The sequence below is a fragment of the Streptomyces sp. NPDC016845 genome (assembly GCF_044332585.1).
Classification (GTDB): Bacteria; Actinomycetota; Actinomycetes; order Streptomycetales; family Streptomycetaceae; genus Streptomyces.
In genome coordinates, this window is sequence record NZ_JBIRPI010000009.1 from 168,755 (window position 1) to 226,425 (window position 57,671).

At 71.3% G+C, this 57,671-nt stretch carries 50 protein-coding genes (2 of these 50 running past the window's edge); 44 read left to right on the plus strand and 6 right to left on the minus strand.

Translation table 11 applies throughout. The features are described from left to right. From ruvA to ACH4RC_RS23250, 7 genes are all read left to right on the plus strand, one after another. Positions 1–402 carry the 3' portion of a Holliday junction branch migration protein RuvA gene (gene ruvA / locus ACH4RC_RS23220; RefSeq protein WP_398203970.1) on the plus strand. Its footprint begins 210 nt before the window's first position, so only the last 402 of its 612 coding nucleotides appear in the window; its start codon lies off the left edge, out of view; the stop codon is at positions 400–402. A 55-nt stretch (positions 403–457) separates the two neighbouring features. Further along, complete coding sequence (ruvB, locus tag ACH4RC_RS23225; protein ID WP_398203973.1) at positions 458–1,531, plus strand: Holliday junction branch migration DNA helicase RuvB; 1,074 nt, start codon at positions 458–460, stop codon at positions 1,529–1,531. Positions 1,532–1,694: 163 nt separating this feature from the next. After that, complete coding sequence (gene yajC / locus ACH4RC_RS23230; RefSeq protein WP_398203976.1) at positions 1,695–2,192, plus strand: preprotein translocase subunit YajC; 498 nt, start codon at positions 1,695–1,697, stop codon at positions 2,190–2,192. A gap of 139 nt (positions 2,193–2,331) precedes the next feature. Beyond that, on the plus strand, positions 2,332–4,095 hold the full coding sequence (secD, locus tag ACH4RC_RS23235) for a protein translocase subunit SecD (RefSeq protein ID WP_398203978.1): 1,764 nt from the start codon (positions 2,332–2,334) through the stop codon (positions 4,093–4,095). 1 nt (position 4,096) lies between these two features. Beyond that, positions 4,097–5,221: a protein translocase subunit SecF gene (secF, locus tag ACH4RC_RS23240; RefSeq protein ID WP_398203980.1), complete on the plus strand. Its 1,125-nt coding sequence runs from the start codon at positions 4,097–4,099 to the stop codon at positions 5,219–5,221. A 143-nt stretch (positions 5,222–5,364) separates the two neighbouring features. After that, positions 5,365–5,904, plus strand: coding sequence for an adenine phosphoribosyltransferase (locus tag ACH4RC_RS23245; protein ID WP_398203983.1), 540 nt, complete (start codon positions 5,365–5,367; stop codon positions 5,902–5,904). A gap of 160 nt (positions 5,905–6,064) precedes the next feature. After that, positions 6,065–8,584, plus strand: a complete 2,520-nt coding sequence (locus ACH4RC_RS23250; protein ID WP_398203986.1) for a RelA/SpoT family protein — start codon at positions 6,065–6,067, stop codon at positions 8,582–8,584. A gap of 173 nt (positions 8,585–8,757) precedes the next feature. Here the strand turns inward: ACH4RC_RS23250 and ACH4RC_RS23255 are convergent, their stop codons facing one another. Together ACH4RC_RS23255 and ACH4RC_RS23260 are read right to left on the minus strand one after the other, a co-directional pair. After that, positions 8,758–9,990, minus strand: a complete 1,233-nt coding sequence (locus ACH4RC_RS23255) for a DUF349 domain-containing protein (protein WP_398203989.1) — start codon at positions 9,988–9,990, stop codon at positions 8,758–8,760. A gap of 136 nt (positions 9,991–10,126) precedes the next feature. Beyond that, positions 10,127–10,981 carry a peptidylprolyl isomerase gene (locus ACH4RC_RS23260; protein WP_398203991.1) on the minus strand — a complete coding sequence of 285 codons (855 nt, stop codon included), beginning with the start codon at positions 10,979–10,981 and terminating at the stop codon, positions 10,127–10,129. A gap of 157 nt (positions 10,982–11,138) precedes the next feature. Here ACH4RC_RS23260 and ACH4RC_RS23265 point away from each other — a divergent pair, with 157 nt between their 5' ends. The 5 genes from ACH4RC_RS23265 (at position 11,139) to rpsD (ending at position 16,370) form a co-directional block, all read left to right on the plus strand. After that, on the plus strand, positions 11,139–11,849 hold the full coding sequence (locus tag ACH4RC_RS23265; RefSeq protein ID WP_398203994.1) for an MBL fold metallo-hydrolase: 711 nt from the start codon (positions 11,139–11,141) through the stop codon (positions 11,847–11,849). 14 nt (positions 11,850–11,863) lie between these two features. Next, entirely contained in the window at positions 11,864–13,126 is a 1,263-nt protein-coding gene (gene hisS / locus ACH4RC_RS23270) for a histidine--tRNA ligase (protein ID WP_398203997.1), read from the plus strand. Positions 13,127–13,279: 153 nt separating this feature from the next. Beyond that, positions 13,280–13,930 carry a vitamin K epoxide reductase family protein gene (locus ACH4RC_RS23275; protein WP_398203999.1) on the plus strand — a complete coding sequence of 217 codons (651 nt, stop codon included), beginning with the start codon at positions 13,280–13,282 and terminating at the stop codon, positions 13,928–13,930. Positions 13,931–13,975: 45 nt separating this feature from the next. Continuing rightward, positions 13,976–15,334 carry a replication-associated recombination protein A gene (locus ACH4RC_RS23280; RefSeq protein ID WP_398204002.1) on the plus strand — a complete coding sequence of 453 codons (1,359 nt, stop codon included), beginning with the start codon at positions 13,976–13,978 and terminating at the stop codon, positions 15,332–15,334. Positions 15,335–15,755: 421 nt separating this feature from the next. Further along, on the plus strand, positions 15,756–16,370 hold the full coding sequence (rpsD, locus tag ACH4RC_RS23285; RefSeq protein WP_394435526.1) for a 30S ribosomal protein S4: 615 nt from the start codon (positions 15,756–15,758) through the stop codon (positions 16,368–16,370). Between the two features lie 30 nt (positions 16,371–16,400). Here the strand turns inward: rpsD and ACH4RC_RS23290 are convergent, their stop codons facing one another. Continuing rightward, the gene (locus ACH4RC_RS23290; protein ID WP_398204005.1) at positions 16,401–18,611 is read right to left on the minus strand and encodes an ATP-binding protein; all 2,211 of its coding nucleotides are present in this window, start codon (positions 18,609–18,611) and stop codon (positions 16,401–16,403) included. 188 nt (positions 18,612–18,799) lie between these two features. Between ACH4RC_RS23290 and ACH4RC_RS23295 the strand changes: the two genes are divergently transcribed. The 14 genes from ACH4RC_RS23295 to ACH4RC_RS23360 all read left to right on the plus strand — a co-directional run bounded on the left by ACH4RC_RS23295 (position 18,800) and on the right by ACH4RC_RS23360 (position 33,163). After that, positions 18,800–19,246, plus strand: a complete 447-nt coding sequence (locus tag ACH4RC_RS23295) for a DUF948 domain-containing protein (RefSeq protein WP_398204008.1) — start codon at positions 18,800–18,802, stop codon at positions 19,244–19,246. Positions 19,247–19,254: 8 nt separating this feature from the next. Continuing rightward, positions 19,255–19,593: a DUF6167 family protein gene (locus ACH4RC_RS23300; RefSeq protein ID WP_398204011.1), complete on the plus strand. Its 339-nt coding sequence runs from the start codon at positions 19,255–19,257 to the stop codon at positions 19,591–19,593. Continuing rightward, on the plus strand, positions 19,593–22,265 hold the full coding sequence (alaS, locus tag ACH4RC_RS23305) for an alanine--tRNA ligase (RefSeq protein WP_398204014.1): 2,673 nt from the start codon (positions 19,593–19,595) through the stop codon (positions 22,263–22,265). Before ACH4RC_RS23300 ends, alaS begins: the two co-directional genes overlap by 1 nt. Next, entirely contained in the window at positions 22,265–22,729 is a 465-nt protein-coding gene (gene ruvX / locus ACH4RC_RS23310; RefSeq protein ID WP_398204017.1) for a Holliday junction resolvase RuvX, read from the plus strand. Before alaS ends, ruvX begins: the two co-directional genes overlap by 1 nt. A gap of 142 nt (positions 22,730–22,871) precedes the next feature. Then, the gene (gene mltG, locus ACH4RC_RS23315; protein WP_398204020.1) at positions 22,872–24,623 is read left to right on the plus strand and encodes an endolytic transglycosylase MltG; all 1,752 of its coding nucleotides are present in this window, start codon (positions 22,872–22,874) and stop codon (positions 24,621–24,623) included. After that, a complete protein-coding gene (locus ACH4RC_RS23320; protein ID WP_398204023.1) occupies positions 24,604–25,437 on the plus strand; it encodes a shikimate dehydrogenase in 834 nt (277 codons plus the stop codon). The genes mltG and ACH4RC_RS23320 overlap by 20 nt, the downstream gene beginning before the upstream one ends. A 136-nt stretch (positions 25,438–25,573) precedes the next feature. Next, on the plus strand, positions 25,574–26,758 hold the full coding sequence (aroC, locus tag ACH4RC_RS23325; protein ID WP_398204025.1) for a chorismate synthase: 1,185 nt from the start codon (positions 25,574–25,576) through the stop codon (positions 26,756–26,758). Then, positions 26,755–27,270 carry a shikimate kinase gene (locus ACH4RC_RS23330; protein ID WP_398204028.1) on the plus strand — a complete coding sequence of 172 codons (516 nt, stop codon included), beginning with the start codon at positions 26,755–26,757 and terminating at the stop codon, positions 27,268–27,270. Before aroC ends, ACH4RC_RS23330 begins: the two co-directional genes overlap by 4 nt. Next, positions 27,267–28,358 (plus strand): 3-dehydroquinate synthase, encoded by a 1,092-nt coding sequence (aroB, locus tag ACH4RC_RS23335; protein ID WP_398204030.1) that lies wholly within the window; start codon positions 27,267–27,269, stop codon positions 28,356–28,358. The genes ACH4RC_RS23330 and aroB overlap by 4 nt, the downstream gene beginning before the upstream one ends. A gap of 134 nt (positions 28,359–28,492) precedes the next feature. Then, positions 28,493–29,323 carry a Pro-rich N-terminal domain-containing protein gene (locus tag ACH4RC_RS23340; protein WP_398204032.1) on the plus strand — a complete coding sequence of 277 codons (831 nt, stop codon included), beginning with the start codon at positions 28,493–28,495 and terminating at the stop codon, positions 29,321–29,323. Positions 29,324–29,422: 99 nt separating this feature from the next. Then, the gene (locus ACH4RC_RS23345; RefSeq protein WP_398204034.1) at positions 29,423–30,541 is read left to right on the plus strand and encodes an aminopeptidase P family protein; all 1,119 of its coding nucleotides are present in this window, start codon (positions 29,423–29,425) and stop codon (positions 30,539–30,541) included. A 59-nt stretch (positions 30,542–30,600) separates the two neighbouring features. Next, positions 30,601–31,167 carry an elongation factor P gene (efp, locus tag ACH4RC_RS23350; protein WP_398204037.1) on the plus strand — a complete coding sequence of 189 codons (567 nt, stop codon included), beginning with the start codon at positions 30,601–30,603 and terminating at the stop codon, positions 31,165–31,167. 2 nt (positions 31,168–31,169) lie between these two features. Further along, positions 31,170–31,604: a transcription antitermination factor NusB gene (gene nusB, locus ACH4RC_RS23355; protein WP_398204040.1), complete on the plus strand. Its 435-nt coding sequence runs from the start codon at positions 31,170–31,172 to the stop codon at positions 31,602–31,604. 101 nt (positions 31,605–31,705) lie between these two features. Beyond that, entirely contained in the window at positions 31,706–33,163 is a 1,458-nt protein-coding gene (locus tag ACH4RC_RS23360; RefSeq protein WP_398204043.1) for a pyridoxal phosphate-dependent decarboxylase family protein, read from the plus strand. A gap of 138 nt (positions 33,164–33,301) precedes the next feature. Here the strand turns inward: ACH4RC_RS23360 and bldD are convergent, their stop codons facing one another. After that, complete coding sequence (gene bldD / locus ACH4RC_RS23365) at positions 33,302–33,802, minus strand: transcriptional regulator BldD (protein ID WP_093894511.1); 501 nt, start codon at positions 33,800–33,802, stop codon at positions 33,302–33,304. A 254-nt stretch (positions 33,803–34,056) separates the two neighbouring features. On the opposite strand from bldD, the gene pyrR reads away from it, so the two are divergent. The 14 genes from pyrR to ACH4RC_RS23435 all read left to right on the plus strand — a co-directional run bounded on the left by pyrR (position 34,057) and on the right by ACH4RC_RS23435 (position 50,670). Further along, complete coding sequence (pyrR, locus tag ACH4RC_RS23370) at positions 34,057–34,629, plus strand: bifunctional pyr operon transcriptional regulator/uracil phosphoribosyltransferase PyrR (protein ID WP_398204046.1); 573 nt, start codon at positions 34,057–34,059, stop codon at positions 34,627–34,629. Positions 34,630–34,728: 99 nt separating this feature from the next. Further along, entirely contained in the window at positions 34,729–35,706 is a 978-nt protein-coding gene (locus ACH4RC_RS23375; protein ID WP_398204049.1) for an aspartate carbamoyltransferase catalytic subunit, read from the plus strand. Positions 35,707–35,710: 4 nt separating this feature from the next. Beyond that, a complete protein-coding gene (locus ACH4RC_RS23380) occupies positions 35,711–37,000 on the plus strand; it encodes a dihydroorotase (protein WP_398204052.1) in 1,290 nt (429 codons plus the stop codon). Next, positions 36,997–37,611: a hypothetical protein gene (locus ACH4RC_RS23385; RefSeq protein WP_398204054.1), complete on the plus strand. Its 615-nt coding sequence runs from the start codon at positions 36,997–36,999 to the stop codon at positions 37,609–37,611. Before ACH4RC_RS23380 ends, ACH4RC_RS23385 begins: the two co-directional genes overlap by 4 nt. Next, positions 37,608–38,750 carry a glutamine-hydrolyzing carbamoyl-phosphate synthase small subunit gene (gene carA, locus ACH4RC_RS23390; RefSeq protein WP_398204056.1) on the plus strand — a complete coding sequence of 381 codons (1,143 nt, stop codon included), beginning with the start codon at positions 37,608–37,610 and terminating at the stop codon, positions 38,748–38,750. Before ACH4RC_RS23385 ends, carA begins: the two co-directional genes overlap by 4 nt. After that, positions 38,743–42,051, plus strand: a complete 3,309-nt coding sequence (gene carB, locus ACH4RC_RS23395; RefSeq protein WP_398204059.1) for a carbamoyl-phosphate synthase large subunit — start codon at positions 38,743–38,745, stop codon at positions 42,049–42,051. Before carA ends, carB begins: the two co-directional genes overlap by 8 nt. Before the next feature lie 207 nt (positions 42,052–42,258). Beyond that, positions 42,259–43,368 carry a quinone-dependent dihydroorotate dehydrogenase gene (locus tag ACH4RC_RS23400; protein WP_398204062.1) on the plus strand — a complete coding sequence of 370 codons (1,110 nt, stop codon included), beginning with the start codon at positions 42,259–42,261 and terminating at the stop codon, positions 43,366–43,368. After that, positions 43,365–44,210 (plus strand): orotidine-5'-phosphate decarboxylase, encoded by an 846-nt coding sequence (gene pyrF / locus ACH4RC_RS23405; RefSeq protein ID WP_398204064.1) that lies wholly within the window; start codon positions 43,365–43,367, stop codon positions 44,208–44,210. The genes ACH4RC_RS23400 and pyrF overlap by 4 nt, the downstream gene beginning before the upstream one ends. A gap of 236 nt (positions 44,211–44,446) precedes the next feature. Beyond that, positions 44,447–44,770 (plus strand): integration host factor, encoded by a 324-nt coding sequence (locus tag ACH4RC_RS23410; protein WP_026246651.1) that lies wholly within the window; start codon positions 44,447–44,449, stop codon positions 44,768–44,770. Between the two features lie 61 nt (positions 44,771–44,831). Then, positions 44,832–45,389: a guanylate kinase gene (gene gmk, locus ACH4RC_RS23415; RefSeq protein ID WP_398204068.1), complete on the plus strand. Its 558-nt coding sequence runs from the start codon at positions 44,832–44,834 to the stop codon at positions 45,387–45,389. A gap of 50 nt (positions 45,390–45,439) precedes the next feature. Continuing rightward, the gene (gene rpoZ / locus ACH4RC_RS23420) at positions 45,440–45,712 is read left to right on the plus strand and encodes a DNA-directed RNA polymerase subunit omega (protein ID WP_005319902.1); all 273 of its coding nucleotides are present in this window, start codon (positions 45,440–45,442) and stop codon (positions 45,710–45,712) included. Between the two features lie 92 nt (positions 45,713–45,804). Next, on the plus strand, positions 45,805–47,025 hold the full coding sequence (coaBC, locus tag ACH4RC_RS23425) for a bifunctional phosphopantothenoylcysteine decarboxylase/phosphopantothenate--cysteine ligase CoaBC (RefSeq protein ID WP_398204071.1): 1,221 nt from the start codon (positions 45,805–45,807) through the stop codon (positions 47,023–47,025). Between the two features lie 211 nt (positions 47,026–47,236). Beyond that, on the plus strand, positions 47,237–48,445 hold the full coding sequence (metK, locus tag ACH4RC_RS23430; RefSeq protein WP_398204073.1) for a methionine adenosyltransferase: 1,209 nt from the start codon (positions 47,237–47,239) through the stop codon (positions 48,443–48,445). 107 nt (positions 48,446–48,552) lie between these two features. Further along, positions 48,553–50,670, plus strand: coding sequence for a primosomal protein N' (locus ACH4RC_RS23435; protein WP_398204076.1), 2,118 nt, complete (start codon positions 48,553–48,555; stop codon positions 50,668–50,670). Positions 50,671–50,880: 210 nt separating this feature from the next. Here ACH4RC_RS23435 and ACH4RC_RS23440 read toward each other — a convergent pair whose 3' ends face one another. Next, complete coding sequence (locus ACH4RC_RS23440; RefSeq protein ID WP_398204079.1) at positions 50,881–51,423, minus strand: hypothetical protein; 543 nt, start codon at positions 51,421–51,423, stop codon at positions 50,881–50,883. Between the two features lie 253 nt (positions 51,424–51,676). Here ACH4RC_RS23440 and fmt point away from each other — a divergent pair, with 253 nt between their 5' ends. Both fmt and ACH4RC_RS23450 read left to right on the plus strand, forming a co-directional pair. Continuing rightward, positions 51,677–52,606 (plus strand): methionyl-tRNA formyltransferase, encoded by a 930-nt coding sequence (gene fmt / locus ACH4RC_RS23445; RefSeq protein WP_398204082.1) that lies wholly within the window; start codon positions 51,677–51,679, stop codon positions 52,604–52,606. Between the two features lie 122 nt (positions 52,607–52,728). Beyond that, positions 52,729–54,204, plus strand: coding sequence for an RsmB/NOP family class I SAM-dependent RNA methyltransferase (locus tag ACH4RC_RS23450; protein ID WP_398204085.1), 1,476 nt, complete (start codon positions 52,729–52,731; stop codon positions 54,202–54,204). Here the strand turns inward: ACH4RC_RS23450 and ACH4RC_RS23455 are convergent. Then, the gene (locus ACH4RC_RS23455) at positions 54,178–56,346 is read right to left on the minus strand and encodes an MMPL family transporter (protein ID WP_398204086.1); all 2,169 of its coding nucleotides are present in this window, start codon (positions 56,344–56,346) and stop codon (positions 54,178–54,180) included. The two genes, ACH4RC_RS23450 and ACH4RC_RS23455, sit on opposite strands and share 27 nt — an antisense overlap. A 151-nt stretch (positions 56,347–56,497) precedes the next feature. Here ACH4RC_RS23455 and rpe point away from each other — a divergent pair, with 151 nt between their 5' ends. Both rpe and ACH4RC_RS23465 read left to right on the plus strand, forming a co-directional pair. Continuing rightward, entirely contained in the window at positions 56,498–57,181 is a 684-nt protein-coding gene (gene rpe, locus ACH4RC_RS23460) for a ribulose-phosphate 3-epimerase (protein WP_398204089.1), read from the plus strand. 165 nt (positions 57,182–57,346) lie between these two features. Beyond that, positions 57,347–57,671: the 5' end (the start) of a sugar-binding transcriptional regulator gene (locus ACH4RC_RS23465; protein ID WP_398204192.1), read on the plus strand. Its footprint extends 656 nt past the window's final position; 325 of the gene's 981 nt are visible here — the first part of the coding sequence; the start codon lies at positions 57,347–57,349; the stop codon falls past the right edge of the window.

Sequence of the window (57,671 nt, forward strand, 5' to 3'; positions counted from 1 at the left end):
TTCGAGCTGCTCCAGACCGCCAGCGGCGTCGGCCCGCGCCTCGCCCAGGCCATGCTCGCCGTGCACAGCCCCGACGCCCTGCGCCGCGCCGTCTCCACCGGCGACGAGAAGGCGCTCACCGCCGTCCCCGGCATCGGCAAGAAGGGCGCCCAGAAGCTGCTCCTGGAGCTGAAGGACCGGCTCGGCGAGCCCGTCGGCCCCGGCGGCCCCGCCATCGGCACCGCCGTCACCAGCGGCTGGCGCGACCAGCTGCACGCCGCGCTCATCGGCCTCGGCTACGCGACCCGGGAGGCCGACGAGGCGGTCGCCGCGGTCACCCCGCAGGCCGAGGCGTCCGAGACCGCGCCGCAGGTGGGGCAGCTCCTCAAGGCGGCTCTCCAGACCCTGAACCGCACCCGCTGACCCGCTGCCCCTCAACCGCCCGACCGACTCCGAACCGCAACGCGAGGCACACGTAATGAACTGGGACGACCCGACCGACGCGGCGCCGGACCCCGAGCGTCTGGTGGGCTCCGCCGCCGACCGCGAGGACCAGGCCGTCGAGGCGGCCCTGCGCCCCAAGGACCTCGGCGAGTTCATCGGCCAGGAGAAGGTGAGGGTCCAGCTCGACCTGGTGCTGCGCGCCGCACGCGCGCGCGGCGCCACCGCCGACCACGTCCTGCTCTCCGGCGCCCCCGGCCTCGGCAAGACCACCCTCTCCATGATCATCGCAGCGGAGATGGGCGCACCGATCCGCATCACCTCGGGCCCCGCCATCCAGCACGCCGGCGACCTGGCCGCGATCCTCTCCTCCCTCCAGGAGGGCGAGGTCCTTTTCCTCGACGAGATCCACCGCATGTCGCGGCCCGCCGAGGAGATGCTCTACATGGCGATGGAGGACTTCCGCGTCGACGTCATCGTCGGCAAGGGCCCGGGCGCCACCGCCATCCCGCTCGAACTGCCCCCGTTCACGCTCGTCGGCGCCACCACGCGCGCGGGGCTGCTGCCGCCCCCGCTGCGCGACCGCTTCGGCTTCACCGCGCACATGGAGTTCTACGAGCCCGCCGAGCTGGAGCGGGTCATCCACCGCTCCGCGACCCTGCTCGACCTGGAGATCGACGCCGAGGGCGCCGCCGAGATCGCGGGGCGCTCCCGCGGCACCCCGCGCATCGCCAACCGCCTGCTGCGCCGCGTCCGCGACTACGCGCAGGTCAAGGCAGACGGCCACATCACCCGGGACATCGCCGGTGCCGCGCTCGCCGTCTACGAGGTGGACGGCCGCGGCCTCGACCGACTTGACCGCGCCGTCCTGGAGGCGCTGCTCAAGCTGTTCGGCGGCGGACCCGTGGGCCTGTCGACGCTCTCGGTCGCGGTGGGGGAGGAGCGCGAGACGGTCGAGGAGGTCGCCGAGCCCTTCCTCGTACGGGAAGGACTCCTCGCGCGTACGCCCAGGGGCCGCGTCGCCACCCCCGCCGCCTGGGCCCACCTCGGCCTCACCCCGCCCCAGGAGCGAACGGGCGCTTCCGGACAACAGGACCTCTTCGGGTCGTGACGGCGCGCGTACTCGCCGGGGCTGGAACCCCGGTGCCATGCTGAGCGTTGTTCCCACCGTGCGGACTCGCTTAGACTCCGCCGACAGTCGCCTTCACGGCGACGGCACCCCCAAACCCAACAAGGCCGCTCCTGACGCGGTCGCCTGAAGGAAGTTCCCACCCGTGAGTCTCGTGACCCTCCTCCCGTTCATCGTGCTCATCGGGGCCATGTTCCTGATGACCCGCTCCGCCAAGAAGAAGCAGCAGGCGGCCGCGACGATGCGCAATGACATGCAGCCCGGTTCCGGCGTCCGCACGATCGGGGGCATGTACGCCACGGTCAAGGAGGTCAACGAGGACACGGTCCTCCTGGACGCCGGCCCCGGCGTGCACCTCATGTTCGCGAAGAACGCGATCGGCGCGGTGCTCTCCGACGACGAGTACAACCGCATCGTCCACGGTGCGGAAGCCACCGAGGACGACGAGCTGACCGACTCCGCCGTCGTGCCCGACGACGCGTCCTCCCTCACCGGGACCGACGAGCCCGCCGCCGCTGACGACTCGCGCATCGACCTCGGCAAGAAGGACGTGGCCGACGCGGCCGACGAGCCCGCCGCCGAGGCCGGCAAGGCCGCCGACGCCGAGCCGAAGAAGACCGACGGCGAGTCCGACGCGAAGTAGTCACGGCCGGGACCGCGGGGCGACCGCTTGCGTCGCCGCGGTCCCGCCCCGTGCGTGACCCGCGTGGATTCTCGACCATTTCATGGCCGCTCGAGCACGAATCCCCGATGCAGAGCGGATGGAGAGGGAGTACGAGAAGGTGGCCACACCTACAAAGAGCCGAGGGTCAGGGACCCAGAGCAGGCCGGGGCGTGCTCTGAGCCTGATCGTGATCATCATGGTGGCGCTCGTCGGGGGCATGTTCCTCGCCGGTGAGTTCACGCCGCGCCTCGGTATCGACCTCGCGGGCGGCACCAGCATCACGCTGGAGGCCAAGAACGAGCCGGGCCAGCCCAACGCGATCAACAAGACCAACATGGACACCGCGGCGGACATCATCAACCGCCGTGTCAACGGCATGGGTGTCTCCGAGGCCGAGGTCCAGACGCAGGGCAACAACAACATCATCGTCAACATCCCCCGGGGCACGAACCAGAAGCAGGCGCGTGAGCAGGTCGGTACGACCGCTCAGCTCTACTTCCGCCCCGTGCTGACGGTGGCCGCGGGCGCCACGACCGGTGACCCCACGGCGAGCCCGTCCCCGAGCGCCTCGTCGACCGACAAGGCCACGGACAAGGCGACGGACAAGGCGACCGACAAGGCCACGGACAAGGCATCGTCGTCCGCCACGCCGACCCCCACCGCCACCTCGCAGGGCCGCGCCGTCACCGACGCCCTGAAGGCCGACGACGACAAGGCCTCGCCGACGCCGTCCGCGAGCACCTCCGCCTCTGCCGACCCGGCGACCACCGCGCTGCAGAAGAAGTTCACGGACCTCGACTGCACGGACAACGCCGCCCGGACGAAGGTCAACGAGGGCGCCAAGCCGGGCGACACCATCGTCGCCTGCGGCAAGGACTCGGCCGGCCAGTGGGAGAAGTACATCCTCGGCCCGTCCGAGGTGAACGGCAAGGACGTCAAGAAGGCCCAGGCCGTCATCAACCAGCAGTCCGGCGCGTGGGTCGTCAACATGGACTTCACGGGCGGCGGCTCGAAGAAGTTCGCGGCGACGACCAGCAAGCTCAAGGACCAGCAGTCGCCGATGAACCAGTTCGCCATCGTGCTCGACGGCGACGTGGTCTCCGCCCCCAGCGTCAGCTCGACGCTGAGCGCCAACGCCGAGATCTCCGGCAGCTTCACCCAGGAGTCGGCCCAGAACCTGGCCAACGTGCTGTCGTACGGCGCCCTGCCGCTCACCTTCCACGAGCAGAGCGTCACCACGGTGACCGCCGCGCTCGGCGGCGAGCAGCTGCACGCCGGTCTGATCGCGGGCGCCATCGGCCTCGCCCTGGTCGTCATCTACCTGGTGGTCTACTACCGCGGCCTGTCGCTCGTCGCCCTCGCCTCGCTGGTCGCCTCCGGCATCCTCACGTACACACTGATGACGCTCCTCGGCCCGGCCATCGGCTTCGCGCTGAACCTGCCGGCCGTCTGTGGTGCCATCGTCGCGATCGGTATCACCGCGGACTCGTTCATCGTGTTCTTCGAACGCATCCGTGACGAGATCCGCGAGGGCCGCTCCGTGCGGCCCGCCGTCGAGCGCGCCTGGCCGCGCGCCCGGCGCACCATCCTGGTCTCCGACTTCGTGTCGTTCCTCGCGGCCGCGGTGCTCTACATCGTGACCGTCGGCAAGGTGCAGGGCTTCGCGTTCACGCTCGGCCTGACCACCCTGCTCGACGTGGTCGTCGTCTTCCTCTTCACGAAGCCGCTGATGACGCTCCTGGCCCGCAGGAAGTTCTTCTCCAGCGGCCACAAGTGGTCCGGTCTCGACCCGAAGCGGCTCGGCGCCCAGCCGCCGCTGCGCCGGCGCTCGACCCGCCGCACCGCTCCCGCCGCCGGCTCCAGCGACCCGAAGGAGGCGTGAGATGTCGAAGCTCGGCGATCTCGGCGCCAGGCTCTACCGCGGTGAGGTCGGCTACGACTTCATCGGCAAGCGCAAGATCTGGTACGGCGTCTCGATCCTGATCACCATCACGGCGATCGTCGGCCTCGGGGTGCGCGGCCTGAACATGGGTATCGACTTCGAGGGCGGCGCCGTCTTCACGACGCCCAAGACCAGCGTCTCGGCCGCGAAGGCGGAGGAGTACGCGGAGAACGCCTCGGGCCACGACGCGATCGTGCAGGAGCTCGGCACGGGCGGCCTGCGCATCCAGATCGCGGGCGTCGACACGGGCAAGTCGGACGACATCGCGGCCGACCTGTCCAAGGACCTCGGTATCGCCCAGGACAAGATCAACGCCGATCTGGTCGGCCCCAGCTGGGGTGACACGATCGCCAACAAGGCCTGGCAGGGCCTGGCGATCTTCATGGTCCTCGTCGTGATCTATCTGGCGATCGCCTTCGAGTGGCGCATGGCGCTCGCGGCGCTCGTCGCCCTGGTCCACGACATCACCATCACCGTCGGGATCTACGCCCTCGTGGGCTTCGAGGTCACGCCGGGCACGGTGATCGGTCTGCTCACGATCCTCGGTTACTCGCTCTACGACACGGTCGTCGTCTTCGACTCCCTCAAGGAACAGACGAAGGGCATCGAGAAGCAGACCCGCTGGACCTACAGCGAGATCGCCAACCGGTCGATCAACAGCACCCTGGTGCGCTCGATCAACACCACGGTCGTCGCTCTGCTGCCCGTCGCGGGCCTGCTGTTCATCGGCGGCGGCTTCCTCGGCGCCGGCATGCTGAACGACATCTCCCTGTCGCTCTTCGTGGGTCTGGCCGCCGGTGCGTACTCGTCGATCTTCATCGCCACCCCGCTCGTCGCCGACCTCAAGGAGCGCGAGCCGAAGATGAAGGCGCTCAAGAAGCGGGTGCTCGCCAAGCGGGCCGCCTCCGCCGCGAAGGCGGAGACCGCCGCCGCCGCCGTCGTCGGCCACCAGGCGGACGGCGAGCCGGAGGAGGAGCCGGAGGACGCCGCCCCGGCGGGCGCGGGACCGCGCAACCAGCCGTCCCGCAACCGCGGCCGCGGCCGCCCCTCGGGCAAGCGCCGCTGACCCGGACACCGCCGTACGTCACACGGGCGCCAGGAGCCGTCGAGGCCCTGGCGCCCGCGTCGTTCCCGGACAGGTGCGGCTGCTAAGGTTTCGTCCGCGAAAACCCCCTGTAAGAGCTCGCTCATACCCCCTGAGGTGCAGAAATGACCGACATCAAGGACCTGCTCCTCAGCCGTATCCGGGACGTTCCCGACTACCCGGAGCCCGGCGTGATGTTCAAGGACATCACCCCGCTCCTGGCCGACCCCGAGGCCTTCACCGCCCTCACCGACGCGCTCGCCGAGCTGTGCGTACGCCACGGAGCCACCAAGGTCGTCGGCCTGGAGGCGCGCGGCTTCATCCTGGGCGCCCCCGTCGCCGTCCGCGCGGGCCTCGGCTTCATCCCCGTACGCAAGGCGGGCAAGCTTCCCGGAGCGACGCTCTCGCAGTCCTACGACCTGGAGTACGGGTCCGCGGAGATCGAGGTGCACGCCGAGGACCTGGCCGCCGGTGACCGCGTCATGGTCATCGACGACGTCCTCGCCACCGGCGGCACCGCCGAGGCCGCCCTGCACCTGATCCGCCGGGCCGGCGCCCAGGTCGCGGGCGTCGCGGTCCTCATGGAGCTGGGCTTCCTGCCCGGCCGCGCGCGCGTGGAGCCCGCACTGCAGGGCGCCCCGCTGGACGCCCTGCTCACCGTGTAGGCACGCCCCGGCAGGCGGGCCCGGCGGAATCCGGCGCCCGCCTCTGGTGTTTTCCCAGTACACAGGCGTCCCCCTGGCCAAATACGACCTCCGGCCGCCGGATCGATACCATGGACGTTCCGGGACCTGCACGGGGACCCGTCGCGCACGAGGAGCGCCGTTGCCAGACGAGGCCAAGCCACTCACCGCCGCCAAGCCCGACCAGCCCGCAGATCCGGCCGCGGCGCCCTCCGCCACGCCCGCGAAGAACGGGCAGAGCCCCGCGAAGCCCGCGGGCTCCGGGAACGGCAAGGCGGCCGAGCAGCCACGTTCCAGGCCCTCTTCGGAGCACACGCGTGCCACGCCGCCCCCGATCCGCGCCGCCGGGAACCAGCCGGCGGCCCGCTCCGGCTCCTCCAACCGCGTCCGCGCCCGCCTCGCCCGCCTCGGCGTGCAGCGCTCGAACCCGTACAACCCGGTCCTGGAGCCCTTGCTGCGGATAGTGCGCGGCAACGATCCAAAGATCGAGACGTCGACGCTGCGCCAGATCGAGCGCGCCTACCAGGTCGCCGAGCGCTGGCACCGCGGCCAGAAGCGCAAGAGCGGCGACCCGTACATCACGCACCCGCTCGCCGTGACGACGATCCTGGCCGAGCTGGGCATGGACCCGGCGACCCTGATGGCCGGGCTCCTGCACGACACCGTCGAGGACACCGAGTACGGCCTGGACACCCTCCGCCGCGACTTCGGCGACCAGGTCGCCCTCCTCGTCGACGGCGTGACCAAGCTCGACAAGGTCAAGTTCGGTGAGGCCGCGCAGGCCGAGACCGTGCGCAAGATGGTCGTCGCCATGGCCAAGGACCCGCGCGTCCTGGTCATCAAGCTGGCCGACCGCCTGCACAACATGCGCACCATGCGGTACCTCAAGCGCGAGAAGCAGGAGAAGAAGGCGCGCGAGACCCTGGAGATCTACGCGCCGCTCGCCCACCGCCTGGGCATGAACACCATCAAGTGGGAGCTGGAGGACCTCGCCTTCGCGATCCTCTACCCCAAGATGTACGACGAGATCGTCCGGCTCGTGGCCGAGCGCGCGCCCAAGCGCGACGAGTACCTGGCCATAGTCACCGACGAGGTGCAGAGCGACCTGCGCGCGGCCCGCATCAAGGCCACCGTCACCGGCCGCCCGAAGCACTACTACAGCGTCTACCAGAAGATGATCGTCCGCGGCCGTGACTTCGCGGAGATCTACGACCTGGTGGGAATTCGGGTACTTGTCGACACTGTCCGCGACTGCTATGCGGCACTGGGCACCGTCCACGCCCGCTGGAACCCGGTTCCGGGGCGGTTCAAGGACTACATCGCGATGCCCAAGTTCAACATGTACCAGTCGCTGCACACGACGGTCATCGGCCCGAACGGCAAGCCCGTAGAGCTGCAGATCCGTACGTTCGACATGCACCGCCGCGCCGAGTACGGCATCGCCGCGCACTGGAAGTACAAGCAGGAGGCCGTCGCCGGTGCCTCCAAGGTGCGCAGTGACGCGCCCCGCACCACCGGCAAGGACGACCACCTCAACGACATGGCGTGGCTGCGCCAGCTCCTCGACTGGCAGAAGGAGACCGAGGACCCGGGCGAGTTCCTGGAGTCCCTGCGCTTCGACCTGTCGCGCAACGAGGTGTTCGTGTTCACGCCGAAGGGCGACGTCATAGCGCTCCCGGCGGGCGCGACCCCGGTCGACTTCTCGTACGCGGTCCACACCGAGGTCGGCCACCGCACCATAGGAGCGCGGGTCAACGGCCGCCTCGTCCCTCTCGAATCGACCCTGGACAACGGCGACCTGGTGGAGGTCTTCACCTCCAAGGCGGCGGGCGCGGGCCCGTCCCGTGACTGGCTGGGCTTCGTCAAGTCGCCCCGCGCGCGCAACAAGATCCGCGCCTGGTTCTCCAAGGAGCGCCGCGACGAGGCGATCGAGCAGGGAAAGGACGCCATCGCGCGCGCGATGCGCAAGCAGAACCTGCCGATCCAGCGCATCCTGACCGGCGACTCCCTGGTCACGCTCGCGCACGAGATGCGCTACCCCGACATCTCGTCGCTGTACGCGGCGATCGGCGAGGGGCATGTCACGGCTCAGTCCGTCGTGCAGAAGCTCGTCCAGGCGCTCGGTGGCGAGGAGGCGGCCAACGAGGACATCGCCGAGAGCGCACCGCCCTCGCGCGGCCGCTCCAAGCGCCGCTCGAACGCCGATCCGGGCGTGGTGGTCAAGGGCGTCGACGACGTCTGGGTGAAGCTGGCGCGCTGCTGTACGCCCGTGCCCGGCGACCCCGTCATCGGCTTCGTCACACGCGGCAGCGGCGTCTCGGTCCACCGCAGCGACTGCGTCAACGTGGACTCGCTCTCCCGCGAGCCCGAGCGCATCCTCGACGTCGAATGGGCACCGACCCAGTCCTCGGTCTTCCTGGTCGCCATCCAGGTGGAGGCCCTGGACCGCTCGCGCCTCCTGTCCGACGTGACCCGCGTCCTCTCGGACCAGCACGTCAACATCCTGTCGGCGGCGGTCCAGACGTCCCGCGACCGGGTGGCCACCTCGCGCTTCACGTTCGAGATGGGCGACCCGAAGCACTTGGGCCACGTCCTGAAGGCGGTCAGGGGCGTGGAGGGCGTCTACGACGTCTACCGAGTGACCTCGGCCAGGCGGCCGTAACGGTCCGGTCGCGGGCCTGCGGCCGACATTGTCCGGTCTCAGGGGCGCGGGGAACTGCGCGAGGGCGGACCATGACCGTCGGACGCGCGACGCCGGATCAAGGCAGACGCTGAGGCGTACGTGAGAGGGCCCGGGCTGATGAAGCCCGGGCCCTCTCACGTACGGCCAAGAATTCAGCCGCCGAACTCCTGGAGCCCCTTGAGCGCCGAGTCCAGCAGCGCCTGGCGCCCGTCGAGCTCACGCTGCAACTTGTCGGCCTTGGCGTTGTTGCCCTGCGCGCGAGCCTGCTCGATCTGCCCGGAGAGCTTGTCGACAGCGGCCTGGAGCTGACCGGTCAGACCCGCCGCACGCGCGCGTGCCTCCGGGTTCGTCCGGCGCCACTCCGTCTCCTCCGACTCCTGGAGGGCCCGCTCCACGGCGTGCATCCGCCCCTCGACCTTCGGCCGGGCATCGCGCGGTACGTGGCCGATGGCCTCCCAGCGCTCATTGATCGAGCGGAACGCGGCGCGGGCCGACTTCAGGTCGCCGACCGGCAGGAGCTTCTCCGCCTCGGCGGCCAGCTCCTCCTTGAGCTTGAGGTTCTCGCCCTGCTCGGCGTCGCGCTCGGCGAACACCGAGCTGCGCGCCGCGAAGAACACGTCCTGGGCGCCGCGGAAGCGGTTCCACAGGTCGTCCTCGTGCTCGCGCTGGGCCCGGCCCGCCGCCTTCCAGTCCGTCATCAGCTCGCGGTACCGGGCCGCCGTGGCGCCCCAGTCCTGCGAGTTCGACAGCGCCTCGGCCTCGGTGACCAGCTGCTCCTTGGCCTTGCGGGCCTCCTCGCGCTGCGCGTCGAGCGACGCGAAGTGCGCCTTGCGGCGCTTGGAGAACGCCGACCGGGCGTGCGAGAAGCGGTGCCACAGTTCGTCGTCCGACTTGCGGTCGAGACGCGGCAGGCCCTTCCAGATGTCGACCAGGGCGCGCAGCCGCTCGCCGGCCGCCCGCCACTGCTCGGACTGGGCCAGCTGCTCGGCCTCGGTGACCAGCTCCTCCTTGGCGTGCCGCGCCTCGTCGGACTGCTTGGCCTTCTGGACCTTGCGCTCCTCGCGGCGCGCCTCGACCGACTCCACCAGCTTGTCGAGCCGCTTGCCCAGCGAGTCCAGGTCGCCGACCGCGTGCGCGTCCGTGACCTGATCCCGCAGGTGCTCGATCGCGGCGGTGGCGTCCTTGGCCGACAGGTCGGTCGTCTGCACCCGGCGCTCGAGGAGCCCGATCTCGACGACCAGGCCGTCGTACTTGCGCTTGAAGTAGGCCAGCGCCTCGTCAGGAGAGCCTGCCTGCCACGAGCCGACGACTCGCTCACTACCGTCGGCCGAACGCACGTACACGGTCCCCGTCTCGTCGACGCGGCCCCACGGGTCGCTGCTCACAGCGCCTCCTCCACATGATGCCTGCGGAGGTCTCGCGGGCCCCCGGGCATCGTCCACAGTTTCGTCCCCGCCAACATAGGCGACCGGCGGGGCGGCTGTCCGCATCCCGCGCGACCGAACTTTGGCCGCTGGCAGGTCAGGACTTGGTCACGGTCCCCTTGTCGATCACCACGGTCGCGTTCGGCGCGGTGTTGCCGGTGGTCTGGTCGGCCGGCTGCGCACCCGCCTTGGCGATCTTGTCGAGGACCTTCATCCCGGAGTCGGAGATCGTGCCGAACGGGGTGTACGTGGCAGGGAGCTTGCTGTCCTTGTAGACGAGGAAGAACTGGCTGCCGCCGGTGTGCTTCTGCCCGGTGTTCGCCATCGCGACGGTGCCCGCGGGGAACGTGTACAGCTGCGTGCCCTGGGACTTCTCCGCCTTCTTCAGCGAGGCGTCCTTCAGGTTCTCGTCCGGGATCGTGTAGCCGGGGCCGCCCTGGCCGGTGCCGGTCGGGTCGCCGCACTGCAGGACGTAGATGCCCTCGGTGGTCAGGCGGTGGCACTTGGTGTGGTCGAAGAAGCCCTTCTCCGCCAGGTAGTTGAACGAGTTCACCGTGTGCGGGGCGGCCGACGCCTTCAGGTCGATGCCGATGTCGCCGCAGGTCGTCGCGAGCTTCATCGTGTACTTCGCCGACTTGTCGATGGACACCGCCGGCTCCTTCTTCCAGGTCGCCGTCTTCGCCTTGCCCTCGGCGGGCTTCTCGCACGGGTCCGGCGCCTTCGACGGCGACGGGCTCGCGCTCGGCGCGGAGTCCGCGGTCGTCTTCTCGCCGTCGCTCTTGAAGGCTCCGGCGGCGTACGCGCCACCCGTGCCCAGCACGGCCACCGCGAGCACCGCTGCGATCACGGTGTTGCGGGTGCGCGCCTTGCGTCGCGCGGTCTCGCGCCGCTGCTGCTGGCGCAGGAACTTCTCCCGGGCGAGCTGGCGCTGCCGCTGATCCTTGGTGACCACCGGGTGTTCTCCTCGTACGTCTCGTGACCGTGTCTGTCTCGGGCCGGGCCATCGGTTGGTGCCCCGTACCGTATATGGGTTCGCTGTGGAATCGGCAGCGCCGGTAGTCTCTGATCTGCCGCATTCCGTGGTTTCCGCCGACATACGAAGGACGATCGTGCTGATTGCCGGGTTCCCCGCAGGGGCCTGGGGCACCAACTGTTACCTGGTCGCCCCCGCCGCGGGAGAGGAGTGCGTGATCATCGACCCGGGCCACCAGGCGGCCCAGGGCGTCGAGGAAGCGCTCAGGAAGCACCGGCTCAAGCCGGTCGCGGTGGTCCTCACCCACGGCCACATCGACCACGTCGCCTCGGTCGTCCCGGTCTGCGGGGCGCACGACGTCCCCGCGTGGATCCACCCCGCGGACCGCTACATGATGAGCGACCCGGAGGCGGGCATCGGCCGCTCCATCGGCATGCCGCTGATGGGCGAGCTGACCGTGGGGGAGCCCGACGACGTACGGGAGCTGACCGACGGCGCGGCGCTCGAGCTCGCCGGGCTCGAGCTCACCGTCGCGCACGCGCCCGGCCATACCAAGGGGTCGGTGGCGTTCAGGATGCCCGAGACCGCGGAGATCCCTCCGGTGTTCTTCTCGGGCGACCTGCTCTTCGCCGGCTCCGTCGGACGCACCGACCTGCCCGGTGGCTCCATGGACGACATGCTCGAATCGCTGGCCCGCGTGTGCCTGCCGCTCGACGACTCGACCGTGGTCCTCTCCGGGCACGGCTCCCAGACCACCATCGGCCAGGAGCGCGCCACCAACCCGTATCTGCGGCAGGTGGCCGCCGGCCAGGGACCCTCGACCGAGGCTCCCCGACGAGGAATGTGACGAGAAGACCTCCCGTGAGCACCTTTCAGGCCCCCAAGGGCACGTACGACCTGATCCCGCCGGACTCCGCGAAGTACCTCGCGGTGCGCGAGGCGATCTCCGGGCCGCTGCGCAACTCCGGCTACGGCTACATCGAGACGCCCGGCTTTGAGAACGTCGAGCTGTTCGCCCGCGGCGTCGGTGAGTCCACCGACATCGTCACCAAGGAGATGTACGCCTTCGAGACCAAGGGCGGCGACAAGCTCGCCCTGCGCCCCGAGGGCACCGCGTCCGTGCTGCGCGCGGCCCTGGAGGCCAACCTGCACAAGGCGGGCAATTTGCCTGTCAAGCTCTGGTACTCGGGCTCGTACTACCGCTACGAGCGCCCGCAGAAGGGCCGTTACCGCCACTTCTCGCAGGTCGGCGCCGAGGCGATCGGCGCGGAGGACCCGGCGCTCGACGCCGAGCTGATCATCCTGGCCGACCAGGCGTACCGCTCGCTCGGCCTCAGCGGCTTCCGCATCCTGCTGAACTCGCTGGGCGACAAGGAGTGCCGTCCCGTCTACCGGGCCGCCCTCCAGGACTTCCTGCGCGGCCTCGACCTCGACGAGGAGACGCTGCGCCGCGCCGACATCAACCCGCTGCGCGTCCTTGACGACAAGCGGGCCGACGTGCAGAAGCAGCTCGTGGGCGCGCCCTCGCTGCGCGACTACCTGTGCGACGCCTGCAAGGCGTACCACGAGCAGGTGCGTGAGCTGCTGCTCGCCGAGGGCGTCGCCTTCGAGGACGACGAGAAGCTCGTCCGCGGCCTGGACTACTACACCCGTACGACCTTCGAGTTCGTCCACGACGGGCTCGGCTCGCAGTCCGCGGTGGGCGGCGGCGGCCGCTACGACGGACTCTCCGAGATGATCGGCGGCCCGTCGCTGCCGTCCGTCGGCTGGGCGCTCGGCGTGGACCGCACCGTCCTCGCCCTGGAGGCGGAGGGCATCGAGCTGGAACTGCCCGCCACCACCAGCGTCTTCGCGGTGCCGCTCGGGGACGAGGCGCGGCGCGTGCTGTTCACCAAGGTCACCGAGCTCCGCAAGGCGGGCGTCTCGGCGGACTTCTCGTTCGGCGGCAAGGGGCTCAAGGGCGCCATGAAGAACGCCAACCGCTCGGGCGCCCGCTACACGCTCGTCGCCGGTGAGCGGGATCTCACCGAGGGCGTCGTCCAGCTCAAGGACATGGAGTCGGGCGAGCAGAGCGCGGTCGCGGTCGACGAGATCGTGGCCGTGCTCAAGGGCAAGCTCGGCTGAAGCGCATGAGGGCGGGGGCCGGGGGTGCGCCCCGGACCCCGCTCCCGTACCGGCGCTCACAGCCGGTGCTTATGCCGATCGAACGGTGAACAGCGGCGCCCGTACGGCACAATGACCCTGCCCGAGGCCACCCCTCACCTACGGATCGGCGTGATGAGCAAGACGACCAGGACCGCGACAGCAAGCGACAGCGTCTCCCACGACAGCGCCGCCGGGGCCGCCCCGCGCCCGGTCGGCGGCAGCCGCGCCCTCGCGCTGCTCCTGGTGATCACCGGGGCGGCGGGCGTGCTCGCCGCGTGGGTCATCACGCTCGACAAGTTCAAGCTCCTCGAGGACCCGAACTTCACGCCGGGCTGCTCCATCAACCCGGTCATCTCCTGCGGCTCCATCATGAAGAGCGACCAGGCGTCGGTCTTCGGCTTCCCGAACCCGATGCTCGGCCTGGTCACCTACGCCATCGTGATCTGCGTCGGCATGAGCCTGCTCGCCGGGGCCCGCTTCCCGCGCTGGTACTGGCTGACTTTCAACGCGGGCTGCCTCTTCGGTGTCGGCTTCGTCACCTGGCTGCAGTTCCAGTCCCTGTACCGGATCAACGCGCTGTGCCTGTGGTGCTCGCTCGCCTGGGTCGCCACGATCCTGATGTTCTGGTACGTCACGTCGCTCAACATCCGCAACGACTTCCTGCCGGCCCCGCGCTGGCTCAAGTCGTTCTTCACGGACTTCACGTGGGCGCTGCCCGTCGTGCACGTCGGCATCATCGCCGTCCTGATTCTCACGCGCTGGGGCGACAGCCTCTGGGCCTGACGCTCCTCGCCGGGTTGTCAGTGGCGTGACATAGGGTTTTATGTCGTGGAGCCCGACCTGTTCACCGCCGCAGCCGAAGACCGCCAGGAGAAGGACCCGTCCGCGAGCCCCCTGGCCGTCCGGATGCGCCCGCGCACCCTCGACGAGGTCGTCGGCCAGCAGCACCTGCTGAAGCAGGGCTCGCCGCTGCGCCGCCTGGTCGGCGAGGGCGGCTCCGGCCCGGCCGGGGTGTCGTCGGTGATCCTGTGGGGCCCGCCGGGCACCGGCAAGACGACCCTGGCCTACGTCGTCTCCAAGGCCACCAACAAGCGGTTCGTGGAGCTGTCCGCGATCACCGCGGGCGTCAAGGAGGTCCGCGCCGTCATCGAGGGCGCCCGGCGCGCGATGGGCGGCCACGGCAAGGAGACCGTCCTCTTCCTCGACGAGATCCACCGCTTCAGCAAGGCCCAGCAGGACTCGCTGCTGCCCGCCGTGGAGAACCGCTGGGTCACCCTGATCGCGGCGACGACGGAGAACCCGTACTTCTCGGTGATCTCCCCGCTCCTGTCCCGTTCCCTCCTGCTCACGCTGGAACCGCTCACCGACGACGACCTGCGAGGTCTGCTCGCCCGCGCGCTCACCGACGAGCGCGGCCTCGGCGAGGCCCTCGAGCTCGACGAGGACGCCGGGGAACACCTGCTGCGGGTCGCGGGCGGGGACGCGCGCCGCGCGCTGACCGCCCTGGAGGCGGCGGCCGGTGCCGCCCTCGACAAGGGTGAGACGTCGATCACCCTGGAGAGCGTCGAGGAGACGGTCAACCGCGCGGCCGTGAAGTACGACCGCGACGGCGACCAGCACTACGACGTGGCGAGCGCCCTGATCAAGTCGATCCGCGGCTCGGACGTGGACGCGGCCCTGCACTACCTGGCCCGCATGATCGAGGCCGGCGAGGACCCGCGCTTCATCGCCCGCCGCCTCATGATCTCCGCCAGCGAGGACATCGGCCTCGCCGACCCGACGGCGCTGCCCACGGCCGTGGCCGCCGCGCAGGCCGTCGCCATGATCGGCTTCCCCGAGGCCGCCCTCACCCTGAGCCACGCCACCATCGCCCTCGCCCTGGCCCCGAAGTCCAACGCGGCGACGACCGCGATCGGCGCCGCCATGGAGGACGTCCGCAAGGGGCTCGCCGGCCCGGTCCCGCCGCACCTGCGCGACGGCCACTACAAGGGCGCCGCCAAGCTCGGCCACGCGCAGGGCTACGTGTACCCGCACGACGTGCCCGGCGGCATCGCGGCCCAGCAGTACGCCCCGGACGCCATCGCCGGACGGCGCTACTACGAGCCGACGCGGTACGGGGCGGAGGCGCGGTACGCGGACGTGGTGGAGCGGGTCAGGGAGCGGCTGCGCGGCGAGTTGAGCGGATGAGCGATGTGATCCAGTGCTCAGTGATTAAGCGCTCCGTGATCCAGCGCTCCGTGATCCGGTGCTCGGTGATCCGGCCCCGCGCCATCCGGTAGACTTCCCCGAAGTGCTGCGTCCCGCGCCCGGTGTCCCGAAAGGGAGACCGGCACCACCAGAGCGGGGCATGCAGCCGGGTCCCCCACACCGTCAGGCAAGGGGATCCAGGAGCGTCGCGCACCGTCGAAGGTGTCGCGGGCAGCCCACCACCCTCCCGGCTTCCGGGGACAGGTCGGTGGGCCACTCGCGTGCTGCACGTATGTGCCCAGCCCCGGGAGCGGCTGCCTTGCCCGTCCTTGTGACGTGAAGGGTTTCCCGGACTGCGGATGCGACCTCCCCGAACCCTGGTGAAGCCGTATTCGCATCAGAAACATGAGGTGTTTGGTTCATGACGAACCAGTCCCGCCCCAAGGTCAAGAAGTCGCGTGCCCTCGGCATCGCGCTGACCCCGAAGGCCGTCAAGTACTTCGAGGCCCGCCCCTACCCGCCGGGTGAGCACGGCCGCGGCCGCAAGCAGAACTCGGACTACAAGGTCCGTCTGCTCGAGAAGCAGCGTCTGCGCGCGCAGTACGACATCAGCGAGAAGCAGATGGCCCGCGCCTACGACCGCGCCAAGAAGGCCGAGGGCAAGACCGGCGAGGCCCTGGTCATCGAGCTCGAGCGTCGTCTGGACGCCCTGGTCCTTCGTTCGGGCATCGCCCGCACGATCTACCAGGCCCGTCAGATGGTCGTCCACGGCCACATCGAGGTCAACGGTGGCAAGGTCGACAAGCCGTCGTTCCGCGTCCGTCCCGACGACGTCGTGATGGTCCGTGAGCGCAGCCGCGAGAAGCCGCTGTTCCAGGTCGCGCGTGAGGGTGGCTTCGCCGCCGACGGCGAGACCCCGCGTTACCTCCAGGTGAACCTGAAGGCCCTGGCCTTCCGCCTGGACCGTGACCCGAACCGCAAGGAGATCCCCGTGATCTGCGACGAGCAGCTCGTCGTCGAGTACTACGCCCGCTGACCGACCGGCGGACGTAGCTCACCCTGCGTTTCAGCCCGTCGCCTCCCCGTCGTTCACGTACGGGGAGGCGACGGGTTCTCGCTTTTCCAGGACCTTCGCGAGTGCGGGCCGCACCGTCGCCGGGAGCCGCTTGTGCTCTCCCTGGCCGAGCGCGCGGGCCACGGCCTCGTCGTGGCCGAGGCGCTCGCCCGCCCGCGCCAGCTCGTCGAAGCGGACGTCGCCGAGCGCCGCGCGGGCCCGGGTCTCGCACAGCCGGTGCGGCTCGTTGTAGTGGTCCGAGCCGAACAGCGGGAGCCCGACCGACGGCCAGATCCCGCCTGCGGCGCCCTGCAGCACCGCCGCCTCCGCCGCGTCGCCCTCGGCCAGGGTGACCAGCGCGAGCAGCTCCATCGAGAGCACCGTGCCGAGCAGGTCGTGGAACTCGTGGTCGATGGCCAGGCACTCCTCGAGGAGCCGGCGCGCACGTGACAGATCGCTCTTGTGCCACGCCTCGTAGGCCAGGACGTAGAGCGCGTACGACAGAGTCCAGCGCTCGCCGTGGTCCGTGCACACCTGCCGGACGTCCTCGCACAGCGCCACGGCCTGCTCCAGATCGCCCTGGAACGCCAGCGCCATCGCCAGCTCGACCTGGCCCATCAGCACATTGCTGTTCAGCTCGCCGATCTCGCGGTAGCTGGCGAGCGCCGTCCGAAGCAGCTGTTCGGCGCGCGGCAGGTCGTCCGAGATCAGTGCGAGGCAGCCGGTGCGGTGCATCGCGTAGGCGAGCGCCGTGGGGTCACCGCGGAGCTCCGCCTCGTCGTGGCATTCCTGGAGTGCCGCGAGCGCGGGCACGGTGTCGCCCTGGAGGACGGCTACGTAACCGAGCACCCACAGCGCTTTGAGGCGGGACGGGCCGTAGTCCGGGACGTCCTCGCCGTCGACCGGGTCGTCCAGTTCGATGCTGCGGTCCAGCCAGTGCCGGCCCTCCATGAGCCGCCCGCAGCCCGCCCAGTAGAACCAGAGCGTGCTCGCCAGGTACTGGCCCAGATGCGTCTCGCCGGGTTCGGTGAGGCAGAACTCCAGGGCCGCCCGCAGGTTCGGCAGCTCCACGTCGACGCGGGCCGCGACCTCGCTCTGCCGGGGCGAGAACCAGTCCAGTTCGCACCAGGTGGCGAGGCCCAGGTACCAGTCGCGGTGGCGGCGGCGCATCCGGCCCGCGTCGCCGATCTGCTCCAGCCACTCGGCGCCGTAGGCGCGGACGGTGTCGAGCATCCGGTAGCGCACCCCGGCCCGCGACTCCTCGCGGATCACCACGGACTGGGTGAGCAGCTCGTGCAGCGCGTCCAGGACCGTTTCCGCGGGCAGGCCCTCGCCGGAGCAGATGTACTCGGCCGCCTCCAGGTCGAACTGCCCGGCGAAGACGGAGAGCCGCGCCCACAGCAGCCGCTCCTGCGCCGTGCACAGCTCGTGGCTCCAGCCGATCGCGGTGCGCAGCGTCTGGTGGCGGGGCAGCGCGTCCCGGACGCCGCCCGTGAGCAGCCGGAACCGGTCGTCGAGCCGCTCCATCAGCTGCGCGGGGGAGAGCGCCCTGAGCCGCCCGGCCGCCAGCTCCACCGCGAGCGGCAGGCAGTCCAGGCGCAGGCACACCTCCAGGACGTCGGCGCGCTGTCCGTCGTCCAGGGTGAAGCCGGGCAGCAGGGCCCGCGCCCGGTCCGCGAACAGCTCCACCGCGTCCTGCGACGTCAGCGGCGCCAGCGGGAACAGGCGCTCGCCCTCCAGCGACAGCGGCCTGCGGCCCACCGCGAGGACCCGGAGCCCCGGCGCGGCCCGCAGCAGATCCCGTACGAGCGAGGCGCAGGCGTCCACGAGATGTTCGTGGCCGTCGAGGACGAGCAGGAGGCGGCGCTCGGCGAGGTGGTCGACGAGGACGCGGCGCGGCGCCCGGGTGGTGTGGTCGGTGAGGCCGAGCGCCTCGACGAGCGTGTACTCGACCAGGTCGGGGTCGCGGACCGCGGCCAGTTCGACGCGCCACACGCCGTCCTCGCGCAGTCTCGCGGGCGTCCGGGCCGCGACATGCGCGGCGAAGCGGGACTTTCCGACACCGCCCGCGCCGGTCACCGTCACCAGGCGCGCGGCCTCCAAGGTCCCTCGCAGGGCGCCGAGTTCGGCCGCGCGGCCGACGAATCGGTTCATCTCGGGAGGCAGATTGCCGGGGCGCGGAGGCGCGGCGGACAGGTCGTCGGGGCGCGGAAGGCGTCGCATGAGGTACGGAGCGTACCCATCCGTACGCGTTCCGTACAATCGCATCTGCTGAAACGGCCCCGGGCGCCGCCGGAATGCGGTACGGAGTGCGGCGCGGGGCGCGATAGGCTCGGGGGACGACTTTCGATGACGATGACTGTTCGACGACTGATGACGACTGACGACTGACGACTAGGGAGCGGTGCCGAGTGTCCGGTGGAGAGGTGGCCGGGATCCTGGTGGCCGTCTTCTGGGCGATCCTGGTCTCCTTCCTCGCGGTGGCCCTCGCGAGACTGGCCCAGACGCTCAGGGCGACCACCAAGCTGGTCGCGGACGTGACCGACCAGGCCGTCCCGCTGCTCGCCGACGCCTCCACCGCGGTGCGCTCGGCGCAGACCCAGATCGACCGCGTCGACGCCATCGCCTCGGACGTCCAGGAGGTCACGTCGAACGCGTCGGCGCTCTCCTCCACCGTGGCCTCCACCTTCGGCGGTCCGCTCGTGAAGGTGGCCGCGTTCGGATACGGGGTACGCCGGGCCATCGGGGGGCGCACCAAGGACGCCCCCGTCAAGCAGGCCCGCCGCACCGTGATCGTGGGGCGCCCGGTACCCGGGGCGCGCCGTTCCCGGCGGGCCGACCGGAATAAGAGGGACTGACCCGAGCGATGTTCCGTCGTACGTTCTGGTTCACCACGGGCGCCGCCGCCGGTGTGTGGGCCACCACCAAGGTCAACCGCAAGCTCAAGCAGCTGTCGCCGGAGAGCCTCGCCGTCCAGGCGGCCAACAAGGCGGTCGACGCCGGTCACCGGCTCAAGGACTTCGCGCTCGACGTCCGCGCCAACATGGCCGACCGCGAGGCCGAACTCGGCGACGCGCTCGGCCTGACCGGGCCGGCCGCCGACGAACTGCCCGAGCGCCGCTTCACGATCCTCGACAAGCGCGCCGGGGCAGCCCCCAAACACCTAGAGAACACGCACTACACCAACCGGAATGAGGACCACTGATGGAGTCGGCAGAAATCCGTCGCCGCTGGCTGAGCTTCTTCGAGGAGCGTGGCCACAAGGTCGTGCCCTCGGCGTCGCTCATCGCGGACGACCCGACTCTGCTGCTCGTCCCGGCGGGCATGGTCCCCTTCAAGCCGTACTTCCTCGGTGAGGTCAAGCCGCCCGCGCCGCGCGCCACCAGCGTGCAGAAGTGCGTGCGTACGCCGGACATCGAAGAGGTCGGCAAGACGACCCGGCACGGCACCTTCTTCCAGATGTGCGGCAACTTCTCCTTCGGCGACTACTTCAAGGAAGGCGCCATCAAGTACGCCTGGGAGCTGCTCACCACGGACCAGGACAAGGGTGGTTACGGCCTGGAGCCGGAGAAGCTCTGGATCACCGTCTACCTGGACGACGACGAGGCCGAGCGCATCTGGCACGAGGTCGTCGGCGTGCCCAAGGAGCGCATCCAGCGCCTGGGCAAGAAGGACAACTTCTGGTCCATGGGCGTCCCCGGCCCCTGCGGACCCTGCTCCGAGATCAACTACGACCGCGGCCCCGAGTTCGGCGCCGAGGGCGGCCCCGCCGTCAACGACGAGCGGTACGTGGAGATCTGGAACCTGGTCTTCATGCAGTACGAGCGCGGCCCGGGCACCGGCAAGGACGACTTCGAGATCCTCGGCGACCTGCCGTCGCAGAACATCGACACGGGTCTCGGCCTCGAACGTCTCGCCATGATCCTCCAGGGCGTACAGAACATGTACGAGACCGACACCCTGCGCGTCGTCATGGACAAGGCCACCGAGCTGACCGGTGTCCGCTACGGCGACAAGCACGACTCGGACGTCTCGCTGCGCGTGGTCGCCGACCACATCCGCACCTCCGCCATGCTCATCGGCGACGGCGTGACGCCGGGCAACGAGGGCCGTGGCTACGTGCTGCGCCGCATCATGCGCCGCGCCATCCGCAACATGCGCATCCTCGGCGCCACGGGCCCGGTCGTGAACGACCTGATCGGCGTCGTCATCGACACGATGGGTCAGCAGTACCCGGAGCTCGTCACCGACCGCAAGCGCATCGAGACCGTCGCCCTCGCCGAGGAGGCCGCGTTCCTCAAGGCGCTCAAGGGCGGCACGAACATCCTCGACACCGCCGTCTCCGAGACGAAGGCCGCGGGCAGGACGGTCCTCGCCGGTGACCAGGCGTTCCTGCTCCACGACACCTGGGGCTTCCCGATCGACCTCACCCTGGAGATGGCCGCCGAACAGGGCCTCTCCGTGGACGAGGACGGCTTCCGGCGCCTGATGAAGGAGCAGCGCGAGCGCGCCAAGGCCGACGCGCAGGCCAAGAAGACCGGCCACGCCGACATGGGCGCCTACCGCGAGATCGCGGACGCCGCCGGTGCCACGGACTTCATCGGCTACTCCTCGACGAGCGGCGAGTCCACCATCGTCGGCCTGCTGGTGAACGGCGTCTCCTCGCCCGCCGCCACCGAGGGCGACGAGGTCGAGGTCGTCCTCGACCGCACCCCCTTCTACGCCGAGGGCGGCGGCCAGATCGGTGACACCGGCCGCATCAAGCTCGACAGCGGCGCGGTCATCGAGGTCCGCGACTGCCAGAAGCCGGTCCCCGGCGTCTACGTGCACAAGGGCGTCGTGCAGGTCGGCGAGGTGACCGTGGGCGCCTCCGCCCAGGCCGTCATCGACGTGACCCGGCGCCGGGCCATCGCCCGCGCCCACTCCGCCACGCACCTCACCCACCAGGCGCTGCGCGACGCGCTCGGCCCGACGGCCGCCCAGGCCGGTTCGGAGAACCAGCCGGGCCGTTTCCGCTTCGACTTCGGTTCGCCGTCCGCCGTGCCCACGGCCGTGATGACGGACGTCGAGCAGAAGATCAACGAGGTCCTGACCCGCGAGCTCGACGTGCAGGCCGAGGTCATGTCGATCGACGACGCCAAGAAGCAGGGCGCCATCGCCGAGTTCGGCGAGAAGTACGGCGAGCGGGTCCGCGTCGTGACCATCGGCGACTTCTCCAAGGAGCTGTGCGGTGGCACGCACGTGCACAACACGGCCCAGCTCGGCCTGGTCAAGCTGCTCGGCGAGTCGTCGATCGGCTCCGGCGTGCGCCGCATCGAGGCGCTGGTCGGCGTCGACGCGTACAACTTCCTCGCCAAGGAGCACACGGTCGTCGCTCAGCTCCAGGAGCTGGTCAAGGGCCGCAGCGAGGAGCTGCCGGAGAAGATCTCCGCGATGCTCGGCAAGCTGAAGGACGCCGAGAAGGAGATCGAGAAGTTCCGCGCGGAGAAGGTCCTCCAGGCCGCGGGCGGGCTCGCCGACTCCGCCAAGGACGTCCGCGGTGTCGCGCTCGTCACAGGCCAGGTCCCGGACGGCACCTCCGCCGACGACCTGCGCAAGCTGGTCCTCGACGTGCGGGGCCGCATCCAGGGCGGCCGCGCCGTCGTCGTCGCCCTGTTCACCACGGTCAACGGCAAGCCGCTGACGGTCATCGCCACCAACGACGCCGCGCGCGACCGTGGCCTCAAGGCCGGTGACCTGGTCCGCACCGCCGCCAAGACGCTCGGCGGCGGTGGCGGCGGCAAGCCGGACGTCGCCCAGGGCGGCGGGCAGAACGCGGCCGCGATCGGTGACGCCATCGACGCGGTCGAGCGCCTCGTCGCGGAGACGGCCAACTGATGCGCAGAGGCCGCCGGTTGGCGATCGACGTCGGGGACGCCCGGATCGGGGTCGCGTCCTGCGACCCCGACGGGATCCTCGCCACACCCGTCGAGACGGTGCCGGGGCGTGACGTCCCGGCCGCCCACCGGCGGCTGCGCGCGCTCGTCGAGGAGTACGAGCCGATCGAGGTCGTCGTCGGCCTGCCGCGCTCCCTCAAGGGGGGCGAGGGCCCGGCGGCCACCAAGGTCCGCGCCTTCACGGCGGAGCTCGCACGCGGCATCGCACCCATCCCCGTACGACTTGTCGACGAGAGGATGACCACAGTGACCGCGAGCCAGGGGCTGCGCGCCTCGGGCGTGAAGTCCAGGAAAGGCCGCTCTGTCATCGATCAGGCGGCCGCGGTCATCATCCTGCAGCAGGCACTGGAGTCCGAACGGGCGTCAGGAACTGCTCCGGGCGAGGGCGTCGAAGTGGTTGTCTGATCGCGATACGGTAACGTTCCGCGCGAGCGGCGGCGTTCGAACAGCTGCCGCACAGCAGCAAGAGGCGGAACGGTTTCCCTCGTGACCGATCGAACTCAGGATCGGACATGGATTCCCCCGCCTCGCGGCATGTAGGGGATCGATGACTGAGTATGGCCGGGGCCAGGGCTCCGAACCGTGGCACCCCGAGGATCCCCTGTACGGGGACCAGGGGTGGGGGCAGCAGGCCGAACACGGCCAGCCTGCCTACGGCGGCCAGGGCGGTTACGACCCGCAGCAGCCGCAGCAGCAGCCGTACGAAGGCGACTGGGCGACGGGGCAGCACGGACAGCAGGGCCAGCAGTCCGGCTACGGCCAGGACGCCGGGTACCCGCAGCCCCAGGGCTACGGCCACGACGCCGGATACGGCTACCCGCAGGACCAGGGCTACGGGCAGGACCAGGGGTACGGCCAGGACCCCGGCTACGGACAGCAGGCGTACGGCGGGCAGCAACAGCAGGGCGGCTGGGACCCCACCGCCGCGCAGGGCCAGACCCCGTACGTCGCCGACCCGACGGACCCCTACAACACCGGGCGTAGCGCCGCCTTCGCCGGAGAACAGCCCGGCTACCCCGACTACCCCGACACCCCCGGCGCCTACCCCCCGCCCGAACCGCCGGGCCGCCGCCGCGCGCCCGAGGCCGCACCGGAGGAGACGGAGTGGGACGCGGGCCCCGACCAGGGCGAACACGCGTTCTTCAGTGGCGGCGGCGACGAGGACGACGAAGCGGAGAGCCGGGGCGAGCGCCGGGGGCGCGGTGAGAAGAAGCCGAAGAAGCGCCGCAGCGGCTGCGCCTGCCTCGTCCTGACGGTGGTTTTCGCGGCCGGTGTCGGCGGTGTCGGCTACTTCGGCTACCAGTTCTACCAGGACCGTTTCGGCGCGGCCCCGGACTACGCGGGCGAGGGCAACGGCGAGTCGATCAGCGTCGTCATCCCCAAGGGCGCGGGCGGCTACGCCATCGGCCAGGCGCTCAAGGACGCGGGCGTCGTGCGCAGTGTCGACGCCTTCGTCGCCGCTCAGTCGGCCGACCCCAAGGGCCAGACGATCCAGGCCGGCGCCTATCAGCTGCAGAAGGAGATGTCGGCGGCGAGCGCGGTCGACCTGATGCTCAGCCCGCAGGGCCGGGCGAACCTGACGATCCCCGAGGGCACGCGCAACGTCGTCGTCTACGAGAAGATCGACGAGAAGCTCAAGCTGGCCAAGGGCACCACGGCTAAGGTCGCCAAGAGCGACTACAAGAGCCTCGGCCTGCCCGACTGGGCGCTCAACCACTCCGACGTGAAGGACCCGCTCGAAGGTTTCCTCTTCCCGTCGAGCTACGCGGCCGCCAAGGGCATGAAGCCCGAGGAAGTGCTGAAGCAGATGGTCGAGCAGGCCAATGACCGGTACCAGAAGCTGGATCTGGAGGGGAAGGCCGAGAGCCTCGGCCTCGAGAGCCCCTGGCAGGTCCTCACCGTGGCGAGCCTCGTCCAGGCCGAGGGCAAGACCCATGACGACTTCCGCCGCATGGCCGAGGTGGTCTACAACCGCCTCAAGCCGACGAACACGGAGACCAACCAGCTCCTGCAGTTCGACTCGACGTACAACTACCTGAGGAAGCAGAGCAAGATCAATATCGGGACGTCCGAGATCAACAAGGACAAGGACCCGTACAACACCTATACGAACAAGGGCCTGCCGCCGGGACCGATCGACAACCCGGGCGACGAGGCCTTCGCCGCGACACTCAGCCCGACGAAGGACGGCTGGATGTACTTCGTGGCCACGGACGGCATGGAGAAGACGGAGTTCGCGAAGACCCATGCCGAGTTCCAGAAACTCTTGGACAAGTTCAATGCCAGCCAGAACAACTGACCCGCGCAAGGCAGCCGTCCTCGGATCGCCCATCGCCCACTCCCTCTCCCCGCAGCTGCACACCGCCGCGTACGAGGCGCTCGGCCTGGCCGACTGGACGTACGGCCGCTTCGACGTCGACGAGGCGGGGATCGCGGAGTTCTTCGCCGGGCTCGGGCCCGAGTGGGCCGGGCTCTCGCTGACCATGCCGCTCAAGCGGGCCGTCATCCCGTTGCTGGACGGCATCACCGACACGGCGGCGTCCGTCGAGGCCGTGAACACCGTCGTGTTCCACGCCGACGGGCGCAGGACCGGCGACAACACCGACATCCCCGGGCTCGTGGCCGCGCTCCACGAGGCCGGTGTCGACAAGACCGACCGGGCCGCGGTCCTGGGCGCGGGCGCCACCGCGTCCTCCGCGCTCGCCGCGCTCTCCCGGATCTGCTCCGGCGAGGTCGTCGCCTACGTACGCAGTGAGCGGCGGGCGGAGGAGATGCGCGGCTGGGGCGAGCGGCTCGGCGTCGCGGTGCGCACCGCCGACTGGGCCGACGCGGCGGAGGCGTTCGAGGCGCCGCTCGTGATCTCCACGACACCCAAGGGCGGCACCGACCACCTCACGGACCGGCTGCCCGCGCGCGTGGGCACGCTGTTCGACGTGGTCTACGACCCCTGGCCGACACCGCTCGCGGCGGCCTGGGAGCAGCGCGGCGGCGCCGTGCTCAGCGGCCTCGACCTCCTCGTGCACCAGGCGGTCTTCCAGTTCGAGCAGTTCACGGGCGAGACGCGCCCGGTGCTCGCCGCCATGCGCGAGGCGGGCCTGCGCGCCCTCGGCTGACGCGGGTCCGGAGGGCGGACAGGGCGACGGCGCGCCCGCGCGGCATGGGAGGATTCGGGAACACACGGTCGGGCCGGGCCGCGCTCGGTGCCCGCCCTATGAGCCGTAACGCAGAGCGCGAGCATGAGGAGCACCGTTGAGCAGGTTGCGCTGGCTGACCGCGGGGGAGTCGCACGGACCCGCACTTGTCGCGACGCTGGAGGGGCTTCCCGCCGGCGTTCCGATCACCACGGAGATGGTGGCGGACCACCTGGCCAGGCGGCGTCTCGGCTATGGGCGCGGCGCACGCATGAAGTTCGAGCAGGACGAGATCACGTTCCTGGGCGGCGTCCGGCACGGCCTCTCCCTCGGCTCGCCCGTCGCGGTGATGGTCGGCAACACCGAGTGGCCCAAGTGGGAACAGGTCATGGCGGCCGACCCGGTCGACCCCGAGATCCTGGCGGGCCTTGCGCGCAACGCGCCGCTGACCCGGCCCCGCCCCGGCCACGCGGACCTCGCGGGCATGCAGAAGTACGGTTTCGACGAGGCGCGGCCGATCCTGGAGCGGGCCTCCGCGCGCGAGACCGCGGCCCGGGTCGCGCTCGGCGCCATCGCCCGGTCGTTCCTGAAGGAGACGGCCGGGATCGAGATCGTCTCCCACGTCGTCGAGCTGTGCTCGGTGAAGGCGCCGCAGGGCGTGTACCCGACCCCGGCCGACGTGGAGAAGCTGGACGCCGATCCGCTGCGCTGCCTGGACGCCGACGCGTCGAAGGCGATGGTGGCGGAGGTCGACCAGGCCCACAAGGACGGCGACACCCTGGGCGGCGTCGTCGAGGTCCTCGCCTACGGCGTGCCGGTCGGCCTCGGCTCGCACGTGCACTGGGACCGCAAGCTCGACGCCCGCCTCGCCGGTGCGCTCATGGGCATCCAGGCCATCAAGGGCGTCGAGATCGGCGACGGCTTCGACCTCGCGCGCGTGCCGGGCTCGAAGGCGCACGACGAGATCGTGAGGACGGACGAGGGCATCCGCCGCGTCTCCGGGCGCGCGGGCGGCACCGAGGGCGGCCTGTCCACCGGTGAGCTGCTCCGGGTGCGCGCCGCGATGAAGCCCATCGCGACCGTGCCGCGCGCGCTCAAGACCGTGGACGTCGCCACGGGCGAGGCCACACAGGCCCACCACCAGCGCTCCGACGTCTCCGCCGTGCCGGCCGCGGGCATCGTGGCCGAGGCCATGGTCGCCCTCGTCCTCGCGGACGCCGTGGCCGAGAAGTTCGGCGGCGACAGCGTCCCCGAGACGCGGCGCAACGTGACGTCGTACCTCGACAACCTGCAGATCCGGTGAGCGGTCCGACCGTCGTCCTCGTCGGACCGATGGGCGTGGGCAAGTCGACGGTGGGCGCTCTGCTCGCCGAGCGGCTCGGCTCCGTCTTCCGGGACACCGACGACGACATCGTGGCCGCGCAGGGCCGCGCCATCGCCGACATCTTCGTCGACGAGGGCGAGGCGCACTTCCGCGCCCTGGAGAAGGCCGCCGTCGAGACCGCGCTCGCCGAGCACACCGGCGTCCTCGCCCTGGGCGGCGGCGCGATCCTCGACGACTCCACGCGCGCGCTGCTCGCCGGGCACCCCGTCGTCTACCTCTCGATGGACGTCGAGGAGGCGGCCAGGCGGACCGGTCTGAACGTGGCCCGGCCGCTGCTCGCCGTCAACCCGCGCAAGCAGTGGCGCGAGCTGATGGAGGCGCGGCGCCATCTGTACACCGAGGTGGCCGCGGTGGTCGTGGCCACCGACGGCCGTGACCCCGTCGAGGTCGCCGAGGCCGTCCTCGACGCACTGGAGTTGAAGCAGGCATGACTGACGAAGTGACCCGGATCCAGGTCGGCGGCACGGCGGGCACCGACCCGTACGAGGTCCTGATCGGGCGCCAACTCCTGGGCGAACTGGGCTCGTTGATCGGCGACCGGGCCAAGCGGGTCGCCATCGTGCACCCCGAGGCGCTGGCCGAGACCGGCGACGCGCTCCGCGCCGACCTCGCCGAGCAGGGCTTCGAGGCCGTCGCCATCCAGGTGCCCAACGCCGAGGAGGCCAAGACCGCCGAGGTCGCCGCCTACTGCTGGAAGGCGCTCGGGCAGTCCAACTTCACCCGCTCCGACGTCGTCGTCGGGGTCGGCGGCGGCGCCACCACGGACCTCGCCGGGTTCGTCGCGGCGACGTGGCTGCGCGGCGTGCGCTGGATCGCCGTCCCCACCACCGTGCTCGCCATGGTGGACGCGGCCGTCGGCGGCAAGACCGGCATCAACACCGCCGAGGGCAAGAACCTCGTCGGCGCCTTCCACCCGCCGGTCGGCGTCCTCTGCGACCTCGCCGCGCTCGACTCCCTCCCGGTCCACGACTACGTCTCCGGCCTTGCCGAGATCATCAAGGCCGGTTTCATCGCCGACGAGCGGATCCTGGAGCTCATCGAGGAGGACCCGCAGGCGGCGCGCACCCCGGCGGGCCCGCACACCGCCGAGCTGATCGAGCGCTCCATCAAGGTCAAGGCCGAGGTCGTCTCCAGCGACCTCAAGGAGTCGGGCCTGCGCGAGATCCTCAACTACGGGCACACCCTCGGGCACGCCATCGAGAAGAACGAGCGCTACAAGTGGCGCCACGGCGCGGCCGTCGCCGTCGGCATGCACTTCGCCGCCGAGCTCGGCCGTCTCGCCGGGCGCCTGGACGACGCGACCGCCGACCGGCACCGTGCCGTCCTGGAGTCCGTCGGCCTCCCGCTGAGCTACCGCTACGACCAGTGGCCCAAGCTCCTGGAGAACATGAAGGTCGACAAGAAGTCCCGCGGCGACCTGCTGCGCTTCATCGTCCTCGACGGCCTCGGCAAGCCCACCGTCCTGGAGGGCCCGGACCCGGCCGTCCTCCTCGCCGCCTACGGCGAAGTGGCCGAATAGTTCCGCCGGTTGTTCTCAGGGCACGTTGCGACCGCCCCGGCCGTTCACACAACGGCGGCCTGGGACGGTACCTTTCGGTAGCGCCCTGATCGCCGGCGCCCCAATGACGGTTGTACGAGACGGAGTGGCACCGGATGCAGCACGCAGTGGGATCTCCGCTGCCACCGCCCCACCGGCCGGGGCACGGAGCGGCCGGCCCCTGGCCCGCGCCGCAGCAGGCGCAGCAGCACCCCGGCGCGCCCGGGTTCACCGGCGCCCCGCCCCCGCAGGGCCCGCCGCAGGCGGCACAGGCCCCGCACCCGCAGGCCCCGCCGCCGCGCGACACCACGGGCCACGTCCAGCTCCCGCCCGGCGCCCCCGTCGCCGTGCCGAGCCCGCCGCCCGCGCAGGCCCCCGCCGACCCGGCGGCGACCACCCTCGCCGTGCTGCTCATCGGCCCCGCGGGCGCGGGCAAGACCAGCGTCGCCAAGTACTGGGCGGACCGCCGCCGCGTCCCCACGGCCCACATCAGCCTCGACGACGTACGGGAATGGGTGCGCTCGGGGTTCGCCGACCCGCAGACGGGGTGGAACGACAACAGCGAGGCGCAGTACCGTCTCGCCCGCCGCACCTGCGGCTTCGCCGCCCGTAACTTCCTGGCGAACGGGATCTCCTGCGTCCTCGACGACGCCGTCTTCCCCGACCGCCCGGTCGTCGGCCTCGGCGGCTGGAAGCGGCACGTCGGCCCCGGCCTGCTCCCCGTCGTCCTGCTGCCGGGCCTGGAGATCGTCCTGGAGCGCAACGCGCAGCGCAGCGGCAACCGCCGGCTCAGCGACGAAGAGGTCGCGGCGATCCACGGCCGGATGGCGGGCTGGTACGGCTCAGGGCTGCCGATCATCGACAACTCGCAGCTCGACGTGGCGGGCACGGCGCAGGTCCTGGACGAGGTGCTAGCCCGCGCCATCGCGAGCCCGCCGCAGTGGTGAGCCTCCCGCGCCTGTAGAGCCTCCCGCGCCTGTAGGGGCGCCGCCCGTCCGGACGCGCTGAACCGGCCGCCCCGCCCGCCCGCTCGTACGCTCGGCCTCATGGCAGAGGCGTACGCGGCACGACGGGACCGGCTCAGACAGCGCGCTACAGCGGGCGGCAGCGCGTCCGCCCTGGTGTCGCGCCCCGCCAACGTCCGCTATCTCACCGGGGCGGCCCCGCCCGGCGCCGTGCTGCTCGTCGGCCCGGACTCCGGCGGCAGCGGCGACGTCCTGCTCTGCGCGCGGCAGCCCAGCGGGCAGCTCGCCGAGGGCCGGGCCGACGAGCAGCTGCGGGTGCAGATCCTGGGGGCGCCCGGTGGTGACCCGGCCGTCGCCGCCGCCGATGTGGCGCTCGCGCAGGGCGCCGACTCGCTCGCCGTCGAGGAGCACCATCTGACGATGGCCAGGCACCGCGAGATCGGCTCGGTCGCGCCCGGCCTGCTCCTCACCGACCTGCACAAGGCCGTCGAGCAGCTGCGCCTGGTCAAGGACGAGGAGGAGATCTCCTGTCTGCGGATCGCGGCCGAGATCGCCGACCAGGCGCTGGGCGAACTCCTGGAGTCGATCCTCGTCGGCCGCACCGAGCGCCATCTAGCCCTGGAGCTGGAACGCCGGCTTGTCGACCACGGCGCCGACGGCCCCGCCTTCCCGACGAGCGTGGGCACGGGACCCAACTCCGGTCTCGGCGCCCACCGTCCCGGCGACCGCCGCGTCGAGGAAGGCGACTTCCTCTCCGTCTGTCTCGGCGCCACCTACCGCGGCTACCGCTGCGAGGTCGGCCGGACCTTCGTCATCGGGACCTCGCCCGCGGACTGGCAGATCGAGCTGTACGACCTCGTCTTCGCCGCTCAGCGGCAGGGCAGGGAGTCCCTGCTGCCCGGCGCCGAGTGCCGCGAGGTGGACCGGACGGCCCGCCACGTACTGGACGCGGCGGGGCACGGCGCGGCCCTCGCGCAGCTGACGGGACACGGGGTGGGGCTCGAAATCGACGAGGACCCGCAATTGGCCCCCGCCGCCATGGGTAAACTGGACGCTCGTGTGCCGGTCACCGTCGAACCGGGGGTCCACCTCCCGGGCCGGGGCGGTGTCCGGATCGATGACACGCTCGTCGTCCGCCCCGAGGCGGACGGCGGACCCGAGCTACTCACCATCACGACCAAGGAGCTGCTCGCGCTGTAGCCGAAGGCTGCGCGCTGTGCCCCGGGGTCGTCCACGTCAGTCCAGGAGATTCCGCAACCGTGGCTTCCACGAACGACCTCAAGAACGGCCTGGTGCTCAAGCTCGAAGGCGGCCAGCTCTGGTCCGTCGTCGAGTTCCAGCACGTCAAGCCCGGCAAGGGCCCGGCCTTCGTGCGCACCAAGCTCAAGAACGTGCTCTCCGGCAAGGTCGTCGACAAGACGTTCAACGCCGGCGTCAAGGTCGAGACGGCCACGATCGACAAGCGCGACATGCAGTTCTCCTACATGGACGGCGAGTACTTCGTCTTCATGGACATGGAGACCTACGACCAGCTGATGGTCGAGCGCAAGGCTGTCGGCGACGCCGCCAACTTCCTGATCGAGGGCTTCACCGCCTCGGTCGCGCAGCACGAGGGCGAGGTGCTCTTCGTGGAGCTGCCGGCCGCCGTCGAGCTGACCATCAAGGAGACGGAGCCGGGCGTCCAGGGTGACCGCTCCACGGGTGGCACCAAGCCCGCCACGCTGGAGACCGGCCACCAGATCCAGGTCCCGCTCTTCATCACGCAGGGCGAGAAGATCAAGGTCGACACCCGTGACAGCAGCTACCTCGGCCGGGTGAACAGCTAACCGTGGCTGCCCGTAACACGGCCCGTAAGCGCGCCTTCCAGATCCTCTTCGAGGCGGACCAGCGCGGCGACTCCGTCACGACGGTCCTCGCGGACTGGATCCGGCACTCCCGCAGCGACACGCGGCAGCCGCCCGTCAGCGAGTACACGATGGAGCTGGTCGAGGGGTACGCGCAGTACGCGGCCCGGATCGACGAGCTGATCGCCCAGTACTCCGTCGGGTGGACCCTGGACCGGATGCCGGTCGTCGACCGCAACATCGTGCGGATCGGCGCCTACGAGCTGGTCTGGGTCGACGGGACCCCGGACGCCGTGGTGCTCGACGAGGCCGTCTCGCTGGCCAAGGAGTTCTCCACCGACGAGTCCCCGGCGTTCATCAACGGGCTTCTGGGCCGTTTCAAGGACCTGAAGCCCTCGCTCCGCCGCGACCAGGCGTAACCGCCGCGAAGCGCACGTACCACCGCAGGCCCGAAGCAGAACCTGAACAATGTTCTGCTTCGGGCCTGGTGCGTTCCCCGAGGCCTCATTAGGTTCTGGCCATGCCTGAGCCGAGCGTGCCCCTCACATCGACCGACCCGCTCCTGTCGCGCCTCGCCGAGCTGCGCGCGGGCGATCTCCCCGTCCACGGCGGCCGCACCATGGCGTACGTCTACGACTCCGGGCTCGACGGCCTGGAGGAGCTGGCGAACGCCGCGCACGCCGCCTTCGCCGGGGTCAACGGGCTCGACATGACGGCCTTCCCCAGCGTGGTCACGCTGGAGAACGACCTGGTGCGCCGCGCCACGACTCTCCTCGGCGGCGGCGCGGGCACCTTCACCAGCGGCGGCACCGAGAGCTGCCTGCTCGCCGTCCTGACCGCCCGGCAGCACGCCCGCCGGACGCGCGGCGTGCACGAACCCGAGCTGGTCCTGCCCGAGACGGCGCACGCCGCGTTCCACAAGGCCGCCGAGGTGTGCGGGCTGCGGGTGGTGAGCGTGCCGGTCGACCCGGAGACCTTCAGGGTGCGCGCGGCGGACATGGCCGCGGCGGTCACCGACCGCACCGCCCTGGTCGTCGTCTCGGCGCCCTCGTACGCGCACGGCGTCATCGACCCGGTCGCGGAGGTGGCGGCCGAGGCGGAGCGGCGCGGAGTGCTCTGCCACGTGGACGCCTGCATCGGGGGCTGGTACCTGGGACATCTGCGCAGGGTGCCGGACGTGTCGGTGCCTGAGGTCCCGGAGTTCGACCTGCGCGTCCCCGGCGTGACCTCCCTCTCCGTCGACCTGCACAAGTACGCCTACACCGCGAAGGGCGCCTCGCTCCTGCTCTTCCGGGACGCCGGGCTGCGCCGCCATGGCTGGTTCGCGCACGCCTCCTGGCCCGGCTACCCCGTGGTCAACTCCACGCTCCAGGGCACCAAGGCGGCCGGACCGCTCGCCGCGGCCTGGGCCGTGACCGAACGCGTCGGAACCCAGGGTTACACCGCGTTGTCGGCACGCGTGCACAGGGCGACGCTCGCTCTCGCCCGGGGCATCGAAGGAATCGCCGGGCTGAGGCTGCTCGCGCGGCCCGACGCGTCGCTGCTCGCGGTCGCCGCCGACGACCCGGACGTCGACGTGTTCGTGGTCGCCGACGCGATCCGGGGGAGCGGCTGGTACCTCCAGCCGCAGCCCGCCTTCGGGGCGTCGCCGGCCAATCTGCATCTGACGGTGACCGCCGCGGTCGCGGACGAGGAGACCGTACGGTTGCTCCTCGCCGATCTGGAGAAGGCGGTGGCGCGGGCGCGCGCGGCCGGTCCGGTACGGGTGGACCCGGCGATCGCCGAGGCCGCCGCGTCCCTCGACCCGGAAGCGCTCACCCCCGAGGAGGTCGGGGCGGCGCTGACCCTCGCGGGCGTCGGTGCGGACGGGCGGCTCCCCGAGCGGATGGCGCCGGTGCTCGCCGTCCTCCAGGCGCTGCCGCCGAGGCTGAGCGAGCGGCTGCTGCCCGAGGTCATCGGACGGCTCTACGCGCCGTGAGACGCCGTGAGACGCCGTGAGACGCCGTGAGACGCCACGAGGCGCCATGACGCCGTGCGAACGCCTGAGGGGCGGAGCCAGGTGGCTCCGCCCCTCAGGGTGTGACGTTTCTTCGGTTCCTCGGTAAAAGGGGACCCGTCAGGCCTCTTCGTGCGCCACCGCGCGCCGCGCGTCCGCGTCCAGGACGCCCCAGCTGATCAGCTGCTCGGTCAGGACCGAGGGCGACTGGTCGTAGATCACCGCAAGGGTGCGCAGGTCGTCCTGGCGGATCGAGAGCACCTTGCCGTTGTAGTCACCGCGCTGCGACTGGATCGTGGCGGCGTACCGCTGCAGCGGGCCCGCCTTCTCCGGCGGCACGTGGGCAAGGCGCTCGAGGTCCAGGACGAGCTTCGGCGGCGGCTCGGCCGCTCCACCCGGGGTGGTGCCCGGCAGCAGCTCCTGCACCGGAACCCCGTAGAAGTCCGCCAGCTCGGCAAGGCGCTGCACGGTCACGGCGCGGTCGCCGCGCTCGTACGACCCGACCACGACCGCCTTCCAGCGTCCCTGGGACTTCTCCTCGACACCGTGGAGGGAAAGGCCCTGCTGGGTACGGATCGCGCGGAGCTTGGCCCCGAGCTGTTTGGCGTATTCGCTGGACATATAGCTCCCCGGACACTGCATCACTGTGCGGCTGCGCCGCGTGGCTGGTAACTCACTGTGAGGTTACGCAGCGTTACTTGGCCGCGTCAAGCCGAATGGTCCGTACCGACCTTCTCCCAAATCGGGCGATCTCGCACCTTCTGCGCTCCGCCAGGGGGGTGATCGGCGCCGTTCGGGGGCTGGTAGTCTGGATGGCGCAATTCCGACGTCCTTTAAGATCCGTCCCGTGAGGCGGAGAAGGGGGTCCGTTTCTTATGGACACGCAGAATTCCGATGCCCGGTCCGTCCTCGAAGGACCTGACATCGCGCGGGTGCTGACCCGTATCGCCCACGAGATCGTCGAACGCGCCAAGGGTGCCGAGGACGTGGTCCTCCTGGGCATCCCCACGCGAGGCGTCTTCCTCGCCCGCCGTCTGGCCGACAAGCTCCAGGAGATCACCGGCCGCGCCGTTCCCGTCGGCTCCCTCGACATCACGATGTACCGCGACGACCTGCGCATGCACCCGCCGCGCGCGCTCGCCCGCACCGACATCCCCGCTGAGGGGATCGACGGCCGCCTCGTGGTCCTCGTCGACGACGTGCTCTTCTCCGGCCGCACCATCCGCGCCGCCCTAGACGCCCTGAACGACATCGGGCGCCCGCGCGCCGTGCAGCTCGCGGTCCTCGTCGACCGCGGCCACCGCGAACTCCCGATCCGCGCCGACTACGTCGGCAAGAACCTCCCCACGTCGCTGCGGGAGACGGTCAAGGTCCTGCTCGCCGAGGAGGACGGCCGCGACGCCGTGCTGCTCGGTGCCAAGCCGGACACCAAGGCGGCCGAGCAGTAGCACCCCTTTCGCCGTGCGTTTTCCCGTACGGCCCGAAAGGTGTGCCCTCGCGCGCCCGTATGCCCCAAATCTCCTGAACCTCCCTACGGAGCACCCCCGATGATGCGACACCTCATCTCGGCCGCCGACCTCACCCGCGACGACGCCGTCCTCATCCTCGACACCACCGAGGAGATGGTCCGCGTCGCCGACCGGCCCATCAAGAAACTGCCCGCCCTGCGCGGGCGGACCGTCTGCAACCTCTTCTTCGAGGACTCGACCCGGACCCGGATCTCGTTCGAGGCCGCCGAGAAGCGCCTGTCCGCCGACGTCATCAACTTCGCCGCCAAGGGCTCCAGCGTCTCCAAGGGCGAGTCCCTGAAGGACACCGCGCAGACCCTGGAGGCGATGGGCGTCGACGCCGTCGTCATCCGGCACGGCGCCTCCGGCGCCCCGTACCGGCTCGCGACCTCCGGCTGGATCGACGCCCCGGTGATCAACGCGGGCGACGGCACCCACCAGCACCCCACGCAGGCGCTCCTCGACGCCTTCACGATGCGCCGCCGCCTGGTCGGCGCCGACGCCGGGATCGGCCAGGGCCTCGACGGCAAGCGCGTCACGCTCGTCGGCGACGTCCTGCACAGCCGCGTCGCCCGCTCCAACGTCGACCTGCTGCACACGCTCGGCGCCGAGGTCACCCTCGTCGCGCCGCCCACCCTGCTGCCCGTCGGCGTCGAGACCTGGCCGTGCGAGGTCTCGTACGACCTCGACTCCACGCTGCCCAAGTCCGACGCCGTGATGATGCTGCGCGTCCAGCGTGAGCGCATGAACGCCGCGTTCTTCCCGACCGAGCGGGAGTACTCGCGCCGCTACGGCCTCGACGGCGACCGCATGGCGAAGATGCCGGAGCACGCCATCGTCATGCACCCCGGCCCGATGGTCCGCGGCATGGAGATCACCGCCGAGGTCGCGGACTCCGACCGCTGCACCGCCATCGAACAGGTCGCCAACGGCGTCCACACCCGGATGGCCGTCCTCTACCTGCTGCTCGGCGGCAACGAGCCCGCCGTCACCCACTCCCGTACCGAGGAGAAGTAACCACATGAGCAAGATTCTGATCCGCGGTGCGAAGGTGCTGGGCGGCGAGCCGCAGGACGTACTGATCGACGGTTCCGTGATCGCCGCTGTCGGCGGCGGGCTCTCCGCGGACGGCGTCGACGAGGTCGTCGAAGCCGATGGCAAGGTGCTCCTTCCGGGCCTCGTCGACCTCCACACCCACCTGCGCGAGCCCGGCCGCGAGGACTCCGAGACCGTCCTCACCGGCACCCGGGCCGCCGCCTCCGGCGGCTACACCGCCGTCTTCGCCATGGCCAACACCTTCCCCGTAGCCGACACCGCCGGAGTCGTCGAGCAGGTCTACCGGCTCGGCCGGCAGCACGGCTACTGCGACGTGCAGCCCATCGGCGCCGTCACCGTCGGCCTGGAGGGGCAGAAGCTCGCCGAGCTGGGCGCCATGCACGACTCCACCGCCGGTGTCACCGTCTTCTCCGACGACGGCAAGTGCGTCCACGACGCCGTGATCATGCGCCGCGCCCTGGAGTACGTGAAGGCGTTCGGCGGCGTCGTCGCCCAGCACGCGCAGGAGCCCCGCCTCACCGAGGGCGCCCAGATGAACGAGGGCACCGTCTCCGCCGAGCTGGGCCTGGGCGGCTGGCCCGCCGTCGCCGAGGAGTCGATCATCGCCCGCGACGTGCTGCTCGCCGAGCACGTCGGCTCCCGCGTCCACATCTGCCACCTCTCGACCGCCGGGTCCGTGGAGATCGTCCGCTGGGCCAAGTCCCGCGGCATCGACGTGACCGCCGAGGTCACCCCGCACCACCTGCTCCTCACCGACGAGCTGGTGCGCTCGTACAACCCGGTCTACAAGGTCAACCCGCCGCTGCGCACCGAGAAGGACGTCATGGCGCTGCGCGAGGCGCTCGCCGACGGCACGATCGACATCGTCGCCACCGACCACGCCCCGCACCCGCACGAGGACAAGGACTGCGAGTGGGCCGCCGCCGCCATGGGCATGGTCGGCCTGGAGACCGCGCTGAGCGTCGTGCAGCAGACGATGGTCGAGACGGGGCTGCTCGACTGGGCCGGCGTCGCCGACCGGATGTCCGCCAAGCCCGCCGAGATCGGGCAGGCCAAGGGGCATGGACGGCCCGTCTCGGCAGGTGAGCCCGCCAACCTGGTTCTGGTCGACGCCGACTACCGTGGAAGTGTTGACCCCGCGGGCTTCGCCTCCCGCAGCCGCAACACCCCTTACGAGGGCCGTGAGCTGCCGGGGCGCGTCACTCACACCTGGCTGCGGGGCAAGGCCACCCTCGCCGACGGGAAGCTCGCGTGACACCTCTGCACCCCATCCGCCCGCTGGTCCTGGCCGCCGAACAGAAGTCGGCGGACGTGACCGACTGGGCCGACCGGATCGGCTGGATCGTCGGCCTGCTCCTCTTCATCGCCCTCGTCTACTGGCTGATGCGCCAGGGCTGGAAGTGGCGCGGCACGCTGCAAGGCGACGTACCGCCCCTGCCGCAGTCGCCCGGGACGCCGGGTGAGCCGAAAATGAGTTTGAGCGGCCGCTACCACGGCTCCACGACCGCAGGGCAGTGGCTCGACCGCATCGTCGCGCACGGCCTGGGCACCCGCAGCCGCGTCGAGCTGACCCTGACCGACGCCGGACTCGACGTCGTACGCCCCGGAGCGGCCGACTTCTTCGTCCCGGCGGACGCGCTGCGCGAGGCCCGGCTCGACAAGGGCATCGCCGGCAAGGTCCTCACGGAGGGCGGCCTCCTGATCGTCACCTGGGCCCACGGCGACAAGCTGATCGACTCCGGCTTCCGCGCGGACCACGCCGCGGAGCAGGCCGAATGGGTCAGGGCGATCAACGACATGATCAACATGGACGACACGAACGACATGGTCGAGACGACCATCACGACGGAAGGCACCGCACGATGACCACCTCCACAAGGGGAACCAGCAAGGTTCCCGCCGTTCTCGTCCTGGAGGACGGCCGGGTGTTCCGCGGCCGGGCCTACGGGGCCGTGGGGGAGACCTTCGGCGAGGCCGTCTTCTCCACCGGCATGACCGGCTACCAGGAGACCCTCACCGACCCGTCGTACGCCCACCAGATCGTGGTCGCCACCGCCCCGCAGATCGGCAACACGGGCTGGAACGACGAGGACGACGAGTCGGCCCGCATCTGGGTCTCCGGCTACGTCGTGCGCGACCCCGCGCGCGTGCCGTCCAACTGGCGCTCCCGGCGCAGCCTGGACGACGAGCTGACCGCCCAGGGCGTCGTCGGCATCAGCGGGATCGACACCCGCGCCCTCACCCGCCACCTGCGCGAGCGCGGCTCCATGCGCTCCGGCATCTTCTCCGGCGAGACGCCGGCGCCCGACGCCGAGCTGGTCGCCAAGGTGCAGGCGCAGCCGCAGATGAAGGGCGCGAGCCTGTACGAGGAGGTCGCCACCAAGGAGGCCTACGTCGTCCCGGCCGTCGGTGAGAAGAAGTTCACCGTCGCCGCCGTCGACCTCGGCATCAAGGGCATGACCCCGCACCGCATGGCCGAGCGCGGCATCGAGGTGCACGTGCTGCCCGCCACCGCCACCGAGGAGGAGCTGTACGCGGTCGCCCCCGACGGCGTCTTCTTCTCCAACGGGCCCGGCGACCCCTCCACCGCCGAAGGACCGGTCGCGCTGATGCGCGCCGTCCTCGCCCGCAAGACCCCGCTGTTCGGCATCTGCTTCGGCAACCAGATCCTCGGCCGCGCCCTCGGCTTCGGCACGTACAAGCTGAAGTACGGCCACCGCGGCATCAACCAGCCGGTGCAGGACCGCACCACCGGCAAGGTCGAGGTCACCGCGCACAACCACGGCTTCGCCGTGGACGCGCCGCTCGACAAGGTCAGCGAGACCCCCTTCGGTCGCGCCGAGGTCTCCCACGTCTGCCTGAACGACCAGGTCGTCGAAGGTCTCCAGCTGCTCGACCAGCCGGCCTTCTCCGTCCAGTACCACCCGGAGGCGGCGGCCGGACCGCACGACGCCGCCTACCTGTTCGACCGTTTCGTCACCCTGATGGAGGGCCAGCGTGCCTAAGCGCTCCGATATCCAGTCCGTCCTGGTCATCGGCTCCGGCCCGATCGTCATCGGCCAGGCCGCCGAGTTCGACTACTCCGGCACCCAGGCGTGCCGCGTCCTCAAGGCCGAGGGCCTGCGCGTCATTCTCGTCAACTCCAACCCGGCGACGATCATGACCGACCCGGAGATCGCCGACGCCACGTACGTCGAGCCGATCACCCCCGAGTTCGTCGAGAAGATCATCGCCAAGGAGCGCCCCGACGCGCTCCTGCCGACCCTCGGCGGCCAGACCGCGCTCAACACCGCGATCTCCATGCACGACCAGGGCGTTCTCGACAAGTACGGCGTCGAGCTGATCGGCGCCAACGTCGAGGCGATCAACAAGGGCGAGGACCGCGACCTCTTCAAGGGCGTCGTCGAAGAGGTCCGCAAGAAGATCGGGCACGGCGAGTCCGCCCGCTCGGTGATCTGCCACACCATGGACGACGTGCTCCAGGGCGTCGACACCCTCGGCGGCTACCCCGTCGTCGTCCGCCCCTCCTTCACCATGGGCGGCGCCGGTTCCGGCTTCGCGCACGACGAGGAGGAGCTGCGCCGCATCGCGGGCCAGGGCCTGACCCTGTCTCCCACCACCGAGGTGCTCCTGGAGGAGTCCATCCTCGGCTGGAAGGAGTACGAGCTGGAGCTGATGCGCGACAAGAACGACAACGTCGTGGTCGTCTGCTCCATCGAGAACTTCGACCCGATGGGCGTGCACACCGGTGACTCGATCACCGTCGCGCCCGCGATGACGCTCACCGACCGCGAGTACCAGCGCCTTCGTGACATCGGCATCGCGATCATCCGCGAGGTCGGCGTCGACACCGGCGGCTGCAACATCCAGTTCGCGATCAACCCCGAAGACGGCCGCGTCATCGTCATCGAGATGAACCCGCGCGTCTCCCGCTCCTCGGCGCTCGCCTCCAAGGCCACGGGCTTCCCGATCGCGAAGATCGCCGCCAAGCTGGCCGTCGGCTACACGCTCGACGAGATCCCGAACGACATCACCGAGAAGACCCCGGCCTCCTTCGAGCCGACGCTCGACTACGTGGTCGTGAAGGCCCCGCGCTTCGCCTTCGAGAAGTTCCCGAGCGCCGACTCCACCCTCACCACGACCATGAAGTCGGTGGGCGAGGCCATGGCGATCGGCCGCAACTTCACCGAGGCGTTCCAGAAGGCGCTGCGCTCCCTGGAGAAGAAGGGCAGCCAGTTCACCTTCGTCGGCCCGGTCGGCGACAAGAAGGAGCTGCTCGAAGCCTCCGTACGCCCGACCGACGGCCGGATCAACACCGTCATGGAGGCGATCCGGGCCGGCGCCACGCCCGAGGAGATCTTCGACTACACGAAGATCGACCCCTGGTTCGTGGACCAGCTCTTCCTCATCAAGGAGGTCGCCGACGAGCTGGCCGCCGCCGAGCGCCTGGACGCGGAGCTGCTCGCCGAGGCCAAGCGCCACGGCTTCTCCGACCAGCAGATCGGCGAGATCCGCGGCCTGCGCGAGGACGTCGTCCGCGAGGTCCGGCACGCCCTCGGGGTCCGCCCGGTCTACAAGACGGTCGACACCTGCGCCGCCGAGTTCGCCGCGAAGACGCCGTACTTCTACTCCTCCTACGACGAGGAGTCCGAGGTCGCGCCGCGCACCAAGCCCGCGGTGATCATCCTGGGCTCGGGCCCGAACCGCATCGGCCAGGGCATCGAGTTCGACTACTCCTGCGTCCACGCCTCCTTCGCGCTCAGCGACGCGGGCTACGAGACCGTGATGGTCAACTGCAACCCGGAGACCGTCTCCACCGACTACGACACCTCCGACCGCCTGTACTTCGAGCCGCTGACGCTCGAGGACGTCCTGGAGATCGTGCACGCCGAGTCCCTCGCGGGCCCGATCGCGGGCGTCGTCGTCCAGCTCGGCGGCCAGACCCCGCTCGGCCTCGCCCAGGCGCTCAAGGACAACGGCGTCCCCGTCGTCGGCACCCCGCCCGAGGCGATCCACGCCGCCGAGGACCGCGGCGCCTTCGGCCGGGTGCTCGCCGAGGCCGGTCTCCCGGCCCCGAAGCACGGCACCGCCACCACGTTCGCGGAAGCGAAGGCGATCGCCGACGAGATCGGCTACCCGGTCCTCGTCCGCCCGTCCTACGTGCTCGGCGGCCGCGGCATGGAGATCGTCTACGACGAGACCCGCCTGGCCGCGTACATCGAGGAGTCCACCGAGATCAGCCCGAGCCGCCCCGTGCTCGTGGACCGCTTCCTCGACGACGCCATCGAGATCGACGTCGACGCCCTCTACGACGGCGAGGAGCTCTACCTCGGCGGCGTCATGGAACACATCGAGGAGGCCGGCATCCACTCCGGCGACTCGGCGTGCGCCCTGCCCCCGATCACCCTCGGCGGCTTCGACATCAAGCGTCTGCGCGCCTCCACCGAGGGCATCGCCAAGGGCGTCGGCGTGCGCGGCCTGATCAACATCCAGTTCGCGCTGGCCGGGGACATCCTCTACGTCCTGGAGGCCAACCCGCGCGCCTCCCGCACCGTCCCCTTCACCTCGAAGGCGACCGCGGTGCCGCTCGCGAAGGCCGCCGCCCGCATCTCGCTCGGCGCCACCGTCGCCGAGCTGCGCGCCGAGGGCCTGCTGCCGAAGCACGGCGACGGCGGCACGCTGCCGCTCGACGCGCCGATCTCCGTCAAGGAGGCCGTCATGCCCTGGTCGCGCTTCCGCGACATCCAGGGCCGCGGCGTCGACACGGTCCTCGGCCCGGAGATGCGCTCCACCGGCGAGGTCATGGGCATCGACTCCGTCTTCGGCACGGCGTACGCCAAGTCGCAGGCGGGCGCCTACGGGCCGCTGCCCACGAAGGGCCGCGCTTTCATCTCGGTCGCCAACCGCGACAAGCGCTCGATGATCTTCCCGGCGCGCGAGCTGGTCGCCCACGGCTTCGAGCTGCTCGCCACCTCCGGCACCGCCGAGGTCCTCAGGCGCAACGGCCTCAACGCCACGGTCGTGCGCAAGCAGTCCGAGGGCGAGGGCCCGAACGGTGAGAAGACGATCGTCCAGCTGATCCACTCGGGCGACGTCGACCTCATCGTCAACACCCCGTACGGCACCGGCGGCCGCCTCGACGGCTACGAGATCCGCACGGCGGCCGTGGCTCGCTCCGTGCCCTGCCTGACGACGGTCCAGGCGCTCGCCGCCGCCGTCCAGGGCATCGACGCCCTCACCCATGGCGGGGTCGGCGTCCGCTCCTTGCAGGAACACGCGGAACACCTGACCGCGGCCCGCGACTGAGCGCTCCGCTGGAAGTGCCGTGGTAGGTGTGCGGCCGGCTGCGGCGCCGTCGTGGCTGGTCGCGCAGTTCCCCGCGCCCCTTCGGGGCGCTGCTGAACCGGCAACGTACTTCGCCCGACCCGCTTAGCAGCCCTGGAGGGGGACACCGGAAACGGTGTCCCCCTCTTCATGAGGCCGCCCGACTTCTGAGGACCCCGAGGACCCGTCATGTACAAGCTGTTCTTCCACCTCGTCTTCAAGCGCATGGACCCCGAGAAGGCCCACTACGCGGCCTTCCGCTGGATCCGGGGCGCCGCCCGCGTCCCCGTCCTGCGCACGTACGTCGCCGCCGCTCTCGCGCCGCGCTACAAGGAGCTGCGCACCGAGGCCCTCGGCCTGCGGATGCACGGCCCCTTCGGCCTGGCCGCCGGGTTCGACAAGAACGCTGTCGCGATCGACGGCATGGCGATGCTCGGCTTCGACCACGTCGAGATCGGCACCGTCACGGGCGAGCCGCAGCCCGGCAACCCGAAGAAGCGCCTGTTCCGGCTCGTCCAGGACCGCGCGCTGATCAACCGCATGGGCTTCAACAACGAGGGCTCCCTCGCCGTCGCCGCCCGCCTCGCCTCCCGCAACCCGGTCTTCAAGACCACGGTCGGTGTGAACATCGGCAAGACCAAGGTGGTCGACGAGGCCGACGCAGCCTCCGACTACGTGAAGTCGACCGAGCGCCTGGCCGCCTTCGCCGACTACCTCGTCGTCAACGTCTCCTCGCCCAACACCCCGGGCCTGCGCAACCTCCAGGCCACGGAGGCGCTGCGGCCGCTGCTCACCGCCGTGCGCGACGCCGCCGACCGCACCGTGCGCTCGCGCCGCGTCCCGCTCCTGGTGAAGATCGCGCCCGACCTCGCCGACGAGGACGTCGACGCCGTCGCCGACCTGGCCGTGGAGCTCGGCCTGGACGGCATCATCGCCACCAACACCACGATCTCCCGCGAGGGCCTGACCACCAAGGGCAGCGTCGTGGACGAGACCGGCGGCCTGTCCGGCGCGCCGCTCAAGGAGCGCTCCCTGGAGGTCCTGAGGCGCCTCTACGCGCGCGTGGGCGACCGCCTCACCCTGATCGGCGTCGGCGGCGTCGAGAACGCCGAGGACGCCTGGCAGCGCATCCTCGCCGGCGCCACGCTCGTCCAGGGCTACTCGGCCTTCATCTACGAGGGCCCGTTCTACGCCCGCGCCGTCCACAAGGGCCTTGCCGCGCGCCTGAACAACTCCCCGTACGCCACGCTCGCCGACGCGGTGGGCGCCGATGTGAAGAGGAAGGCCGAGGCCGCATGAGTGTGAACGAACCCTTCGGCGCCCGCCTGCGCCGCGCCATGGACGAGCGCGGCCCGCTCTGCGTCGGCATCGACCCGCACGCCGCCCTGCTCTCCTCCTGGGGCCTGAGCGACGACATCGCGGGCCTGGAGAGCTTCACGCGCACGTCGGTCGAGGCGCTGGCCGACACCGTCGCCGTGGTCAAGCCCCAGGCGGCGTTCTTCGAGCGGTTCGGCTCGCGCGGCATCGCCGTCCTGGAGCGCGCCGTCGCCGAGCTGCGCGCGGCGGGCACCCTCGTCGTCATGGACGCCAAGCGCGGCGACATCGGCTCGACCATGGCCGCGTACGCGGAGACCTTCCTGCACAAGGACTCGCCGCTGTTCTCCGACGCGCTGACCGTGTCCCCGTACCTCGGCTACGGCTCGCTGAAGCCCGCCGTCGACCTCGCGCGCGAGTCGGGCGCGGGCCTCTTCGTCCTCGCGCTCACCTCCAACCCGGAGGGCGGCGAGGTGCAGCACGCGGTGCGGGCCGACGGCCGTGATGTCGGCGCGACGATGCTCGCCCACCTCGCCGGGGAGAACGCGGGGGAGAGCCCGCTGGGCTCCTTCGGCGCGGTCGTCGGCGCGACCCTGGGGAACCTCTCCTCGTACGAGCTGGGGATCAACGGTCCGCTCCTCGCCCCCGGCATCGGGGCGCAGGGTGCCACCGCCGCCGATCTGCCGACGGTCTTCGGCGCCGCTGTCCGCAATGTCGTACCGAACGTGAGCCGGGGCGTCCTCAAGGCCGGGCCCTCCGTCGCGGCGCTGCGGGACGCGGCCGTGCGGTTCGCGGACGAGGTGCGTGAGGCGGTCGAAGGCGCCTGATGAGAGGCGCTCCGGGGTGGCACTCCGTGCCGACCTTGCGGCCCGCGTCCGAATCCTGACCGATTTGCGGGTTGTTTTGTCGGAAATGCGCGGCTCGATAGAGGCTGACCAGGACTTTTCGTTCGTTCTCGCTGACTCAGGCGGCCCAGGCCGCTAGTCTCCGACGAGAGGTGTGGGGCGACCAAGTTCCTCACCGGTCCGTATCCGACAGTTTCGACATCCGAGGTGACGTAGGCGTGGCTCTTCCGCCCCTTACCCCTGAACAGCGCGCAGCCGCGCTCGAAAAGGCCGCCGCGGCTCGCCGGGAGCGGGCCGAGGTGAAGAATCGACTCAAGCACTCCGGCGCCTCCCTCCACGAGGTCATCAAGCAGGGCCAGGAGAACGACGTCATCGGCAAGATGAAGGTCTCCGCTCTCCTTGAGTCCCTGCCGGGCGTGGGCAAGGTCCGCGCCAAGCAGATCATGGAGCGTCTCGGGATCTCCGAATCCCGCCGGGTGCGCGGTCTCGGTTCCAACCAGATCGCCTCCCTGGAGCGCGAGTTCGGCAGCACCGGAGCCTGAGGCCATGGGCCGGCCCCCGGGCTGGTCCGGGGCACTCCGGAACAACTGGAATAATCGCTGCATGAGTGAACGTCCGCGGCTGACCGTGCTCTCCGGCCCCTCGGGGGTCGGCAAGAGCACGGTCGTCGCTCATATGCGCAAGGAACACCCCGAGGTCTGGCTCTCGGTGTCGGCGACGACCCGCAAGCCGCGCCCCGGCGAGAAGCACGGAGTCCAGTACTTCTTCGTCACCGACGAGGAGATGGACAAGCTGATCGCCAACGGCGAGCTCCTCGAGTGGGCCGAGTTCGCGGGGAACCGGTACGGCACCCCGCGCGGCGCCGTGCTCGACCGCCTGGAGGCGGGGGAGCCGGTGCTGCTCGAGATCGACCTCCAGGGTGCTCGCCTGGTCAGGGAGTCGATGCCGGAGGCGCAGCTGGTCTTCCTCGCCCCGCCGAGCTGGGAGGAGCTGGTGCGCCGGCTCACCGGGCGCGGCACCGAGGCGCCGGAGGTCATCGAGCGCCGGCTCGAGGCCGCGAAGGTGGAGCTGGCCGCCGAGGCGGAGTTCGACACGACCCTTGTCAATACCTCCGTCGAGGACGTGGCGCGTGAGCTGCTAGCCTTGATGAAAGTTCTTTGATCTTCACCCCAGCCGGGACATCGGTCCCGGCCCCCATCGGAAGGCAGAGCGTGTCCTCTTCCATCACCGCGCCCGAGGGCATCATCAACCCGCCGATTGATGAGCTGCTCGAAGCCACCGACTCGAAGTACAGCCTGGTCATCTACGCCGCCAAGCGCGCGCGTCAGATCAACGCGTACTACTCGCAGCTCGGTGAGGGTCTCCTCGAGTACGTCGGCCCGCTGGTGGACACGCACGTCCACGAGAAGCCGCTCTCGATCGCCCTTCGCGAGATCAACGCGGGTCTGCTGACGTCGGAGGCCATCGAGGGCCCGGCGCAGTAAGTCCGTTCGCTTCACCACAGGCCCGACAGCCCGGCTGTCGGGCCTGTGGTGTGTCATGGAGTCGTACGTTTTCCGAACGCAGGGGAGAACCGGTGTCGTCCAAGCCCAAGGTCGTACTCGGGGTCAGCGGCGGCATCGCCGCCTACAAGGCGTGTGAGCTGCTGCGCCGTCTGACCGAGTCCGGCCACGACGTACGCGTCGTCCCCACCGGCTCCGCGCTGCACTTCGTCGGCGCCGCCACCTGGTCCGCGCTCTCCGGCAACCCGGTCTCCACCGAGGTCTGGGAATCCGTCCACGAGGTGCCGCACGTGCGCATCGGGCAGCACGCGGACCTGGTGATCGTCGCCCCGGCCACCGCCGACATGCTCGCCAAGGCGGCTCACGGCCTCGCCGACGACCTCCTCACCAACACGCTCCTCACGGCCCGCTGTCCGGTCGTCTTCGCGCCCGCCATGCACACCGAGATGTGGGAGCACCCGGCGACGCAGGAGAACGTGGCGACGCTGCGCCGCCGCGGCGCCCTCGTCATCGAGCCCGCTGTCGGCCGTCTGACCGGCGTCGACACCGGCAAGGGCCGCTTTCCCGACCCGGTCGAGATCTTCGAGTACGTACGCCGGGTCCTGGCGCGCGGCGCCGACGCGGCCACCTCCGACCTGGCCGGGAAGCACGTCGTCGTCAGCGCGGGCGGCACCCGCGAACCCCTCGACCCGGTCCGCTTCCTCGGCAACCGCTCCTCGGGCAAGCAGGGCTACGCGCTGGCCCGTACGGCTGCCGCGCGCGGCGCCCGCGTGACTCTTCTCTCCGCGAACGCGACGCTGCCCGACCCGGCGGGCGTCGACGTCGTCCACGTGGGCACGGCCGTGCAACTGCGCGAGGCGGTCCTGAAGGCGGCGGCGGACGCCGACGCGGTGGTCATGGCGGCGGCCGTCGCCGACTTCCGCCCGGAGGTGTACGCCACCGGCAAGATCAAGAAGAAGGACGGCGAGGAGCCCGCCCCGATCGCGCTCGTCCGCAACCCGGACATCCTCGCCGAGGTGTCCGGGACCCGCGCCCGCGCGGGCCAGGTGGTCGTCGGATTCGCCGCCGAGACCGACGACGTCCTCGCCAACGGCCGCGCCAAACTCGCCCGCAAGGGCTGTGACCTGCTCGTCGTCAACGAGGTCGGGGAGCGCAAGACCTTCGGCTCCGAGGAGAACGAGGCCGTCATCCTGGGCGCCGACGGCAGCGAGACGCCGATCCCGTACGGTCCGAAGGAGGCGCTCGCCGACCGGATCTGGGACGAGGTCGTCCTGCGTGTGGTCCGGCGTGTCTGAAAACCCGCCGATTCCGGGCGCCCAGTAGTCTTCCGGAGAAGGTTCATCATGTCGCAGAATGCCGTGTCGCAGGTCACAGCGCTCCCAAGGGGCGAGATTCGTGGTCCGGCGACCGAGCGCGACCGATAAACTGACTTCGGACACCGCCGGGCGCAGCTCCCGGCAGTCCAACAATGATCAGCCAGCAGCCGCTGCAACCACAGGGAGCGTTGTGTCCCGTCGCCTGTTCACCTCGGAGTCCGTTACCGAGGGTCACCCCGACAAGATCGCTGACCAGATCAGCGACACCATTCTCGACGCACTGCTGCGCGAGGACCCGACATCCCGCGTCGCCGTCGAGACGCTGATCACCACCGGCCTGGTGCACGTGGCCGGCGAGGTGACGACCAAGGCGTACGCGCCGATCGCGCAGCTCGTGCGCGACAAGATCCTCGAGATCGGCTACGACTCCTCGAAGAAGGGCTTCGACGGCGCCTCCTGTGGCGTCTCGGTCTCCATCGGCTCGCAGTCCCCCGACATCGCGCAGGGCGTCGACACGGCGTACGAGAAGCGCGTCGAGGGCGATGAGGACGAGCTCGACAAGCAGGGCGCCGGCGACCAGGGCCTGATGTTCGGCTACGCGTGCGACGAGACGCCGGACCTCATGCCGCTCCCGATCCACCTGGCGCACCGTCTGTCGCGCCGCCTGTCCGAGGTCCGCAAGAACGGGACGATCCCGTACCTGCGCCCCGACGGCAAGACCCAGGTCACCATCGAGTACGACGGCGACAAGGCGGTCCGCCTGGACACGGTCGTGGTCTCCTCGCAGCACGCGAGCGACATCGACCTCGACTCGCTGCTCGCCCCCGACATCCGCGAGTTCGTCGTCGAGCCGGAGCTGAAGGCGCTCATCGACGACGGCATCAAGCTGGAGACCGAGGGCTACCGCCTCCTGGTCAACCCGACGGGCCGCTTCGAGATCGGCGGCCCGATGGGCGACGCGGGCCTCACCGGCCGCAAGATCATCATCGACACCTACGGGGGCTACGCCCGCCACGGCGGCGGCGCCTTCTCCGGCAAGGACCCGTCGAAGGTCGACCGCTCCGCCGCGTACGCGATGCGCTGGGTCGCGAAGAACGTGGTGGCCGCCGGGCTCGCCACGCGCTGCGAGGTCCAGGTCGCCTACGCGATCGGCAAGGCGGAGCCGGTCGGTCTCTTCGTGGAGACCTTCGGCACGAACACGATCGACACGGACAAGATCGAGGCCGCGATCTCCGAGGTCTTCGACCTCCGCCCGGCCGCGATCATCCGCGACCTCGACCTGCTCCGTCCGATCTACTCCCAGACGGCCGCCTACGGCCACTTCGGGCGCCCGCTGCCCGACTTCACGTGGGAGAAGACGGACCGCGTGGACGCGCTGCGCAAGGCCGCGGGCGTGTAAGTCCCGGCCCTGCTGGTTCCTGGGGCCCGGTTCTCCTTCGGGAGGGCCGGGCCCCGGTGCTTTTCCCGGACCCCGCGCTGTCGGTGCCCTCTGGTAGGAATACAGCTGTGAGCAGCGAGAACGACACCCCCGAGCAGCCGGAGCAGCTTGCGCTCATCAGGGAGAGCGTGCGCAGGGCGAAGGCGCCGAAGGCGAAGCCGCGCACGTGGCGGGGGGCGGCGCTCGCCAAGGAGTTGCCGGTGGCCCGGGTCCTCGTCGACAAGGGCGTGCTCCACCTCGACCGGTACTTCGAGTACGCGGTGCCGGAGGAGTTGGACGCGGTCGCACAGCCGGGCGTGCGGGTACGGGTGCGGTTCGGGGCCGGGTCGAAGAACGTGCGGGACGGGCGGCGCGAGGGCGGCGGCCTCATCGACGGGTTCCTGATCGAGCGGGTCGCCGAGGCCGAGTACCAGGGGCCGCTCGCCGCGCTCGCCCAGGTCCTCTCGCCCGAACCCGTGCTCGACGCCGCGCTGTTGGGGCTCACGCGGGCCGTCGCCGACCGGTACGCGGGCAGCCTCGCGGACGTGCTGCAACTGGCGGTGCCGCCCCGGCACGGCAAGGCGGAGGCGCGGGAGTTCCCGGCGCCGCCACCCGCTCCGCCCGCGCCCGAGCCGGGTTCGTGGGAGCGGTACGAGCGCGGGGCCGATCTCGTCGCGTCCCTGGCCGCCGGGGGTTCGCCGCGCGCCGTGTGGACCGCGCTGCCCGGACCCGAGTGGGCCGGGGAGATCGCCCGCGCCGTGCAGGCGACGCTCGCCTCGGGGCGCGGGGCGCTCGTGGTCGTGCCGACCGTACGGCTCGCCGCGCGGGTCGACGCCGCGCTGCGGGAGGCGCTGGGCGAGGGGCAGCACGCGCTGCTCACCGCCGACGCGGGGCAGCAGCGGCGCTACTCCGAGTGGCTCGCCGTGCGGCGGGGCGCCGTGCGGGCCGTGGTGGGGACGCGGGCCGCCATGTTCGCCCCCGTACGGAACCTCGGGCTCGTGGTGGTGTGGGACGACGGGGACGCGCACCACAGCGACGACCGCGCGCCGTTCCCGCATGTGCGCGAGGTCCTGGAGCTGCGGGCCACGCGCGACAAGTGCGCGTTTTTGCTGGGGAGTTGGAGCTGCACCGTCGAGGCGGCTCAGCTGGTGCGCAGTGGATGGGCCGCTGCCGTGGCCTCGCCCAGGGAGGCGGTGCGGCGGGTCGCTCCGCTCGTACGGACCGTCGGTGATCTGGACGTCGCGCGGGACGAGGCGGCGCGGGCCGCCCGGTTGCCCAGCCTCGCCTGGGACGTCGCGCGGGCCGCCCTGCGCGACGGCCCGGTCCTCGTGCAGGTGCCCCGGCGCGGTTACGTGCCGCGCCTCGCCTGCCAGCGGTGCCGTGAGCCCGCCCGGTGCCGGCACTGCGCGGGACCGTTGGAGGCGCGGGCGGCCACCGGCGTCCTGGCCTGCGGCTGGTGCGGCCGGGAGGAGGCGGACTGGCGCTGCGCGGAGTGCGGCGGGACCCGGCTGCGGGCCCAGGTCGTCGGGGCGCGGCGCACGGCCGAGGAGCTGGGCCGGGCCTTCTCGACGGTGCCGGTGCGGACGTCGGGGCGCGAGCAGGTGCTCGACACGGTGTCGGCGGCGCCCGCGCTGGTGGTGAGCACACCAGGGGCCGAGCCCGTCGCCGAGGGCGGCTACGCGGCCGCGCTGCTCCTCGACGGGTGGGCCATGCTCGGGCGGCCCGACCTGCGGGCGGGGGAGGACGCGCTGCGCCGCTGGATCGCCGCCGCCGCCCTTGTCCGGCCGCAGGAGGCGGGCGGCACCGTCGTCATCTTGGCCGAGCCGACGCTGCGCCCCGTACAGGCGCTGGTCCGCTGGGATCCGGCGGGGCACGCGGTGCGCGAGCTGGCGGACCGGGCCGAGCTCGGCTTCCCGCCGGTCTCCCGGATGGCGGCGGTGACCGGGGCGCCGGACGCGCTCACCGACTTCCTCGGCGCGGTCGAGCTGCCCGCGGACGCGGAGGTGCTGGGGCCTGTCCCGCTGCCCCCCGCTCGGCGTACGGGGACGGCGCCGCCGGAGGAGCCGGGCGAACGGTTCCTGGTCCGTGTCCCGCCGGGCAGCGGCGCCGCTCTGGCCCGCGCCCTGAAGCAGGCGCAGGCGGCGCGCATGGCGCGGGGCGGGACGGATCCGGTGCGGGTGCGGGTGGACCCGCCCGACATCGGGTGACGGTGGGCGCTGAGCGCTCCGCTGGAAGTGCCGCGACAGGCGTTCGGCCGACTGCGGCGCCGTCGTGGCCGGTCGCGCAGTTCCCCGCGCCTCTACGGGGCGCTGCTGAAGCGCGACGTACTTCGCCCGGCCCGCTTGGAGCCCTCCCGTACCCCAACATGCCGCTGCCTCCCCGCCCGCGGGCGAGGAGGCAGCAAAGAGCGCGCGGCTTCAACCGTTGCGAGGGCCGGGGAAGGCGTTGGGCCGGGCTTCGTCGCGCAGGCCCTGGCTGCTCGCGGTCGGCTGGGTCGGCATGGCGCGGGCGGCCGGTACCGACGGCAGTGGGCCCGCCGTCAGCGGCAGGGCGGGGCGCTGGGGCGTGGGCGTGTCCCCGGCGCGCTCGGCGTCGGCCGCCGCCTGGGCGACCGCCCTGCGGGCCCCGTAGCGGCGGTGGACCGCCTGCTTGGTGACGCCGAGGGCGGAGCCCACGGCGTCCCAGGAGAAACCCAGCGAACGGTCGAAGTCCACGGCGGCGGTCACCAGGGTCTCGACACTGTCCCGCAGCTCCTGGGCGAGGCGGACGGTGGGTGCGGGCGCCCGCCCGTAGACGACGAAGCCGGCGGCGGGGCCGGAGCGGCGCGGCCGGTAGACGTTGCCGAGCTGCGCGGTGAGGGTGCGCAGTGCGTCCACCTGCCGGCGGACCCGCTCGATGTCCCGCACCAGCAGGTGCAGGCTGGCCCGTGCCTGGGCGTCGTGGGTTACGTGGTCGGCCATGTACAAGCCTCTCGAACCGGCGATGAGAACGGTCGGGCCGCGCACGCAGCAAGCGACAGCTTCCGCTGACGTCGGAGTGAGCTGAGTGAGCACGACCCCTGGTCTGGTCAACTCTTTCTTGACCAACGCGCCATCCAGTGAGGGGTCACGCTGTTGCGGTGTATCCATTCCCGTGCGGGGCGCGTGTTCCGGCGCGCGCCCCATAGACTGGTGCGCTGCCCGTGACCCTGCCCCGAGAGGCCGTTAGCCACCGATGAAGCTCGTCTTCGCCGGCACCCCCGAGGTCGCCGTTCCCGCTCTGGACGCACTGATCGCCGCAGGCCGGCACGAGGTCGCCGCCGTCGTCACCCGGCCCGACGCCCCCGCGGGGCGCGGCCGCCGCCTCGTCGCGAGCCCGGTCGCCGAGCGGGCCGAGGAGGCCGGCATCGAGGTGCTCAAGCCGCACCGGCCGCGCGACGAGGACTTCCTCGCCCGGCTGCGCGAGATCGCCCCGGACTGCTGCCCGGTCGTCGCCTACGGCGCGCTGCTGCCGAAGGCCGCCCTCGACGTGCCCGCCCACGGCTGGGTGAACCTGCACTTCTCCTTGTTGCCCGCCTGGCGCGGCGCGGCGCCCGTGCAGCACGCCGTCATGGCGGGCGACGAGATCACCGGAGCCTCCACCTTCCTCATCGAGGAGGGCCTCGACTCCGGGCCGGTGTACGGCACGGTGACCGAGCGGGTCAGGCCCACGGACACCAGCGGCGACCTGCTGACCCGGCTCGCCTTCGCGGGCTCCGGGCTGCTCGCCGCGACGATGGACGGCATCGAGGACGGAGCTCTCAAGGCCGTGCCGCAGCCCGCCGACGGTGTCTCCCTCGCCCCGAAGATCACCGTCGAGGACGCCCGGATCGACTGGGCCGCGCCCGCGCTCCGCGTCGACCGGGTGGTGCGCGGCTGCACGCCCGCGCCCGGCGCCTGGACCGAGTTCCGCGGCGAGCGCCTGAAGGTGCGCACGGCCGTGCTCGCCCCCGACCGCACCGACCTGGCCCCGGGCGAGCTGGGCGTCGGCAAGAAGAACCTGTACGTGGGCACCGGCTCGGGCGCCGTCGAGCTGCTCTGGGTGCAGGCCCAGGGCAAGAAGCCGATGGCCGCCGCCGACTGGGCGCGCGGGGTGCGCATCACGTCGGGCGAACAGCTGGGCTGAGCCCATGCCCGGGCACCCCCGGCCTGCACGTACGCTGGGAGGGTTCATCTCGGCGTACGTGCACCTCGTACGCCCGTAAGACCTCTGCGTACTCCTTGTACGACCCCACCAGCGGAGCACTTTTGAGCGACCAGCCGACCCCGTCGAACCGCCGTCCCCAGAAGCCCGGCAGGTCCGGTAAGCCCGGCAAGCCGCACCGCCGCCCGCGGAAGGACCCCGTGCGCATCCTCGCGTTCGAGGCGCTGCGCGCGGTCGACGAGCGGGACGCCTACGCGAACCTCGTGCTGCCGCCGCTGCTGCGCAAGGCCCGTGAGAAGGGTGCGAAGGAGGGGGGCGAGAAGTTCGACGGCCGGGACGCCGCGCTCGCCACCGAGCTGGTCTACGGGACGCTGCGCCGCCAGGGCACGTACGACGCGATCGTGGCGGCCTGCATCGACCGGCCGCTGCGCGAGGTCGACCCGCCCGTGCTCGACGTGCTGAACATGGGCGTGCACCAGCTGCTCGGTACGCGGATCCCCACCCATGCGGCGGTCTCCGCCTCCGTGGAGCTGGCCCGGGTCGTGCTCGGCGACGGCCGCGCCAAGTTCGTCAACGCCGTGCTGCGCAAGGTCTCGCAGCACGATCTCGGCACCTGGCTCGACAAGGTCGCGCCGCCCTATGACGAGGACCCCGAGGAACACCTCTCCGTGGTGCATTCGCATCCGCGATGGATCGTCTCCGCGCTGTGGGACTCGCTCGGCGGCGGTCGCGCCGGTATCGAGGACCTCCTTGAGGCGGACAACGAGCGGCCCGAGGTGACGCTCGTGGCGCGCCCCGGGCGGACCACCGCCGACGCCGTCCTCGACGAGGTGGGCGAGGAGTCCGGGCTTCCGGGCCGCTGGTCCCCGTACGCCGTGCGGCTCACCGAGGGCGGGGAGCCGGGCGCGCTCGACGTCGTGCGGACGGGCCTGGCCGGGGTGCAGGACGAGGGGAGTCAGCTCGTCGCCCTCGCACTCGCGAACGCACCCGTGGAGGGCCGGGACGAGAAGTGGCTGGACGGCTGCGCGGGCCCCGGCGGCAAGGCCGCGATGCTGGCCGGGCTCGCCGCCGGGCGCGGGGCGACGCTGCTCGCCGCCGAGAAGCAGCCGCACCGCGCGGGGCTCGTCGCGAAGGCGCTGGCCGGGAACCCGGGGCCGTACCAGGTGATCGCCGCCGACGGTACGAGGCCGCCGTGGGGGCCGGGCACCTTCGACCGGGTCCTGGTGGACGTGCCCTGCACGGGCCTCGGCGCCCTGCGCAGGCGGCCCGAGGCGCGCTGGCGGCGCCGCCCGCAGGACCTGGAGGGGTTCGCCCCGCTCCAGCGCTCCTTGTTGCGCATGGCGCTCGAATCCGTGCGCGTCGGCGGTGTCGTCGGCTACGCGACCTGCTCGCCGCACATGGCGGAGACACGGGCCGTCGTCGATGACGTCCTCAAGTCCGTCGGCGGTGCCGAACTCATCGACGCGCGGCCCCTGCTTGAGGGCGTACCGGCCATCGGCGACGGGCCTGACGTGCAGTTGTGGCCGCACCTGCACGGCACCGACGCGATGTACCTAGCGCTGATCCGGCGCACCGCCTGACGTCTCCGACGTCTCCGACGTCTTCGCCAGGGCGCTGGGCCACCACACGCGTGGCCCCACGTCCAGCAACAGCGCCGTCACCAGGACCGAGCGGACGATGAAGGTGTCCAGGAGGACGCCGAGAGCGACCGCGAAGCCGATCTCGGCGAAGGCGACCATCGGCAGCGTGCCGAGGGCGAGGAACGTGCCGGCCAGGACCAGGCCCGCCGAGGTGATCACCGCGCCGGTCGCGGACAGGCCGGTGACGACGCCGGGCCGGGTGCCCTGGCGGGCGGCCTCCTCGCGGATGCGGGTGGTCAGGAAGATGTTGTAGTCGATGCCGAGCGCCACCAGGAACACGAAGACGAACAGCGGGAAGTCCGTCGACTCGCCTGCGTAGTCGAACAGGTGGCGGAAGGCGAGCGCGCTCACGCCGAGCGCCGCGGCGAACGACAGGACGACCGTCCCGATCAGGAGCAGCGGCGCGATCACGGCGCGCAGCAGCAGCCCGAGGATCAGCAGCACGACCACCAGGACCAGCGGGATCACGAGCTTGTTGTCGTGGGCGGTCGCGCGGTCCATGTCGAGCAGGGTCGCCGAGCCGCCGCCCACCTCGGCGTCCGCGTCCGGCACCTGCCGCACGGCGTCGCGGACCCGCTGCACGGTGTCCCGGGCCGCCTGGCTGTCGGACGGGTCGGTGGTCGTCGCCTCGAACAGGACCCGGCCGTCGTGTTCGCGGGCGGTGTTAGGCGGCACCGTGATGCTGCGCGCCACGACGCCGTCCGTACGGGCGACCGCGAGCCGCACCCGCGCGTTCTGCTCGCTGTTCGCGACGACGACGAGCGGATCACCGGCGCCGGCCGGGAAGTACTTCTCCGAAATCTTCTGACCCTTGATCGAGTCCGGCTCGCCGGTGAACGAGTCGGCGTTGCTGATGCCCTCCGCCCGCAGTTGCAGCAGGCCCAGGGAGAGGACGGCCAGGGCGATCGCGGTCGCCGACCACACCAGACGCGGCCGGTGCGAGATGCGGCGGCCGATCCGCGACCAGACGCCGCGCTCGGTGGGTTCCGCGGAGCCCAGGTGCGGGACGACCGGCCAGAACAGCCAGCGCCCGAAGACGACGAGGAGGGCCGGGAACAGCGTCAGCATGGCGAGCAGGGCGACGGCGACGCCGATCGCGGCGACCGGGCCGAGGCCGCGCGTGGAGTTCATGTCGGCGGTGAGCAGCATCAGCATGCTGCACACGACGGTCGCGCCGGAGGCGAGGACCGCCGGGCCCGCCCGGTGCAGGGCGAGCGCCATCGCCTCGTGCCGGTCCTCGTGGCGGCGCAGCTCCTCCCGGTACCGGGCGACCAGGAGCAGCGCGTAGTCCGTCCCCGCGCCGAACACGAGAACGGTGAGGATGCCCGCGCTCTGCCCGTTCACGGTCAGCCCCGCGTGCGTGGCGAGGAGGTAGATCAGCGCCTGCGCGGTGAACAGGGCCGCCACCACGCTCACCACCGGCACGAGCAGCAACGTGGGGCTGCGGTAGGTGAACAGCAGGATGACGATGACGATGCCGAGCGCGGAGAGCAGCAGCGTCGAGTCGATGCCCTCGAAGGCTTCCGAGAAGTCCGCCGAGGTGCCGCCCGGGCCCGCGACGTGGATGGTGAGGCCGCCCACCGACTCGCCGGTCCGGTCCCGAACGGAGTCGACCGCGGGCCCGATCCGCTCCCAGCCCTTCTCGTCCATCGCCACCGGGACGGCGATCTGCGCCGCGGACGGCCCGATCCGCTTGTCGTAGACGGGCCCGGCGGTCTGGACGCCGCGCAGTCCGTGATCGCTGAGCTCCCTGATCTGCCGGGCGTCGGCCGCGATGCGGGCCCGGTCCGCCGCGGTGAGGCCGCCCTCGCGCGCGTAGACGACGATCGCGGGGATGGACTCCGGCCTGAAGTCCTTGGAGAGGTCGAGCACCTGGGTCGACTCGGCCGATCCCGGCAGCCAGGACTGGGCGTCGTTGTCCTGCGCGTCGGTGAGCTTCTGCGCCAGCGGCGCCACCCCGACCAGGACCACCAGCCACAACAAGACCATCAGCCACTTGCTGCGCCGCCCGCACACCAGCCAGGCGACTCCGCGTCGTGGTACAGGCTTCTCGGTTCGGGCATCGGTCTGTACGTCCGCCATGGCGCGCCCCCCGCTGCGTCGTGCGCGGTGCTCCTGATTCGCCCTTCCTGGGCGGCCCACCATGGCACGGGAGGGCACGGCTCGGCATCGGTTCGGCGCACTGGTCCAGACCGAGGCGGATGCGGAGCCCGGTCCATGGGAGGCTGGGGGTATGGCTCAGATCAACCCCAGCATCCTGTCCGCGGACTTCGCGCGCCTCGCCGACGAGGCAAAGGCCGTCGAGGGCGCCGACTGGCTCCATGTCGATGTCATGGACAACCACTTCGTCCCCAACCTCACGCTCGGGGTGCCGGTCGTAGAGTCGTTGGCGCGGGCGACGGACACGCCGCTGGACTGCCATCTGATGATCGAGAACCCCGATCAGTGGGCTCCCCAGTACGTCGAAGCGGGTGCGGGTTCCGTCACCTTCCACGCGGAGGCGGCCGGAGCCCCGGTGCGCCTGGCGCGCGAGATCCGCGCCAAGGGCGCCCGCGCCTCCATGGCGCTGAAGCCCGCGACGCCGATCGAGCCGTACGAGGACCTGCTCCCCGAGCTCGACATGCTGCTGATCATGACGGTGGAGCCGGGCTTCGGCGGCCAGGCGTTCCTCGACATCATGCTGCCCAAGATCCGCAGGACCCGGCAGCTCATCGCCAGGCACGGCCTCGAACTGTGGCTCCAGGTCGACGGCGGCGTCTCCGCCAAGACGATCGAGCGGTGCGCCGAGGCGGGCGCGGACGTCTTCGTCGCCGGTTCGGCGGTGTACGGTGCCGACGACCCGGCCGAGGCGGTACGTGCATTGCGCACCCAGGCAGAGAGCGCCACGGCGTCCGCGCCGTGGGCGTGCGACCACTGAGCCACGGATACGTGAACGCCCGTCATCAGGGCTGATCAAGCCCGAAGGATCTGCGAGGATGAGCCGCGTATCCAGGTTGTAAACGCAGTGAGTCGTGCAGAAGAGCAGAAGAGCAGTGAGGAGATCGCCGTGTCCGCATCATCGGCAGGTCGGTCAGCCCTGCGGATGGGGCCCGCGGAGCTGGTGCAGGCGGCGGCCATGGCCCGTCGCTTCTACCTAGAGGGCAAGTCCAAGATCCAGATCGCCGAGGAGTTCGGCGTCAGCCGCTTCAAGGTGGCCCGGGTCCTGGAGACGGCCCTGGAGCGGGATCTCGTACGCATCGAGATCCGGGTCCCGGCCGAGCTGGACGCCGATCGCTCCGACGCGCTGCGCGCCCGCTACGGCCTGCGGCACGCGGTCGTCGTCGAGTCGCCCGCCGAGGCCGAGGAGTCGCCCGACCCGGAGAACCTCGGCGAGGTCGCCGCGGATCTTCTGGGCGAACTGGTGACCG

Bases quoted from the DNA above. Each gene is read 5' to 3' on its own strand.
- alaS (WP_398204014.1), top strand. From the start codon at position 19,593: ATGGAGTCGGCAGAAATCCGTCGCCGCTGGCTGAGCTTCTTCGAGGAG.
- ACH4RC_RS23275 (WP_398203999.1), top strand. From the start codon at position 13,280: ATGAGCAAGACGACCAGGACCGCGACAGCAAGCGACAGCGTCTCCCAC.
- ACH4RC_RS23245 (WP_398203983.1), top strand. From the start codon at position 5,365: ATGACCGACATCAAGGACCTGCTCCTCAGCCGTATCCGGGACGTTCCC.
- aroB (WP_398204030.1), top strand. From the start codon at position 27,267: ATGACTGACGAAGTGACCCGGATCCAGGTCGGCGGCACGGCGGGCACC.
- ruvB (WP_398203973.1), top strand. From the start codon at position 458: ATGAACTGGGACGACCCGACCGACGCGGCGCCGGACCCCGAGCGTCTG.
- pyrF (WP_398204064.1), top strand. From the start codon at position 43,365: ATGAGTGTGAACGAACCCTTCGGCGCCCGCCTGCGCCGCGCCATGGAC.
- ruvX (WP_398204017.1), top strand. From the start codon at position 22,265: ATGCGCAGAGGCCGCCGGTTGGCGATCGACGTCGGGGACGCCCGGATC.
- ACH4RC_RS23290 (WP_398204005.1), bottom strand. From the start codon at position 18,611: ATGCGACGCCTTCCGCGCCCCGACGACCTGTCCGCCGCGCCTCCGCGC.
- ACH4RC_RS23400 (WP_398204062.1), top strand. From the start codon at position 42,259: ATGTACAAGCTGTTCTTCCACCTCGTCTTCAAGCGCATGGACCCCGAG.
- pyrR (WP_398204046.1), top strand. From the start codon at position 34,057: ATGGACACGCAGAATTCCGATGCCCGGTCCGTCCTCGAAGGACCTGAC.
- ACH4RC_RS23320 (WP_398204023.1), top strand. From the start codon at position 24,604: ATGCCAGCCAGAACAACTGACCCGCGCAAGGCAGCCGTCCTCGGATCG.
- ACH4RC_RS23300 (WP_398204011.1), top strand. From the start codon at position 19,255: ATGTTCCGTCGTACGTTCTGGTTCACCACGGGCGCCGCCGCCGGTGTG.
- ACH4RC_RS23340 (WP_398204032.1), top strand. From the start codon at position 28,493: ATGCAGCACGCAGTGGGATCTCCGCTGCCACCGCCCCACCGGCCGGGG.
- fmt (WP_398204082.1), top strand. From the start codon at position 51,677: ATGAAGCTCGTCTTCGCCGGCACCCCCGAGGTCGCCGTTCCCGCTCTG.
- rpsD (WP_394435526.1), top strand. From the start codon at position 15,756: ATGACGAACCAGTCCCGCCCCAAGGTCAAGAAGTCGCGTGCCCTCGGC.
- mltG (WP_398204020.1), top strand. From the start codon at position 22,872: ATGACTGAGTATGGCCGGGGCCAGGGCTCCGAACCGTGGCACCCCGAG.
- ACH4RC_RS23380 (WP_398204052.1), top strand. From the start codon at position 35,711: ATGAGCAAGATTCTGATCCGCGGTGCGAAGGTGCTGGGCGGCGAGCCG.
- carA (WP_398204056.1), top strand. From the start codon at position 37,608: ATGACCACCTCCACAAGGGGAACCAGCAAGGTTCCCGCCGTTCTCGTC.
- bldD (WP_093894511.1), bottom strand. From the start codon at position 33,802: ATGTCCAGCGAATACGCCAAACAGCTCGGGGCCAAGCTCCGCGCGATC.
- ACH4RC_RS23455 (WP_398204086.1), bottom strand. From the start codon at position 56,346: ATGGCGGACGTACAGACCGATGCCCGAACCGAGAAGCCTGTACCACGA.
- ACH4RC_RS23375 (WP_398204049.1), top strand. From the start codon at position 34,729: ATGATGCGACACCTCATCTCGGCCGCCGACCTCACCCGCGACGACGCC.
- ACH4RC_RS23440 (WP_398204079.1), bottom strand. From the start codon at position 51,423: ATGGCCGACCACGTAACCCACGACGCCCAGGCACGGGCCAGCCTGCAC.
- ACH4RC_RS23345 (WP_398204034.1), top strand. From the start codon at position 29,423: ATGGCAGAGGCGTACGCGGCACGACGGGACCGGCTCAGACAGCGCGCT.
- gmk (WP_398204068.1), top strand. From the start codon at position 44,832: ATGAGTGAACGTCCGCGGCTGACCGTGCTCTCCGGCCCCTCGGGGGTC.
- rpe (WP_398204089.1), top strand. From the start codon at position 56,498: ATGGCTCAGATCAACCCCAGCATCCTGTCCGCGGACTTCGCGCGCCTC.
- secF (WP_398203980.1), top strand. From the start codon at position 4,097: ATGTCGAAGCTCGGCGATCTCGGCGCCAGGCTCTACCGCGGTGAGGTC.
- ACH4RC_RS23360 (WP_398204043.1), top strand. From the start codon at position 31,706: ATGCCTGAGCCGAGCGTGCCCCTCACATCGACCGACCCGCTCCTGTCG.